The 57,671-nt window shown below is 45.2% G+C and carries 52 protein-coding genes, 1 other RNA gene and 1 pseudogene (1 of these 54 running past the window's edge); 45 read left to right on the plus strand and 9 right to left on the minus strand.

Annotated features, from left to right (window positions below):
• Positions 1 to 111: 111 nt before the first annotated feature.
• Positions 112 to 915, minus strand: a complete 804-nt coding sequence (suhB, locus tag AB4323_RS15070) for an inositol-1-monophosphatase (protein ID WP_017062836.1) — start codon at positions 913 to 915, stop codon at positions 112 to 114.
• Positions 916 to 1,096: 181 nt separating this feature from the next.
• Between suhB and trmJ the strand changes: the two genes are divergently transcribed.
• From trmJ to ureG, 34 genes are all read left to right on the plus strand, one after another.
• Complete coding sequence (gene trmJ / locus AB4323_RS15075; RefSeq protein ID WP_017062835.1) at positions 1,097 to 1,825, plus strand: tRNA (cytosine(32)/uridine(32)-2'-O)-methyltransferase TrmJ; 729 nt, start codon at positions 1,097 to 1,099, stop codon at positions 1,823 to 1,825.
• 116 nt (positions 1,826 to 1,941) lie between these two features.
• A complete protein-coding gene (iscR, locus tag AB4323_RS15080; RefSeq protein WP_010440512.1) occupies positions 1,942 to 2,463 on the plus strand; it encodes a Fe-S cluster assembly transcriptional regulator IscR in 522 nt (173 codons plus the stop codon).
• Positions 2,464 to 2,490: 27 nt separating this feature from the next.
• Positions 2,491 to 3,705 carry an IscS subfamily cysteine desulfurase gene (locus AB4323_RS15085; protein WP_010440514.1) on the plus strand — a complete coding sequence of 405 codons (1,215 nt, stop codon included), beginning with the start codon at positions 2,491 to 2,493 and terminating at the stop codon, positions 3,703 to 3,705.
• A 33-nt stretch (positions 3,706 to 3,738) separates the two neighbouring features.
• Positions 3,739 to 4,116, plus strand: a complete 378-nt coding sequence (gene iscU / locus AB4323_RS15090) for a Fe-S cluster assembly scaffold IscU (RefSeq protein ID WP_004735094.1) — start codon at positions 3,739 to 3,741, stop codon at positions 4,114 to 4,116.
• Between the two features lie 98 nt (positions 4,117 to 4,214).
• Entirely contained in the window at positions 4,215 to 4,538 is a 324-nt protein-coding gene (gene iscA / locus AB4323_RS15095) for an iron-sulfur cluster assembly protein IscA (protein WP_010440519.1), read from the plus strand.
• Positions 4,539 to 4,622: 84 nt separating this feature from the next.
• Positions 4,623 to 5,138, plus strand: coding sequence for a co-chaperone HscB (hscB, locus tag AB4323_RS15100; protein WP_017629865.1), 516 nt, complete (start codon positions 4,623 to 4,625; stop codon positions 5,136 to 5,138).
• Positions 5,139 to 5,160: 22 nt separating this feature from the next.
• Positions 5,161 to 7,011 carry a Fe-S protein assembly chaperone HscA gene (gene hscA / locus AB4323_RS15105; protein ID WP_017062518.1) on the plus strand — a complete coding sequence of 617 codons (1,851 nt, stop codon included), beginning with the start codon at positions 5,161 to 5,163 and terminating at the stop codon, positions 7,009 to 7,011.
• Positions 7,012 to 7,031: 20 nt separating this feature from the next.
• Positions 7,032 to 7,370 (plus strand): ISC system 2Fe-2S type ferredoxin, encoded by a 339-nt coding sequence (fdx, locus tag AB4323_RS15110; protein WP_010440525.1) that lies wholly within the window; start codon positions 7,032 to 7,034, stop codon positions 7,368 to 7,370.
• Positions 7,371 to 7,504: 134 nt separating this feature from the next.
• Positions 7,505 to 7,705: a Fe-S cluster assembly protein IscX gene (gene iscX, locus AB4323_RS15115; protein WP_102333716.1), complete on the plus strand. Its 201-nt coding sequence runs from the start codon at positions 7,505 to 7,507 to the stop codon at positions 7,703 to 7,705.
• Between the two features lie 206 nt (positions 7,706 to 7,911).
• Positions 7,912 to 9,207, plus strand: coding sequence for an aminopeptidase PepB (pepB, locus tag AB4323_RS15120; protein WP_102333717.1), 1,296 nt, complete (start codon positions 7,912 to 7,914; stop codon positions 9,205 to 9,207).
• A 106-nt stretch (positions 9,208 to 9,313) separates the two neighbouring features.
• Complete coding sequence (gene ndk / locus AB4323_RS15125) at positions 9,314 to 9,748, plus strand: nucleoside-diphosphate kinase (RefSeq protein WP_016797173.1); 435 nt, start codon at positions 9,314 to 9,316, stop codon at positions 9,746 to 9,748.
• Positions 9,749 to 10,189: 441 nt separating this feature from the next.
• Positions 10,190 to 11,332, plus strand: coding sequence for a bifunctional tRNA (adenosine(37)-C2)-methyltransferase TrmG/ribosomal RNA large subunit methyltransferase RlmN (locus AB4323_RS15130; protein WP_017062516.1), 1,143 nt, complete (start codon positions 10,190 to 10,192; stop codon positions 11,330 to 11,332).
• A 440-nt stretch (positions 11,333 to 11,772) separates the two neighbouring features.
• On the plus strand, positions 11,773 to 12,729 hold the full coding sequence (gene rodZ / locus AB4323_RS15135) for a cytoskeleton protein RodZ (RefSeq protein ID WP_137002161.1): 957 nt from the start codon (positions 11,773 to 11,775) through the stop codon (positions 12,727 to 12,729).
• 7 nt (positions 12,730 to 12,736) lie between these two features.
• Positions 12,737 to 13,858, plus strand: coding sequence for a flavodoxin-dependent (E)-4-hydroxy-3-methylbut-2-enyl-diphosphate synthase (gene ispG / locus AB4323_RS15140; RefSeq protein WP_009848294.1), 1,122 nt, complete (start codon positions 12,737 to 12,739; stop codon positions 13,856 to 13,858).
• Between the two features lie 70 nt (positions 13,859 to 13,928).
• Positions 13,929 to 15,197: a histidine--tRNA ligase gene (gene hisS, locus AB4323_RS15145; RefSeq protein ID WP_017062514.1), complete on the plus strand. Its 1,269-nt coding sequence runs from the start codon at positions 13,929 to 13,931 to the stop codon at positions 15,195 to 15,197.
• Between the two features lie 79 nt (positions 15,198 to 15,276).
• The gene (locus AB4323_RS15150) at positions 15,277 to 15,891 is read left to right on the plus strand and encodes a YfgM family protein (protein WP_017062513.1); all 615 of its coding nucleotides are present in this window, start codon (positions 15,277 to 15,279) and stop codon (positions 15,889 to 15,891) included.
• Between the two features lie 10 nt (positions 15,892 to 15,901).
• A complete protein-coding gene (bamB, locus tag AB4323_RS15155; RefSeq protein WP_017062512.1) occupies positions 15,902 to 17,062 on the plus strand; it encodes an outer membrane protein assembly factor BamB in 1,161 nt (386 codons plus the stop codon).
• Positions 17,063 to 17,220: 158 nt separating this feature from the next.
• Positions 17,221 to 18,702 (plus strand): ribosome biogenesis GTPase Der, encoded by a 1,482-nt coding sequence (gene der / locus AB4323_RS15160; protein ID WP_017062511.1) that lies wholly within the window; start codon positions 17,221 to 17,223, stop codon positions 18,700 to 18,702.
• 131 nt (positions 18,703 to 18,833) lie between these two features.
• Positions 18,834 to 19,736, plus strand: coding sequence for an alanyl-tRNA editing protein (locus AB4323_RS15165; protein ID WP_372152815.1), 903 nt, complete (start codon positions 18,834 to 18,836; stop codon positions 19,734 to 19,736).
• A gap of 289 nt (positions 19,737 to 20,025) precedes the next feature.
• Positions 20,026 to 21,030 carry a sensor domain-containing diguanylate cyclase gene (locus tag AB4323_RS15170; RefSeq protein WP_065584656.1) on the plus strand — a complete coding sequence of 335 codons (1,005 nt, stop codon included), beginning with the start codon at positions 20,026 to 20,028 and terminating at the stop codon, positions 21,028 to 21,030.
• A 40-nt stretch (positions 21,031 to 21,070) separates the two neighbouring features.
• Positions 21,071 to 21,298: a zinc ribbon domain-containing protein gene (locus tag AB4323_RS15175; RefSeq protein WP_010440564.1), complete on the plus strand. Its 228-nt coding sequence runs from the start codon at positions 21,071 to 21,073 to the stop codon at positions 21,296 to 21,298.
• 295 nt (positions 21,299 to 21,593) lie between these two features.
• On the plus strand, positions 21,594 to 22,880 hold the full coding sequence (gene urtA / locus AB4323_RS15180) for an urea ABC transporter substrate-binding protein (RefSeq protein ID WP_010440568.1): 1,287 nt from the start codon (positions 21,594 to 21,596) through the stop codon (positions 22,878 to 22,880).
• A 235-nt stretch (positions 22,881 to 23,115) separates the two neighbouring features.
• Positions 23,116 to 24,744, plus strand: a complete 1,629-nt coding sequence (gene urtB, locus AB4323_RS15185; RefSeq protein ID WP_372152817.1) for an urea ABC transporter permease subunit UrtB — start codon at positions 23,116 to 23,118, stop codon at positions 24,742 to 24,744.
• Positions 24,745 to 24,754: 10 nt separating this feature from the next.
• Positions 24,755 to 25,936 carry an urea ABC transporter permease subunit UrtC gene (urtC, locus tag AB4323_RS15190; RefSeq protein ID WP_102333721.1) on the plus strand — a complete coding sequence of 394 codons (1,182 nt, stop codon included), beginning with the start codon at positions 24,755 to 24,757 and terminating at the stop codon, positions 25,934 to 25,936.
• Positions 25,933 to 26,775: an urea ABC transporter ATP-binding protein UrtD gene (gene urtD / locus AB4323_RS15195; protein ID WP_102333722.1), complete on the plus strand. Its 843-nt coding sequence runs from the start codon at positions 25,933 to 25,935 to the stop codon at positions 26,773 to 26,775. The genes urtC and urtD overlap by 4 nt, the downstream gene beginning before the upstream one ends.
• A gap of 1 nt (position 26,776) precedes the next feature.
• On the plus strand, positions 26,777 to 27,472 hold the full coding sequence (urtE, locus tag AB4323_RS15200; protein ID WP_017062505.1) for an urea ABC transporter ATP-binding subunit UrtE: 696 nt from the start codon (positions 26,777 to 26,779) through the stop codon (positions 27,470 to 27,472).
• The gene (locus tag AB4323_RS15205; RefSeq protein ID WP_372104483.1) at positions 27,469 to 28,416 is read left to right on the plus strand and encodes an urease accessory protein UreD; all 948 of its coding nucleotides are present in this window, start codon (positions 27,469 to 27,471) and stop codon (positions 28,414 to 28,416) included. Before urtE ends, AB4323_RS15205 begins: the two co-directional genes overlap by 4 nt.
• Before the next feature lie 133 nt (positions 28,417 to 28,549).
• A complete protein-coding gene (gene ureA, locus AB4323_RS15210; protein WP_004735119.1) occupies positions 28,550 to 28,852 on the plus strand; it encodes an urease subunit gamma in 303 nt (100 codons plus the stop codon).
• An 11-nt stretch (positions 28,853 to 28,863) separates the two neighbouring features.
• Positions 28,864 to 29,199, plus strand: a complete 336-nt coding sequence (locus tag AB4323_RS15215; RefSeq protein WP_017062503.1) for an urease subunit beta — start codon at positions 28,864 to 28,866, stop codon at positions 29,197 to 29,199.
• 39 nt (positions 29,200 to 29,238) lie between these two features.
• A complete protein-coding gene (gene ureC, locus AB4323_RS15220; RefSeq protein ID WP_017084416.1) occupies positions 29,239 to 30,942 on the plus strand; it encodes an urease subunit alpha in 1,704 nt (567 codons plus the stop codon).
• Between the two features lie 130 nt (positions 30,943 to 31,072).
• A complete protein-coding gene (gene ureE / locus AB4323_RS15225; RefSeq protein ID WP_017062501.1) occupies positions 31,073 to 31,525 on the plus strand; it encodes an urease accessory protein UreE in 453 nt (150 codons plus the stop codon).
• Between the two features lie 235 nt (positions 31,526 to 31,760).
• Entirely contained in the window at positions 31,761 to 32,357 is a 597-nt protein-coding gene (locus tag AB4323_RS15230) for a HupE/UreJ family protein (protein WP_017079882.1), read from the plus strand.
• A gap of 42 nt (positions 32,358 to 32,399) precedes the next feature.
• Positions 32,400 to 33,080: an urease accessory protein UreF gene (locus AB4323_RS15235; RefSeq protein WP_372152819.1), complete on the plus strand. Its 681-nt coding sequence runs from the start codon at positions 32,400 to 32,402 to the stop codon at positions 33,078 to 33,080.
• A gap of 46 nt (positions 33,081 to 33,126) precedes the next feature.
• Positions 33,127 to 33,765 carry an urease accessory protein UreG gene (ureG, locus tag AB4323_RS15240; RefSeq protein WP_017062498.1) on the plus strand — a complete coding sequence of 213 codons (639 nt, stop codon included), beginning with the start codon at positions 33,127 to 33,129 and terminating at the stop codon, positions 33,763 to 33,765.
• 93 nt (positions 33,766 to 33,858) lie between these two features.
• Here the strand turns inward: ureG and xseA are convergent, their stop codons facing one another.
• Positions 33,859 to 35,205, minus strand: a complete 1,347-nt coding sequence (gene xseA / locus AB4323_RS15245) for an exodeoxyribonuclease VII large subunit (protein WP_065584650.1) — start codon at positions 35,203 to 35,205, stop codon at positions 33,859 to 33,861.
• 244 nt (positions 35,206 to 35,449) lie between these two features.
• Here xseA and guaB point away from each other — a divergent pair, with 244 nt between their 5' ends.
• The 5 genes from guaB to AB4323_RS15270 all read left to right on the plus strand — a co-directional run bounded on the left by guaB (position 35,450) and on the right by AB4323_RS15270 (position 43,785).
• Entirely contained in the window at positions 35,450 to 36,913 is a 1,464-nt protein-coding gene (gene guaB / locus AB4323_RS15250) for an IMP dehydrogenase (protein ID WP_017062496.1), read from the plus strand.
• A gap of 365 nt (positions 36,914 to 37,278) precedes the next feature.
• The gene (gene guaA / locus AB4323_RS15255) at positions 37,279 to 38,832 is read left to right on the plus strand and encodes a glutamine-hydrolyzing GMP synthase (protein WP_017066418.1); all 1,554 of its coding nucleotides are present in this window, start codon (positions 37,279 to 37,281) and stop codon (positions 38,830 to 38,832) included.
• A gap of 324 nt (positions 38,833 to 39,156) precedes the next feature.
• Positions 39,157 to 40,869, plus strand: coding sequence for a chitinase (locus AB4323_RS15260; protein ID WP_102333725.1), 1,713 nt, complete (start codon positions 39,157 to 39,159; stop codon positions 40,867 to 40,869).
• A gap of 274 nt (positions 40,870 to 41,143) precedes the next feature.
• Positions 41,144 to 42,694 carry a Na+/H+ antiporter NhaC family protein gene (locus AB4323_RS15265; protein ID WP_137001226.1) on the plus strand — a complete coding sequence of 517 codons (1,551 nt, stop codon included), beginning with the start codon at positions 41,144 to 41,146 and terminating at the stop codon, positions 42,692 to 42,694.
• Between the two features lie 497 nt (positions 42,695 to 43,191).
• Complete coding sequence (locus tag AB4323_RS15270; protein ID WP_010440610.1) at positions 43,192 to 43,785, plus strand: acetate uptake transporter; 594 nt, start codon at positions 43,192 to 43,194, stop codon at positions 43,783 to 43,785.
• A 146-nt stretch (positions 43,786 to 43,931) separates the two neighbouring features.
• Here the strand turns inward: AB4323_RS15270 and AB4323_RS15275 are convergent, their stop codons facing one another.
• The 4 genes and pseudogenes from AB4323_RS15275 to AB4323_RS15290 form a co-directional block, all read right to left on the minus strand.
• Entirely contained in the window at positions 43,932 to 45,479 is a 1,548-nt protein-coding gene (locus AB4323_RS15275) for a sodium:alanine symporter family protein (RefSeq protein ID WP_102333727.1), read from the minus strand.
• A gap of 470 nt (positions 45,480 to 45,949) precedes the next feature.
• Positions 45,950 to 47,320, minus strand: a complete 1,371-nt coding sequence (locus tag AB4323_RS15280) for an MBL fold metallo-hydrolase (protein ID WP_372152821.1) — start codon at positions 47,318 to 47,320, stop codon at positions 45,950 to 45,952.
• 146 nt (positions 47,321 to 47,466) lie between these two features.
• Positions 47,467 to 48,234 carry a 1-acylglycerol-3-phosphate O-acyltransferase gene (locus tag AB4323_RS15285; protein WP_372152823.1) on the minus strand — a complete coding sequence of 256 codons (768 nt, stop codon included), beginning with the start codon at positions 48,232 to 48,234 and terminating at the stop codon, positions 47,467 to 47,469.
• A 197-nt stretch (positions 48,235 to 48,431) separates the two neighbouring features.
• A pseudogene (locus AB4323_RS15290) lies at positions 48,432 to 49,366 on the minus strand (hypothetical protein).
• A 270-nt stretch (positions 49,367 to 49,636) separates the two neighbouring features.
• On the opposite strand from AB4323_RS15290, the gene AB4323_RS15295 reads away from it, so the two are divergent.
• The 4 genes from AB4323_RS15295 (at position 49,637) to AB4323_RS15310 (ending at position 55,213) form a co-directional block, all read left to right on the plus strand.
• A complete protein-coding gene (locus AB4323_RS15295) occupies positions 49,637 to 51,349 on the plus strand; it encodes a bifunctional 2-polyprenyl-6-hydroxyphenol methylase/3-demethylubiquinol 3-O-methyltransferase UbiG (RefSeq protein WP_108162458.1) in 1,713 nt (570 codons plus the stop codon).
• Positions 51,350 to 51,407: 58 nt separating this feature from the next.
• On the plus strand, positions 51,408 to 52,136 hold the full coding sequence (locus AB4323_RS15300) for a DUF429 domain-containing protein (protein ID WP_017062812.1): 729 nt from the start codon (positions 51,408 to 51,410) through the stop codon (positions 52,134 to 52,136).
• Positions 52,137 to 52,217: 81 nt separating this feature from the next.
• Positions 52,218 to 53,027 (plus strand): M15 family metallopeptidase, encoded by an 810-nt coding sequence (locus AB4323_RS15305; protein WP_029235636.1) that lies wholly within the window; start codon positions 52,218 to 52,220, stop codon positions 53,025 to 53,027.
• 305 nt (positions 53,028 to 53,332) lie between these two features.
• Positions 53,333 to 55,213 carry an ATP-dependent zinc protease gene (locus tag AB4323_RS15310; RefSeq protein WP_371725588.1) on the plus strand — a complete coding sequence of 627 codons (1,881 nt, stop codon included), beginning with the start codon at positions 53,333 to 53,335 and terminating at the stop codon, positions 55,211 to 55,213.
• A 209-nt stretch (positions 55,214 to 55,422) separates the two neighbouring features.
• Here the strand turns inward: AB4323_RS15310 and ssrA are convergent.
• Positions 55,423 to 55,789: a transfer-messenger RNA gene (gene ssrA, locus AB4323_RS15315) on the minus strand.
• 66 nt (positions 55,790 to 55,855) lie between these two features.
• Positions 55,856 to 56,341 (minus strand): SsrA-binding protein SmpB, encoded by a 486-nt coding sequence (gene smpB, locus AB4323_RS15320; protein WP_004735156.1) that lies wholly within the window; start codon positions 56,339 to 56,341, stop codon positions 55,856 to 55,858.
• A gap of 119 nt (positions 56,342 to 56,460) precedes the next feature.
• On the opposite strand from smpB, the gene AB4323_RS15325 reads away from it, so the two are divergent.
• Together AB4323_RS15325 and AB4323_RS15330 are read left to right on the plus strand one after the other, a co-directional pair.
• Positions 56,461 to 56,889 carry an SRPBCC family protein gene (locus tag AB4323_RS15325; RefSeq protein ID WP_012603332.1) on the plus strand — a complete coding sequence of 143 codons (429 nt, stop codon included), beginning with the start codon at positions 56,461 to 56,463 and terminating at the stop codon, positions 56,887 to 56,889.
• Between the two features lie 3 nt (positions 56,890 to 56,892).
• Positions 56,893 to 57,204, plus strand: a complete 312-nt coding sequence (locus tag AB4323_RS15330; protein ID WP_004735158.1) for an RnfH family protein — start codon at positions 56,893 to 56,895, stop codon at positions 57,202 to 57,204.
• Between the two features lie 188 nt (positions 57,205 to 57,392).
• On the opposite strand, the gene bamE is transcribed toward AB4323_RS15330, so the two are convergent.
• Positions 57,393 to 57,671: the 3' portion of an outer membrane protein assembly factor BamE gene (bamE, locus tag AB4323_RS15335; RefSeq protein WP_004735159.1), read on the minus strand. 81 nt of this gene lie beyond the right edge of the window; only the last 279 of its 360 coding nucleotides appear in the window; its start codon lies beyond the right edge, outside the window; it ends in the stop codon at positions 57,393 to 57,395.

The raw sequence follows: 57,671 nt of genomic DNA on the forward strand, positions 1-57,671 counted from the left end.
GTATCTCGTATCTCGTATCGCAGATACAAAAAAGCCTCGCTATAGCTATATAGCGAGGCTTTGGAATTTTTATGCGCCCTTAAAATAGGGAGCGTTAACGTAAGGTCTGAATTACTTCAGCATACCTTCGTTAGCGTTCTCACGAACGTGCTTAAGAATAGACTTAACACCACGTGCGCTTGAAGCAACAACATTACCAGACGTCATGTAATCAGTACCGCCAGCAAAGTCAGTCATGATAGCGCCAGCTTCACGAGCGATTAGATCGCCAGCTGCTAGATCCCATGGCTTAAGGCCTAGTTCTAGGTAACCATCAACACGGCCAGCTGCTAGGTAACATAGGTCAAGAGCAGGAGAACCTGTACGACGGAAATCAGCACAGTCGATGAATAGACCAGAGATGATCTTCATGAAAGATTCAGAGTGTTGTTTTTGCTTGAATGGGAAACCAGTCGCTAGAACAGTACCTTGAAGGTCTTTTAGTTGAGTAACACGCATACGAGCGTTGTTAAGTTGAGCGCCAGCGCCACGTTGAGCTGTGAATAGCTCGTTTAGCATTGGGTCATAAACACAAGCAACTTCTGTACGACCGTTCATGCGAACAGCGATAGATACAGAGAAGTGAGGGAAACCTTTTACAAAGTTGTTGGTGCCATCCAGTGGGTCAACGATCCATTGTACATCAGAGTCTTTACCTTCAGTCAGGCCTTTCTCTTCAGAAATAATGCTGTGCTCTGGGTAAGATGCTTTGATTGTCTCAATGATCATGTACTCAGCTTCTTGAGCAATGTTAGTAACGTAATCGTTGTTACCTTTTAGAGACGATTCGATCTTATCAGTTGTTTCTAGAGATTTAGCAATATGGTTGCCAGCTTTACGCGCAGCGCGTATCGCAATGTTTAGCATTGGATGCATATGGTTTTTCCCACAAGATGTTAAAGAACAATTTAAAGCGGCGGCGAGTATACCAAAGTTTTACCAAAAGGGAAGTGGTTATTTTTTGAACTCTTGGTTTCACATTACGCGAAGGGTCTGACCATTTTACTTTGCTATGTGTTAATATCTCGCGATTATTTTTAAAGTGGTGTCATATAGCATGTTAGACAATGTAAAAGTCGTTCTGGTTGGTACGTCTCATTCGGGAAATATCGGATCAGCAGCTCGCGCAATGAAAGTGATGGGTTTGAGTCAATTAGTTCTTGTAGACCCTCAATGTGAAGTTGACGAGCAGACCTTAGCACTGGCTGCGGGTGCAGGTGACATCGCAGAAAACGCGACTATCGTTTCTACATTAGACGAAGCCGTAAAAGACTGTGGTTTGGTGGTTGGTTCGAGTGCACGTTCACGTACGCTTGAATGGCCAATGCTTGAGCCTCGTGAGTGTGGACAAAAGTTTGCGATTGAAGGTCAAAAGCACCCAGTCGCATTAGTGTTCGGCCGTGAACGTACTGGCTTGACTAACGATGAGCTTCAGAAGTGCCACTTCCATGTATGTATCCCAGCTAACCCTGAATACAGCTCGCTAAACCTAGCAATGGCAGTGCAGACTCTGAGCTACGAAGTGCGTGTAGCTCACCTTGATATGGTCGCTAGCCAATATCAGCCACAGCAACAAGATGAGTACCCTCGTCACGAAGAACTAGAAATGTTCTATGAGCACCTTGAAAAAGTGATCATTGATACCCAATTTATCTCTAAGGATAAGCCAGGTCAGGTGATGAATAAACTACGTCGTCTGTTCAGTCGAGCTCGTCCAGAGTTGCAAGAGATCAACACTCTACGCGGCATTTTGACTTCAATTGAGAAGAGCAAAAACGACAAATAAAAACCACACAAACTCTAAGGGTGAATACTTGACTAAAATAGTCAACTAAATACTTGACCAATTTAGTCAGGTATGGGAAGATTCCAACCACATAAACAATGTGGATTCGGTGTGATATGAAACTTACATCTAAAGGAAGATATGCGGTAACAGCTATGCTAGATGTAGCACTGCATTCGCAAAAAAGCCCAGTTCCTCTGGCTGATATTTCAGAGCGACAGGGCATCTCATTATCTTACTTAGAACAGCTATTTTCTAAGTTACGTAAAGCTGGCTTAGTTGCTAGTGTTCGTGGTCCTGGCGGTGGTTACCGTTTAGGTGCTGAAGCGAGCGACATCGCTGTCGGAACTGTAATTGCTGCAGTAGACGAATCAGTTGATGCAACTAAGTGTCACGGTCGAGCAGATTGCCAAGGTGGTAGTCGTTGTTTAACTCACACTCTTTGGCGTGATTTAAGCTCCCGAATCAGCAGCTTCTTAAATGACATTACGCTCGGTGAGCTAATGAAAGATAACGAAGTTTTAGAGATTTCTGATCGTCAAGATATCGATCTTGCGGTTAATAATGGTTTTGCACATAAAAATACGAGCACTACAACGATTAGTGCAGCACCTCACGGTGTTAATGCCCGCTCTTAGCGGTCAGTTTTTACATTGGAGTAGAAAATGAAACTGCCTATTTACTTTGACTATTCAGCTACATGCCCAGTCGATCCACGTGTTGCTGAAAAAATGGTTCAGTGCATGACGATGGACGGTAACTTCGGTAACCCTGCATCTCGTTCACACCGTTACGGCTGGCAGGCAGAAGAATCAGTAGATAATGCTCGTGAGCAAATTGCCGATCTACTAAATGCAGACCCACGTGAGATTGTTTTCACGTCAGGTGCTACAGAGTCAGACAACCTTGCTATCAAAGGTGCAGCGCACTTTTACGAGAAGAAAGGTAAGCACGTAATCACGTGTAAAACAGAACATAAAGCGGTTCTTGATCCATGTCGCCAACTAGAGCGTGAAGGTTTTGAGGTGACTTACCTTGAGCCTGAAGCAAACGGCATCATTGATTTAGACAAGCTACAAGCAGCAATGCGTGAAGATACGGTTCTTGTTTCTATCATGCACGTAAACAACGAGATTGGTGTAATCCAAGATATCTCTGCAATCGGCGAATTATGTCGTTCACGCAAGATCATCTTCCACGTTGATGCGGCTCAGTCTGCGGGTAAAATCCCACTAGATGTAAAAGAGATGAAAGTTGACCTTATCTCTCTTTCTGCACACAAAGCATACGGCCCTAAAGGCATTGGTGCTTTGTACGTTCGTCGTAAGCCACGTATTCGTCTTGAAGCACAGATGCACGGTGGAGGTCACGAACGTGGTTTCCGTTCTGGTACGCTTGCTACTCACCAAATCGTGGGTATGGGTGAAGCTTTTGCTGTCGCTAAACAAGACATGCAGAAAGATTATGACCACGCACTAGCACTTCGCGAGCGTCTATTGAAAGGGGTTCAAGATCTAGAAGCAGTAACGGTAAATGGCGACTTAGATCAACGTGTACCACATAACCTAAACGTGAGCTTTGCTTTCGTTGAAGGTGAATCTCTGCTTATGTCTTTAAAAGACTTAGCGGTATCATCAGGTTCTGCATGTACATCAGCGAGTCTTGAGCCTTCATACGTTTTACGCGCTCTTGGCTTAAACGATGAACTGGCACACAGCTCAGTACGTTTTTCATTCGGCCGTTTCACTACGGAAGAAGAAATCGACTACGCGATTGCACAAATCCGTGTAGCAGTAAATAAATTACGCGACATGTCTCCTCTATGGGATATGTATAAAGAAGGGATTGATTTGAACACTGTTGAGTGGGCTCATCACTAATCTCACGGAAATAGAGGATTCGAGGTAACTATCATGGCATATAGCGAAAAAGTAATTGATCACTACGAAAACCCACGTAACGTAGGTTCGTTTGATAAAGAAGATCCAAGTGTAGGTAGCGGCATGGTTGGCGCACCAGCTTGTGGTGACGTAATGAAACTGCAAATCAAAGTATCTGCAGAAGGTATTATTGAAGACGCAAAATTCAAGACTTACGGTTGCGGTAGCGCAATCGCTTCTAGCTCACTAGTCACTGAGTGGGTTAAAGGTAAAAGTATTGATGAAGCAGCTGCTATTAAAAACTCTGAAATCGCAGAAGAGCTAGAGTTGCCACCAGTGAAAGTTCACTGTTCAATTCTTGCTGAAGATGCAATCAAAGCAGCGGTTGCGGATTACAAAAAGAAGCACTAATCGTTTCTACAACGTAATCACTTCAAAAAAGTAATATTTGGGAGCACCCTTTGTGCTCCCCCTGAGTTCTCAATTTATATAAAACACAAGGTTGTAGTATGGCCATCACCATGACAGATACGGCAGCAAGCCGAGTTCAAGCTTTCCTAGATAACCGAGGTAAAGGTATCGGGTTGCGCTTAGCGGTAAAAACTACTGGCTGTTCGGGTATGGCGTATGTACTGGAATTCGTTGACGAGCTCAACGAAGAAGACGAAGTGTTCGAGCATTCAGGTGTTAAGGTCATCATTGATCCAAAGAGCCTAGTTTACCTAGACGGTACTGAGCTTGATTACGTAAAAGAAGGCCTAAACGAAGGTTTTGAATTCAACAACCCTAACGCGAAAGGCGAATGTGGTTGTGGTGAGAGCTTCAATGTATAAACGCCTCAATCGTTGAGCGTTTATAATGAGCGAAGAATAAAATTAGGCTCTAAGTAAAGAGCCTAAACTTAGGACCACCGTTACATGAATCATTTCGAATTATTTGGGCTACCACTTCAGTTTCAACTGGATGGTAGCCTTCTTTCTTCTCAGTTTAGAGATCTGCAACGCCAATTCCACCCTGATAAATTTGCCACGGCTTCTGAGCGAGATCGCTTGCTGGCTGTGCAAAAAGCTGCGCAAATCAATGATGCGTACCAGGTGTTGAAAAATCCAATCAGCCGAGCTGAATACCTGTTAGTTCAACATGGTGAGGATATTCGTGGTGAGCAGCAGACTATGCAAGATCCTATGTTCCTGATGGAGCAAATGGAATTGCGTGAAGAGCTGGAAGATATCGCCGACAGTTCTGATCCTGAAGATGCTTTGTTTGCATTTGAAGGAAAGGTTAGCAAAATGTATAAACAACAATTAAGCGCTATCCAACAAGAACTCGACAGCGAAGCTTGGTTAGAAGCTGCAGACCGAGTAAGAAAGCTTAAGTTTATTGCAAAATTAAAGAATGAAATCGAGTTAGTTGAAGATCGTTTGATCGGCTAGTTCGTATAACAAGGACACATCCATGGCACTACTTCAGATTGCAGAACCAGGGCAAAGCGCCGCTCCTCACCAGCACAAGCTTGCAGTGGGTATTGATTTAGGTACAACAAACTCATTGGTTGCGTCAGTGCGCAGTGGTGAGGCAAGCACGCTTGTTGATCAACAAGGTCGCAGTATTCTCCCTTCCGTTGTTCACTATCAGTCAGAGTCGTACACCACTGGTGATGAAGCGCGTGTAAATGCACAAACTGATCCTAAAAATACCATTATCTCAGTTAAGCGATTAATCGGTCGTTCACTGTCAGATATTCAACAGCGATACCCATCTCTGCCATATCAGTTTGAAGAAAGTGATAATGGCCTGCCTGTGATTAACACAGCGCAAGGAAATAAGAACCCAATTCAAGTATCTGCAGATATTCTTCGTGCACTCGGTCAACGTGCTGAGTCGACGTTAGGTGGTGAATTGGCTGGTGCCGTGATTACCGTCCCTGCGTACTTTGATGATGCACAACGTGCAGGTACCAAAGACGCAGCGCAACTTGCTGGTCTTCATGTGTTACGTCTTCTTAATGAACCCACTGCAGCTGCGATTGCTTATGGCTTGGATTCAGGTAAAGAAGGGGTAATCGCTGTTTATGACTTAGGCGGTGGTACGTTTGATATCTCTATCCTACGCCTGTCTAAAGGTGTCTTCGAAGTTTTAGCAACCGGTGGTGACTCTGCATTAGGCGGCGATGACTTTGACCATTTAATTGCGGATCATTTCCAAGAGCAAATGGGCTTGTTAGAGCTGACAGCAGAACAGAACCGTATTCTTCTAGACGCAGCAACAGAAGCGAAGATTGGCTTATCTGAAGCTGAAAGCGTTAATGTTGAAGCACTAGGTTGGTCTGGCTCTTTAACTCGTGAAGAGTTCGAAGAGATCATCAAGCCACTAGTTAAGAAAACGCTGCTTTCGTGCCGCCGAGCACTGAAAGATGCGGAAGTTGACGCGGATGAAGTACTAGAAGTCGTGATGGTAGGTGGTTCAACTCGTACCTTACTTGTTCGTGAAATGGTCGGTGGCTTCTTTGGTCGTACTCCATTAACCAGTATTAACCCTGATGAAGTGGTTGCGATTGGCGCATCGATTCAAGCGGATATCTTAGTTGGCAACAAGCCTGACTCTGAGATGCTGCTATTGGATGTTATCCCTCTGTCACTGGGTATCGAAACCATGGGTGGCTTAGTCGAAAAGATCATCCCTCGTAATACCACGATCCCAGTTGCTCGTGCACAAGAGTTTACCACGTTCAAAGACGGTCAAACTGCAATGACAGTACACACCGTGCAAGGCGAGCGTGAGATGGTTGATGACTGTCGTTCACTGGCTCGATTTGCTCTGAAAGGCATCCCGCCGATGACTGCAGGTGCTGCTCATATTCGTGTTACTTACCAAGTGGATGCTGATGGCCTGCTATCGGTTACCGCAATGGAGAAGAGCACTGGCGTTCAAGCTGAAATCCAAGTTAAGCCTTCTTACGGTCTAAGCGACAACGAAGTGGCTAGCATGCTGAAAGATTCGATGACGTTTGCAAAAGAAGACATGCAAGCGCGTGCTCTTGCTGAGCAACGCGTAGAAGCGGATCGCGTTATCGAAGGCCTTATCGCTGCAATGCAAGCCGACGGTGACGAGCTACTTGATGAGCAAGGCAAACAACAACTTGTTCAAGCGATTGAAGCACTGATTGAAGTGCGTAATGGCGACAACGCTGATGCTATTGAACTAGAAATTAAGAATACCGACAAAGCGAGCCAAGACTTTGCTTCTCGTCGTATGGATAAATCAATTCGTGCTGCACTGTCAGGTCAGTCAGTCGATAATATTTAATAGTTAGAGAATAGATAAACATGCCAAAGATTATTGTTTTACCTCACGAAGATCTATGTCCAGAAGGCGCTGTTTTAGAAGCAAAAACTGGTGAGACGGTTCTTGATGTTGCACTGAAGGCCGGTATTGGTATTGAACACGCATGTGAGAAATCGTGCGCATGTACAACATGTCACGTTGTGATTCGTGAAGGTTTTGATTCTTTAGAAGAGAGTGATGATCTAGAAGACGACATGCTAGATAAAGCATGGGGCTTAGAGATGGAATCTCGCTTGGGTTGCCAAGCTAAAGTGGCTGATACGGATCTTGTTGTAGAGATTCCAAAGTACACGTTGAACCTGGCTTCTGAAGACCATTAAGAACCTGTTCTCAGTCATGGCTAATACAGCGATGACTGAGAGAGTTATTGCTTAGACAAACATACTAAGAAAACTGGCCTAGAATATAGAGCATAAAGGTGACCAAGCGTCGCTAATAAATATAAGGAAGTGTTATGAGCTTGAAGTGGGTTGATTCGCGAGACATCGCAATTGAGCTATGTGATTTGTACCCTGATACTGATCCTAAAACGGTACGTTTTACCGATCTGCATCAATGGGTGCTAGACCTTGAAGAGTTTGATGACGAGCCTAACCACTCGAATGAAAAAATCTTAGAGGCTATTATTTTGTGCTGGATGGATGAGATGGATTAATCCTCTTATCTGATGATTTGGTCGCGGGTTGGCATCAGTCCAATATAAAACGCAGCCAAGTTAACAATTCTTACTAAAAAAAGCGGACCTTATGGTCCGTTTTTTTATCAAAATGACATTTTCCTCCTACATAATGCTAACATCAGTGCGCTAATAAAAAATAATCAGAATCACACTCTCGAAGTGGTTCATGACAAGGAGAAATCATGTCTACACAGATGTCAGTATTTTTAAGTCAAGAAGCTGCCCAGCCTCAGTGGGGAGCAAGAGCTATTTTATCGTTCTCAGAAGCGGGAGCGACAATTCACATTGGTGAAGGCCACGATCTAGGCGCAGTTCAACGTGCGGGTCGTACGCTTGACGGACAAGGTATCGCATTCGTTTCACTTCGTGGTGAAGGTTGGGATCTAGAAAGCGTTTGGGCTTTTTACCAAGGCTACCGTGGACCAAAGAAAAAGAATGCATTGGAATGGGATGCACTTTCAGAAGCCGACCAAGCTGAGCTAGAAGCTCGCATCCGTGCTACTGACTGGACGCGTGACATTATCAATAAAACCGCTGAAGAAGTGGCACCTCGTCAACTTGCGACAATGGCTGCAGAATACATCAAGTCAGTGGCGCCAGCGGGCACTGTTAAAGCGAAGATCGTTAAAGACAAGGATCTACTAACCGAAGGTTGGGAAGGCATCTACGCGGTCGGCCGTGGCTCTGAGCGTACATCAGCAATGCTGCAACTGGACTTCAACCCAACAGGCGATGAAAACGCACCTGTATTTGCCTGTTTAGTCGGTAAAGGTATTACGTTCGATTCGGGCGGTTACAGTATCAAGCCAGGCCAATTCATGACAGCGATGAAAGCTGACATGGGTGGCGCAGCAACGATTACTGGTGGTTTAGGTCTTGCGATTGAACGCGGTCTTAACAAGCGCATCAAGCTTATTCTATGTTGCGCAGAGAACATGATCTCTGGTCGCGCATTGAAGCTTGGCGATATCATTACCTACAAAAACGGTAAAACAGTTGAGATCATGAACACTGATGCGGAAGGTCGCTTAGTGCTAGCTGATGGCCTGATGTACGCAAGTGCACAAAGCCCTGAGCTGATCATCGACTGTGCAACGCTAACAGGCGCGGCTAAAAACGCATTAGGTAACGACTACCACGCACTATTAAGCTTCGATGATGAGTTGTCTCACCAAGCGCTAACGGCGGCAAATCAAGAGAAAGAAGGCTTATGGCCACTGCCTCTTGCTGATTTCCACCGTGGTATGTTGCCTTCAAACTTTGCTGATCTTTCAAACATCAGCACGGGCGATTACACACCGGGTGCAAGTACAGCTGCGGCATTCCTTTCTTACTTTGTAGATGACTACAAAAAAGGTTGGATTCATATGGATTGCGCGGGTACTTACCGTAAGTCAGCAAGTGACAAGTGGGCGGCAGGCGCAACGGGTATGGGCGTTCGCACACTGGCTCGTCTTCTTATCGACCAAGCAAAATAATAATAAGGGTGAGCGGTATTTTGTGCCGCTCATTCATAAAGCTCAGATCGAAAGATCTCAGTAATTTCAGTATTTAATAACAAAAAAATGAAGTGAAGGAATCCCTATGGCTCTAGAAAGAACGTTCTCAATTGTTAAGCCGGATGCAGTTAAGCGTAACCTTGTTGGTGAAATCTACCACCGTATCGAAAAAGCAGGCCTAGAAATTATTGCTGCTAAAATGGTTCGTCTTACTGAAGAGCAAGCGAGTGGCTTCTACGCTGAACATGAAGGTAAAGAGTTCTTCCCAGCTCTTAAAGAGTTTATGACTTCTGGTCCTATCATGGTTCAAGTGCTTGAAGGCGAAAACGCTATCGCTCGTTACCGTGAGCTTATGGGTAAAACAAACCCAGAAGAAGCGGCATGCGGTACTATCCGTGCTGACTACGCAATCAGCATGCGTTACAACTCAGTTCACGGCAGCGACAGCCCTGAGTCTGCAGCTCGCGAAATCGAATTCTTCTTCCCAGAATCTGAAATTTGCCCACGCCCAGCTCAATAATCGGCACTGCAAATTATTCTAAAGGCTTCACTTCGGTGAGGCCTTTTTTGTAAGTGGATTTTACGCTCTCGATAATCAATTTAGTCGTCATTCTCGAAAGCGACGAAGGAGCGTAATCGGGAATCTGTTTTTGTTATTGGAGATTCCAGATACTTCGTTCCTCAGTTCTGGAATGACGGGGAACTTTGGAGCAACCATCTCGTGGTAAATATTATCGAGCAATTGGTGATTATTTACGTCATTCCCGAAAGCGACGAAGGGGTGTAATCGGGAATCTTTGTTTAAATTGGCTAATATCAGGCCGATAAACACAATTGTTCAAATTTTAATCGCTTAAGTTTGAATGTCTTAATAAACACAGGGTTTTACAATGCTTGTTGAAGTTGCGTAAAGCCTGTACAATTCGCGCCCTTAATTATTGTTCCGTCATTGAGAGGCATCATGACCACAGCTAAAGTCAATCTACTCGATTTTGATCGTAAAGGTCTTCGTAAATTTTTCACAGAAGAACTGAATGAGAAAGCGTTTCGAGCAGAGCAAGTGATGAAGTGGATTTATCACTTCGGTGTCGATGACTTCGAACAAATGAATAACATCAACAAAAAGTTACGTGAGAAACTTCAACGTCGCTGTGAGATTGTTGCACCTGTTGTTTCTGAAGCTCAACACTCTTCAGATGGCACAATTAAATGGGCGATGAGCGTTGGCGACCAAGACGTTGAAACGGTATACATCCCAGATGGTGACCGTGCGACGCTATGTGTATCTTCACAGGTTGGTTGTGCACTTGAATGTAAGTTCTGTTCTACAGCTCAACAAGGCTTCAACCGTAACCTAAAAGTTTCAGAGATTGTTGGCCAAATCTGGCGTGCATCTCGTGAAATCGGCCTAGAAAAAGAAACCGGTCGTCGTCCAATTACTAACGTTGTAATGATGGGTATGGGCGAGCCTCTATTGAACATGAAGAACCTAATGCCATCATTAGAAATCATGCTTGATGATCTAGGTTTCGCACTGTCTAAGCGTCGTGTAACCGTATCAACTTCTGGTGTTGTTTCTGGCCTTGACCAAATGACAGACAACATCGATGTCGCATTGGCTATTTCTCTACATGCGCCAAACGATGCACTACGTAGCCAAATCATGCCGATCAACGACCGTTGGGATATCCAAGACTTCCTAGCATCTGTTCGTCGTTACATTGCATCTTCAAATGCTAACCGCGGTAAAGTAACGGTTGAGTACGTGTTATTGGATCATGTGAATGATGATATGGACCACGCACGTGAACTTGCTGAGCTAATGAAAGAGACGCCTTGTAAGATCAACTTGATTCCATTCAACCCTTACCCGGGGTCGCCTTATAAGAAGCCAAGCAACTCTCGTATTGATCGCTTCCAAAAAACGCTGATGGAATACAACTACACAGTAACCGTTCGTAAGACTCGTGGTGATGATATTGATGCCGCGTGTGGTCAGTTAGTCGGTGATGTGATTGATAGAACCAAGCGTACTAAAATGCTTAAAGCAGCCTCTGAAGCGAACTTGATTGCCGGTGGTGTGATTGAAGTAAAAGCGGTATAAAACGCGATTAGAACCTAAACAAGCCAGAAGTCTTACTTCTGGCTTGTTGCTTTTCTGGGGTGCAGTTTTTGATTTTTTGGACTTCTTGCCCACGCTTTCTTACATTTTTCGTCAAATTTTGGACAAAACCATGAGCTGACGGTAAATTTTGTTTAAAGTGTTTTTGCCTTGTAATGGCATTAGCTTATGATTAACTAATCTTAAATTAATTTAAGTGCTCGCTTGCTACTGATCATCAATATGTCTATTTAGGTTGGCTACTTGATAAACTAGCTTCCTGAGAAGGTCATCCATAATAAATGAATGATGTTCGCCTTTAAGGGTTGATGATTTAGATAGCAGGAAAAATTCCACATAACGTGGGTTGTTAGATTGAGCTTAAACGACAATAAGAAAACGCTCTCCTCAACCTGCGATAATACTTTAGAAGTTCACTCTCTATGAACACAGAACAAGATACACAAGCGCAAGAAAACGTAGCTCCAGCTTTGGAAGCGGGAACGCTGCTTAAGAACAAACGAGAATCTCTTGGTTTAACGCAAAAGCAGATTTCTGATCGCTTGAAACTTCGCGTTACTCTGATCCAACAAATTGAAGAAAACCAATTCGAGTCAGATCAAGTGGCGACGTTTATGCGTGGCTATATTCGTTCATACGCGAAATACGTCAATCTTGATGAAAAAGTCGTATTGAGTGCGCTGCATCATGCCGGTGATGCTCAGCATCAAGAGCAAGAAATGCTGAGTTTTTCTCGTAAGACCAAAACCGAGAAGCACAACAGCCGTATTATGATCCTGACTTGGAGTATTTTTGCGGTCATTGCGGGTATCTCCTCACTTTGGTGGTGGCAGAACCAACAACAAGACACCCTATCTCAATCTTTAGCGAATACCGAAAGCTCAGAAGAGCTCGCGGTAGAAGAATCACTTGCCCCTGAATTCACCTCTTTAGAAGTGATTGAAGCTGAACAAAATGAAGCGGGTGCTTCTGTTGTTGAAGATACTGAAGGCCTTGCTGCGATAAGCGATGCGGAAGATACTTCAGATGCTGTTACTCCAGCTGACGAAACTCCTGCACAACAAGCAACAGAGACAGAGCCAACTGCTGAAGCTGCTGCGAATGCAGAAACGGTTGAAGCTAGCACGGCTCCTGAAGCTGTGGCTAACGAGCTAGTGATGCAGTTCACCGCTGATTGCTGGATCCAAGTAAAAGATGCAACGGGTAAAACCTTGTCGACTGGCATCAAAAAAGCAGGTCAGTCGTTAAATCTATCAGGAACTGCGCCATATAAAGTGATTCTAGGTGCGCCAGAAGGCGTATCAATGACATTTGCAAGTGAACCTGTCGACCTTTCTGGGTATACTTCAGGCAAAGTAGCTAGAATAACCTTACCTTAGAGTTAATATGCAACACGAATCTCCTATTATTCGTCGCAAATCAACCCGTATTTATGTGGGTGATGTGCCGATCGGTGATGGTGCACCAATTGCTGTGCAATCCATGACCAACACAAGAACAACAGATGTAGCCGCGACCGTTGCTCAAATTAGAGCTCTGGAAAAAGTTGGCGCTGATATCGTTCGCGTATCTGTACCGACTATGGATGCAGCTGAAGCCTTTAAGCTAATCAAGCAGCAGGTCTCTGTTCCTTTGGTTGCTGATATTCACTTCGACTACCGTATCGCACTTAAAGTGGCGGAATACGGCGTTGACTGTCTGCGTATCAACCCAGGTAACATCGGTAACGAAAGCCGTATCCGCTCAGTTGTTGATTGTGCACGTGATATGAATATTCCGATTCGTATTGGTGTTAACGGCGGTTCTCTTGAGAAAGAGATCCAAGAGAAATACACAGAACCTACAGCAGAAGCGCTTGTTGAATCAGCAATGCGTCACGTCGATATCCTAGACCGTCTGAACTTTGATCAATTCAAAGTCAGCGTTAAGGCGTCTGATGTATTCCTAGCAGTCGGTTCTTACCGTTTGCTGGCTAAGCAGATTGATCAACCTCTTCACCTTGGCATTACCGAAGCGGGTGGTGCGCGTGCTGGCTCTGTGAAGTCAGCAGTAGGTTTAGGTATGCTTCTTTCTGAAGGTATCGGCGATACGCTGCGTATCTCGCTAGCGGCTGATCCGGTTGAAGAGATCAAAGTTGGCTTTGATATTCTTAAATCTTTGCGCATTCGTTCGCGTGGCATCAACTTCATTGCGTGTCCGAGCTGTTCTCGTCAAGAGTTCGATGTTATTAACACCGTTAATGCCCTTGAAGAGCGCCTAGAAGACGTGATCACTCCAATGGACGTATCTATCATCGGTTGTGTGGTTAACGGCCCTGGTGAAGCTGAAGTGTCTCACTTAGGTTTAGCTGGTAGTGCACGTAAGAGTGCCTTCTACGAAGATGGTAAGCGTCAGAAAGAGCGCTTCGACAACGATGACCTTGTCGACAAACTTGAAGCTAAGATTCGTGCAAAAGCGTCAGTGCTTGATAAAGCAAATCGCATTGATGTAGAAAACTTAGAAGATTAATACAACGCGATGGGGTGTGATTGTCTATTCGCACTAACACCTGGTCGTGAGAAATTACGGAATAAATACTGTGGCTAAAAATATTCAAGCAATTCGAGGCATGAACGACTGCCTTCCAACTCAATCACCACTGTGGCAGAAAGTAGAAAGCGCAGTTAAAAACGTGGTGAGTGCATACGGTTACAACGAAGTACGTATGCCTATCGTTGAAGAAACAAACCTATTTAGCCGTGCAGTTGGTGAAGAGACAGACGTTGTTTCTAAAGAGATGTACACCTTTGACGACCGCAATGGCGATAGCCTAACGCTGCGTCCAGAAGGCACAGCAGGTTGTGTTCGTTCATGTATTCAAAATAGCCTTATCAACCGTGATGAACAGCGCCTATGGTACATGGGCCCTATGTTCCGTCACGAGCGTCCTCAAAAAGGTCGTTACCGTCAATTCCACCAATGTGGTGTTGAAGTGTTTGGTCTAGACGGTCCAGACGTTGACGCAGAACTTATCATGATGACAGCACGTCTATGGCGTGAGCTAGGTATCGATAAGCACGTTCGCCTAGAGCTGAACTCAATCGGTTCTCAAGAAGATCGCGTTAGCTACCGCACTGCGTTAGTGGCTTTCCTTGAGCAACACATTGATGTGCTTGACGAAGACTGCAAACGTCGCATGCACACTAACCCTCTACGTGTACTTGATACTAAGAACCCTGATGTTCAAGCTATCTTAGGTGACGCACCTCGACTATCTGAATATCTAGGTGAAGAATCGAAGCAACATTTTGCTGGTTTGTGTGAACTTCTTGACGCTGTTGGTATCGAATACCAAGTTAATGAGCGTCTAGTACGTGGCCTAGATTACTACAACCGCACTGTATTTGAGTGGATCACAGACAGCCTTGGTGCTCAAGGTACAGTATGTGGCGGCGGTCGTTACGATGGTCTTGTTGAGCAACTAGGCGGCAAAGCAACCAATGCAGTTGGCTTCGCAATGGGTCTAGAGCGTCTGGTTCTGATGATGGAAACGCTAGAGCTAACAGAAGTTCGTCGTAGCGTTGATGTATACGTAGTTGCTGCTGGCGAAGGTACTATGATCGCGGGCATGCAGTTAGCGAATCAATTACGCGACACCGTTGAAGGCGTGCGTGTAATGAACCACTTCGGTGGTGGTAACTTCAAGAAGCAATTCAAACGTGCTGACAAAGTAGGTGCTGTTGTGGCGCTGGTACTTGGTGAGAACGAAGTTGCTGACAATACAGTTGTGCTAAAAGATCTGGTTGGCGGCGAGCAAGAAACCGTGTCTCAAACGGAAGTTGCAGAGAAAGTTGCTGCGCTAATCTAATTAGCCATTGAGCAAACGCTCATAATGAATACTAACGTCAGCACTATGCTGGCGTTTAAAGAATTAAAGAGGACAGGAAGTGGAACTTTACGATAGCGAAGAGCAACAAGTTGAAGCCATTAAAGATTGGTGGAAAGAGAACGGTAAAGCCGTAATCTTTGGTGCGGTTATTGGTTTAGGTGGTCTATTTGGCTGGCGCTATTACCAAGATTCAGTAGTTGAAGCGCGTGAAGCAGCTTCAGAAAGCTACACCTCTGTAATTTCAGCTCTTGATGTTAAGGGTGTTGATGCTCAATCTGATATTCAAGCTTTCATCGACGCAAACAAAGATGCTGAGTACTCAGTACTTGCTGCTATGCAACTAGCAAAAGTACAAGTACAAGCAGGCGATCTAGCGGCGGCACTTGAACAGCTCGAGTGGGCAAAATCGGCAACTAAGGACGCGGCACTTGCGCCACTACTTACTTACCGTGTTGCACGTATTAAAGCTGAGCAAGGTGAATTTGACGCAGCACTGACTGATCTTGCTGCTATGACAGACGAATCTTGGAAAGGCCGTGTTGCTGAACTGCGTGGTGATATCTCACTTCGTAAAGGCGACACAGACGCAGCATACAGTGCTTACACAGAAGCACAGCAAGCTGTTGACGCTAGCCAAACGCTTCAAATCAAACTTGACGACCTAGCTAAATAAGGCGCTTTGAATGAAGAAGATGTTTCCAAAAGCGGCGTTGTGTGCGATTGCTCTTGGCCTACTAGCTGGCTGTGCGGGTGAAGAAGACACCGTAATCATGGCTCCAGTACCAACGGTAAACAGCGAGTTCACTCCTAGTCAGGAATGGTCTACGTCGGTTGGTGATGGTGTTGGTCACTACTTTTCAAAACTAACGCCAGAATTGGCTTACGACAAAGTGTTTGTTGCAAGCCGTGAAGGTATGGTTAAAGCGCTTGATCCTGATACAGGTAAAGCGCTGTGGAAAGTCGATCTTGAGAAAGACGTATTGGCTCGTTTATCGGGTGGCTTAACGGCGGCTTACGGTAAAGTTTTTGTTGGTTCTGAAAATGGCGAAGTGATCGCACTGGAAGAATCGACCGGTGAAGAGCTGTGGCGTGTATCAGTCAATGGCGAGGTGCTTGCATCCCCAGCAACTGATAGCAACATGGTCATTGTTCATACCAGTCGCGGTATGTTGATCGCGTTAGATCAAGCAAGCGGTGAACAAAAATGGACCATCAGTACGGAAGTACCAAGCCTAACACTGCGTGGCGATAGCTCGCCTGTTGCAGTTTCTGGTGGTGTATTCTGGGGTACAGCAAATGGTCGTCTAGCTGCGGCTATCGTTGATCGTGGTCAGCTTATTTGGCAACAGCCAGTAGGCACACCAAAAGGTGCAACGGAAATTGATCGTTTGGTTGATGTTGATGCATCTCCAATTGTTCTTGGTGGCACCCTGTATACCGTAGGTATCAATGGTCAGCTGATTGCTATCGACCTTCGTTCTGGTAAGCCAATTTGGAAACGTAACTACTCATCAGCGATTGATTTAGCAAGTGATGGTAGCCGTTTGTTCGTTGTTACCGACAAAGACCATGTGGTTGCGGTTGATGCGCGTAGTGGTACTGAACTGTGGAGCACTCCATTGTTAGAAAACCGCTTACTGACAGCACCTGCTATTATTAATGGTTATGTAGTCGTGGGTGATACTGAAGGTTATCTGCACTGGTTGGATCGTTCATCGGGTGAGTTTGTTGCTCAACAGCTTGTCGATGATAGCGGCTTTGCGGTTGCACCAATTGAACTGCCTGAAGGCTACTTAGTGACGACTCGCAATGGCGATGTAAAGAAACTAACGATTAGCCAATAAAAGCGTGATATAATTCACAGTCGGCTCCTGGTTGGTAACAGCCAGGAGCCGTTTTGTTGTTAAAAATTAATAAACCGTGTGGTTATAGGTAAGAGTTTAAACTTGCGAACAAGTGCTTACCTATAACTACATTTAGAGAAGAAATTGTAGAGGTTGTTATGGTACCTGTTGTTGCTCTAGTAGGGCGTCCGAACGTAGGTAAATCTACGTTATTTAACCGATTGACTCGAACTCGTGATGCATTGGTTGCGGATTTCCCTGGCTTAACGCGTGACCGTAAATACGGTCATGCTCATTTTAGCGAGCATGACTTTATTGTTATTGACACTGGCGGTATCGACGGTACTGAAGAAGGTGTTGAAACTAAAATGGCTGAACAGTCGCTAGCGGCGATTGATGAAGCTGATGTCGTTCTATTTATGGTAGATGGCCGTGCGGGTCTAACACCTTCAGACGTGGCGATTGCTAAGCACCTACGTCAACTAGAAAAGCCTTCAATGCTAGTAGTAAACAAGGTTGATGGTATCGACCCTGATGCTGCAAGTGCTGACTTCTGGCAACTAGGTGTAGAAGACATGTACCAAATCGCTGCGGCGCATGGTCGTGGTGTTACTGCACTTATTGACCTTGCTCTTAACCCATTCGCAGAAGCGCTAAAAGCTGAGAATGGCGAAGTAAGCGACTTAACTGAGTTTGAAGACGAAGAAGAAGAGCAGGTTGAATTTACAGAAGAAGAAGCTGAAGCAGAATTCAAGCGTCTTCAAGATCAACCGATCAAACTAGCGATCATTGGCCGTCCTAACGTAGGTAAATCAACGCTAACGAACCGTATTCTTGGTGAAGAGCGTGTGGTTGTTTACGATATGCCAGGTACGACTCGTGACTCTATCTACATCCCAATGCAGCGTGACGAGCGTGAATACGTTCTAATCGATACTGCGGGTGTTCGTCGTCGTAAAAACATCAACGAAACGGTAGAGAAGTTCTCAGTGGTTAAAACACTGAAAGCGATTGAAGATGCTAACGTTGTATTGCTGCTTATCGATGCTCGCGAAAACATCTCTGATCAAGATCTAAGCTTGCTAGGCTTTGCGTTGAACGCTGGTCGTTCAATTGTTATTGCCGTAAACAAGTGGGATGGCCTAGATAACGACGTTAAAGAACGCGTTAAGAAAGAGCTAGACCGTCGCTTAGGCTTCGTTGATTTCGCACGTATTCACTTTATCTCTGCACTTCACGGTACAGGTGTTGGTCACTTGTTTGAGTCTGTACAAGAAGCTTACAAATCAGCGACTACTCGTGTTGGTACTTCTGTGCTAACTCGTATCATGAAGATGGCGACTGATGATCACCAACCGCCTATGGTTCGTGGCCGTCGTGTGAAACTGAAATACGCGCACGCTGGTGGCTACAACCCACCGATTATCGTTATCCACGGCAACCAAGTTCGTAACTTGCCAGATTCATACAAACGATTCTTGATGAACTACTACCGTCGTTCACTAGAAATCATGGGTACACCTATTCGCATTCAATTCCAGAACAGCGAGAACCCATTTGAAGCTAAGACAAACAAGCTGACAATTTCTCAAGAACGTAAACGTAAGCGTATGATGAGCATGGTTAAAGGTCGTAAGTAAACCTTTCCAATAGATTTGATACCCGAGCCTGTCTCGGGTATTTTTTTAAGCAAAATTCACGTTAAGCCATAACAATACGTTTTTATCATCATGGCTCAACGAATCAGACTAGATTCCAGAAGAAGAACGATATGACTACTAGCGATTTGATTACACCTGTGTCAGCAATCACACCAACCATCACTCAATTTTGTCATCAGGCTTGGCAGCTCAATGCTAAAGCGCAGTACGTTGAAAGCGACGACAGCAAAACTTACCTGATTGCCGACGTAACACCTTTCCACCCAGTGAGTCATATTTGGCCCGATCACCCTGCAGACCAAGGCTTTGTGAATGTTGGTGAAGTGCAATTTCCCGTTGAAGACTGCCTTGTTGGTGCTATAGAACAATCTACTGGCAAGCTTCATATCGCAGCAGATATCCCTGTTAAGCGTGATACGGAAGGGTGGGCGTTTGTTGTTGTCCACCAGCTACCTACATCTGCTTCTATGATTAAGGTTAACGACGAAGTCGTGTTGTCGGTTGATAAAGAGTACCAAGCCAGTTTGAGCCGTGGTCACAGTGCTGGCCACATCGCTTTCCTAGCCTTGAATAAAGTATTGGCTGAGAGCTACTGGCGTAAAGATGCGGACAGAAAAGATCCGCTTGGCAGTTACGACTTCAATAGTTATGCACAAGTGACGAGCTTTGTGACTCCAGAGCTGTGTACCGATAAGTATCGCTTAGGCAAAACCCTGAAGAAGCGCGGTTTGAACGTTGCAGACATGCTAGCAAATCTTGATGACATCGAAGCTGATATCAACCAAATGCTTGCGGGCTGGCTTGCAGAGCCGACGCCAGTTGCAATGCGACTGGAAGGCGAAGCATTAACAGACTCTCGCTATTGGGAATGGCAGTTGGATGCCGACACTTTAGTGTCTATTCCGTGTGGTGGTACTCACATTGAGAACACCTCAGAACTTGGTGCGCTGTCCGTTAAGCTGACCCAGCTAGATGGCCAAAACATTGAAATGCTGACGCATGTAATTCGATGATTTAGACTACAGATCGAAATGGCTTGTGCTGTTTATTTTATTTTTACATGTCACTTTTGATATAAATGACTATTTGAAATTGAAATGCAGCATATGTAACTTATGCTTTCGGTGTGTGGTGATATAAATATTCTTTTTGGGGTAGATCGCTGATCAAAATAGATAAAGCGAAAGATCAACCTATGATCTTCGATTGTGTGTCGTACTAATTTAGTGTGCTATTATTAACCAATAACAAGCTTGCATAAGAACAAGCTGTACCCGATTACACAATTGAAAGCCTTAGTGAATGGAACAACAATTTTTATTAGAAGGTCATCGAGCCGTCAATAGCTTGCTACGGAAGCTTGCGCTTGGGATGGATCGCAAAGATTTAAATCACAAGATTATTCAGCTTACCGAGCAGCTTTTTGGGCAGCGCATGGCTTCAATTCTACTGCTCAACTCAGAGTCTAAAACGTTACACCTTGAATATGCCCCAAACCTGCCTGATTTTTACAATCAACAGATTGAAGGGGTAGGAATTGGTGCGGGGATAGGCTCTTGTGGCGAGGCAGCTGCGCTTAAGAAAGCTGTTATGGTCTCTGATATTAATACTCACTCAAATTGGGCGCCTTTCTTAACCTTGACCAATCAAGCCAACTTACACGCTTGTTGGTCGGTGCCCATCATCTCTTCGCATGGCCACGTGCTAGGTACATTTGCGATTTACAGCCGATGCATTTCAGAACCTCATGAATTTGAACTCGAGATCTTGGAGCTGCTTGCTTCTTTGTATTCAGTAGCGCTAGAGAAATACGAGCTAGAGAATCAACTCAACTTTTTTGCCAGTCATGATTCGCTGACGCATTGCTTGAACCGCCGAGCATTGTTAAGTGAAGCTAAGAAGGTTTTAGTTAAACGATGTTTTGCGGACAAAGTGATGGCCTGCCTGTTTGTTGATGTTGATAAATTCAAGTCAATCAACGATACGTATGGCCATAGCTTTGGCGATGATGTTCTGTTAGCCGTTGCAAAAGTTCTCGATGAAGCGACTACGGCATGTGCCAAGGTAGGTCGTTACGGCGGTGACGAGTTTGTAGTGTTTTCTTGCTTTGATACCGAACAAAAAGTGTCAGACTTTTATCACAGCTTAGAAAAAGCGTTGGATAAAGCTCTCTATATTAATGGCGTTCAGTTTTCAGTCAGTGTTGGGATTGCTTGTGAAAAGTCGCCTAAAGGGCTCGATCAGTTGATTGCGTCAGCTGACAAAAGCATGTATCAAATCAAGCAAGCCAAGGCGAAGAAAGAGTAGATTGCTTATTAGTACTGAAAGTAAAAAGTTAGGATTTCCTATGAGTGAAAATATCTGCCCTAAATGCCAGTCAGAACTTAGCTGGGATGGTAAATACCACTGTGAAAGCTGCCAAGATCACTTTACAAAAGTGGGCTTTTGTCCTGAGTGCAGCAGCCAATTAGAGAAGCTTCAAGCTTGTGGGGCTGCGAGCTATTTCTGCAATGGTGATTGTAACGAGCTTAAATCTAAGTCGAGAGTGAAATTCGAGTTTCAACAAGCCGAATAGTCTTACCTCTCAATGGCAAGACGATAATCTGAGGTGTTTTTTGTAGGTCTAGTATGAAAATATTGGGCCTTTTTTGTATTTAGCGAATATGCGTGTGTCATCTTGGTTCAATCTTATCGTCACTGCACCAGCATGAAACATAGTAACCTTGTCGCTATGCACTGCATTGGTGTTAACTTAGTTAAAGTACTATTAAATACAAAGGCTTAAAACTTTGTTGGTTATGTTTTAAGTTTGGCACTCTTCTTGTAACTCTGTAATTGAATAACAAAAATACAATTATGGAGTAACAATCATGAACAAGGTGTTCAATTTATCGCTAGCTGCACTGTGTACAACACTTTCATTTTCTTCTGCAACAGTGCTTGCGGCTGACGATACCATTAAAGTCGGCGTTCTACATTCATTGTCAGGCACTATGGCGATCAGTGAAACAACGCTAAAAGATACCGTTCTTATGCTCATCGACGAGCAAAACAAAAAAGGTGGCTTACTTGGTAAGAAGCTTGAGCCTGTAGTTGTTGACCCTGCGTCAAACTGGCCGCTGTTTGCTGAGAAAGCACGTGAGCTTATCGAGAAAGAAAAAGTGGATGTGGTATTTGGTGGTTGGACATCGGTATCACGTAAATCCATGCTGCCAGTTTTTGAAGAGCTAAACAGCATCCTTTTCTACCCAGTACAGTATGAAGGCGAAGAGTCCTCTAAAAACGTTTTCTACACCGGTGCTGCGCCAAACCAACAAGCGATTCCTGCCGTTGATTACTTAATGGATGAACTTGAAGTGGAACGTTGGGTGCTTGCAGGTACCGATTACGTTTATCCACGTACCACCAATAAGATCTTAGAGGCCTACCTAAAAAGTAAAGGTGTCGCAGAAGAAGACATCATGATCAACTACACACCGTTTGGTCATTCTGATTGGCAATCTATTGTTTCAGATATCAAGAAGTTTGGTGAAGCTGGTAAGAAAACCGCCGTTGTATCTACTGTGAATGGCGATGCAAACGTACCTTTCTATAAAGAGCTTGGTGCTCAAGGTGTTTCATCTGAAGACATTCCAGTGATTGCATTCTCGGTTGGCGAAGAAGAGCTATCGGGCATGGATACTGAACCTCTAGTGGGTCACTTAGCGGCATGGAACTATTTCATGAGCGTCGATACCGAAGTCAATGAAGAGTTCGTTGAAACATGGCAGTCATTCATTAAGAGTGACAAACGTGTAACGAATGACCCGATGGAAGCACACTATATTGGTTTCAATATGTGGGCTCAAGCTGTGACTAATGCGGGCACAACCGATGCTGAAGCGGTGCAAGATGCATTGATTGGTGTGTCTGTTCCAAACCTATCTGGTGGCTACTCAACCATGCTACCAAACCACCACATAACTAAACCTGTATTGATTGGTGAGATTCAAGATGATGGCCAGTTTGACATCGTTTGGGAAACCACAGGCCTTGTTGCAGGTGATGCTTGGTCTAACTACTTACCTGAATCAGCAAAACTATTCTCTAGTTGGTCTAAGCCATTCTCATGTGGTGCGTTCAACGTTGAAACTAAAAAGTGTTCTGGTGGTAACTAGAGTTATTCGCTCTTAGCTGATAACTAGTTACTGGTTATCAGCTTTCGTTACTGGGTGTTAGCTATTACCGGTAACTACTAGCTATGAATATTGAGCCTTCTCTTTAGGGAAGAGTGCTTCTGCATGGAGGCGCAACGAAAGAGAAGGCTCAAATTAGTTTCAAGTCACAACAACTATCCAAATATCCACCAAGTAAAAAATAACAATATCTAACTTGTTGGTTAAGGAAGCAGGGATGAAGAACGTATTAAACGTATTTAAGGCGCTGTTGCTCATGGCTATCAGTGCTCAGTTGGCTTTTGCTGGAATAACGGATGAAGCTAGCTTTACCAAGGCGCTAGTTGGTAAAAAAACATCGGATAAAGAGCTAGCCATCGATTGGATCATTGAGACACAAACGGAAGACGTGTCGAAGGCTATTTTATATGGATGGTTAAACGGCAATCTCTATTACTTCAATGATAAAAAAAACGAACATTATAAACAGCTCTATCTCATTCAAAACACCAAAACAGCCACTTCAGCTCAGTCTGTATGGGATGAATCAACTCTCAATATCGACAATGCTAAGCTGTTTAAAAAGGTGCGCGTAAACAACAAACTTCGCGGGATCTTACGGGGTGAAATTGCCTCTATTGGATTAAATAGCAGTAACCCAGATGTGCGTTATCAAGCGGTTCTCGATCTACTGGGAACTAAGGATGCCACTATCATCGATCGTTTATCCGAACTTAGAGAAAATGAGACCGATGGTAAAGTCGCTGAACTAATGGATTTGTTATTAGCTATTTTTACCTCGCTTGATAACAGTGCAACAACTGAAGCTCGAGTAACATCGATTGAACGAGTGGGCGACTTTAAGCATTCAGTCGTTCTAAAAACACTGAACCAACTACTTAACGGTGAGCAAGAACCAAGCATTTTGGCTGCAACAGAGCGTGCGATGGACGATTATCAACAAAGCCAAGCTCTGTACTCAGGTGTTGAAACCGTATTCTTTGGCTTGAGTTTAGGTTCGGTATTGGTACTAGCGGGCATTGGCTTAGCGATCACCTTTGGTGTGATGGGCGTTATCAACATGGCTCATGGTGAGCTGATCATGATTGGCGCTTACACCACCTATGTATTGCAACTTCTGATGCCGAATCATATTGGTTTAGCGCTAATACTTTCTATTCCTGCAGCATTCATCGTTTCGGGCTTAGTGGGTATTGCGATTGAGCGAAGCGTGATTCGTCACCTTTATGGTCGCCCATTGGAAACCTTACTCGCGACCTTTGGTATTAGCTTAATCTTGCAGCAGGCTGTTCGCTCGATTTTCTCTCCTTTGAACCGCTCAGTGAGCACGCCTGAATGGATGTCTGGCGCACTTCAATTGAACCCAATGTTGTCCCTGACTTACAACCGACTTTATATCATTCTCTTCTGTGGTTTGGTATTTATGGGCTTATTAATGGTTCTGAAAAAGACACCACTAGGTTTGCAGGTTCGTGCGGTTTCTCAAAACCGTGGCATGGCTCGTGCGATGGGTATTCGTTCAGAGCGAGTTGATGCGATGACCTTCGGTTTAGGCTCTGGCGTTGCGGGTGTTGCAGGCGTGGCACTGTCTCAACTGACCAACGTTGGCCCTAATATGGGACAGGCGTACATCATCGACTCATTCATGGTGGTGGTATTCGGCGGTGTTGGCAACCTATGGGGCACGCTAGTCGCAGGCTTAAGCCTTGGTCTGTTCAATAAAATTTTAGAACCATGGGCTGGTGCGGTTCTCGCCAAGATTCTGGTACTGGTTTTCATCATTCTATTTATTCAAAAACGCCCACGCGGACTCTTCCCGCAACGTGGTCGTGCGGCTGAAGGTTAAGGACAACATCATGCAGTCAAAATCATTTGTACTTTCGGCAATGCGTGGTGACAAAGGTGGCCAACTGACCATCCTTGCCATTCTAGCGGCCGTTATTCTTATCCCACTGGCTAACACCATATTACCAAGTGGGCACCCGCTCCATGTCGAGACTTTTACTATCTCGCTGATGGGCAAATATCTGAGCTACGCAATGTTGGCGTTGGCGCTCGATCTGGTGTGGGGCTATCTCGGAATCTTGAGCCTTGGCCACGGTGCTTTCTTTGCGCTTGGTGGCTATGCGATGGGCATGTACTTAATGCGCCAGATTGGTGACCGTGGGGTATATGGTGACCCAATCCTACCTGACTTCATGGTGTTTCTTGATTGGTCGGCGTTGCCATGGTTCTGGCAGGGCTTTGATCAGTTCTGGTTCGCCTGCCTAATGGTGGTGTTGGTACCGGGCGCATTGGCTTATTTGTTCGGTTATCTGGCTTTCCGTTCTCGAGTGTCAGGGGTGTATCTTTCTATCATGACTCAAGCGTTAACTTACGCATTGATGCTGGCGTTTTTCCGCAACGAAATGGGCTTTGGTGGTAACAATGGATTGACGGACTTTAAAGACATCATCGGTCTGAGCTTGCAAAGTGATGCAGTCAAGATAGGTCTGTTTGTTGCGACTGGTATTGCGCTAATCCTCAGCTACATCGCGTGTCGCATGGTGGTGACCAGTCGATTAGGGCGAGTGGCTTTAGCGATTCGTGATACTGAATCTCGCACTCGATTCATGGGTTACGACGTCGATGGTATCAAGCTGTGGGTCTTCGTTCTGTCTGCGGTTATCGCGGGTATTGCTGGTGCTTTATATGTGCCTCAAGTCGGTATCATCAACCCGGGAGAGTTTGCTCCGCTTAACTCGATTGAGATAGTGGTTTGGGTTGCCTTGGGCGGTCGTGCCACTCTGTTTGGTGCCATCGTTGGTGCCCTGATCATCAACTACGCCAAGAGTTGGTTTACGGTTGAATTCCCAGAGGTGTGGTTATTCGCCCTAGGTGGTCTATTTGTACTTTCAACCATGTACTTCCCACAAGGTGTGATTGGCTTTGTTAGCGAGAAATGGCAACAACTGCGTAAGGCGTCAGGTTCACGAGGCAAGGGAAAAGGAAAATCAGATAAGGATGATCAGTCAGAAAACAAGGAGGTGATCGTATGACCACATTTAGTAACGTTAAGGAATCGGTTCAGGCGTTCACTCGTCGAGACGAAGTCTTTGATTACCTCAAACCCGATATTCATCCTGCCATCGATACTCGACATAACGTGCTGTTGTATGTCGAAGGCGTCAACAAAAGCTTCGATGGTTTCCAAGCGATAAACGACCTCAACCTCTACATCAAAGAGGGAGAGCTACGCTGTATCATAGGTCCTAATGGCGCAGGTAAAACCACCATGATGGACATTATCACAGGTAAAACTAAGCCAGACACCGGCGAGGTGTGGTTGGGTTCGAACATCAACTTATTGAAGATGAACGAAGCCGAAATCGCCAATGCAGGCGTTGGGCGTAAATTCCAAAAACCGACCGTGATTGAGTGTTTAACTGTGTGGCAGAACCTTGAATTAGCCATGGCCGGTGACCGCTCAGTGTGGGCGACGTTCACCGCTGTGATGTCTGGTGAACAGAAAGACAAATTGACCTCGGTACTTGAGCTGATTCATTTAAAAGACGAAGCGGCGAATTTGGCAGGTAACCTGTCTCACGGACAAAAGCAGTGGTTAGAGATCGGCATGCTATTGATGCAAAACCCTAAGCTGTTGCTGGTGGATGAACCCGTGGCAGGTATGACTCACCAAGAAATGGATCGCACCTCTGAGTTACTTAACTCACTGGCAGGTAAGCACTCGGTTGTGGTCGTTGAACACGATATGGATTTCGTTCGTTCTATCGCCAGCCATGTCACCGTGCTTCATCAAGGTCATGTGTTGGCTGAAGGCACCATGGATCAAGTGCAGGCTCACCCTGAAGTTAAACAAGTTTATCTCGGAGAATAGGATGCTAGAGGTTAAATCAGTTAATCAATATTACGGTGAGAGCCACACGCTCTGGGATTTGGATATGCAGATCCCAGAAGGTAAATGCACGGTGCTAATGGGGCGAAATGGTGTCGGTAAAACCACCTTACTGCAATGCATTATGGGGTTGGTGAAGGTTGAAAGCGGTGACATCTCCTTATCGGGTGAGTCACTTTTGAAAACCGATGCCGAGGACCGTCCACGCCAAGGGATCGGCTATGTACCGCAAGGTCGCCAGATCTTCCCAATGCTCACTGTTCAAGAAAATCTAGAGGTCGGTTTACCGATTCGTAAAAAGGGTGACCGCAAGATCCCTGAATTCATCTTCGATATTTTCCCAGTGTTAAAAGAGATGCTACATCGTCGCGGTGGTGATTTATCGGGTGGCCAGCAGCAACAGCTAGCGATTGGGCGTGCGCTGGTGGTTAATCCAAAGCTATTGATCTTGGATGAGCCGACGGAGGGTATTCAACCCAATATTGTGCAAGAGATTGGCGACATCATTCGCATGCTCAACGAGAAAATGGGGCTCACGGTTCTGTTGGTTGAACAGAAGCTGCCGTTTGCAAGAAAGGTCGGTGACCGTTTTTGCATTATCGACCGTGGACGCCAAGTGGCAGAAGGTGAAATGACAGGGCTCGATGAGTCCTTGATAAAGGAGTACCTAACCGTATGAATTCTCTCTTTTCTCCGAATGAAGTAAGCAAGGCTTCTTTAGTAGAAGCTTTATCTTTGAATGAGACCATCGAACAAGATATTCGTGATGGTTGGCAAGCGAGTTTAAACCTCACCTTTGTCGATCGAGGTGATAAAACCGTATTAAAGAATCGTCAGCAGTCTGGTCCGCTTGCGGTGCAACGCCCCCTGTATCCTGATGGGGAAACGTGTCACACCTACTTACTCCATCCCCCCGGCGGAGTGGTAGGTGGTGACACTCTCAATATTAACGTGAATCTTGAGCACGGTGCTCACGCGTTGATTACCACACCCGGTGCGACCAAGTTTTATCGCTCAAACAACAAGTACGCCAAGCAGAAGCAGACCCTACGAGTGAAGAAAGATGCACGCTTGGAATGGATGCCGCAAGAGAACATCTTTTTCCCGAATGCACACGTTCGTTTAGATACTGAAATTCGCCTAGAAAAGGGTGCACAGTTTTGGGGTTGGGAGATGCACTGTTTTGGACGCCCTGCACAGAATGAGGGATTCGAGCATGGTCATCTCGTTGGGAAAACAGAAATCTATCTTGATAATCAAAGGCTTCTGACTGAAGGCTTTAATTTTCATGGTGGCGATAAGTTAATGATAAATATGGGGTTACTTGATTATTCAATGATGGGAACCTTTTATATCACTTCAAATGAGAAGCAAGATTTAGAGTTGGTACAGAGCTTGCTCTTATCTATTACACAGCAAGCTTCACAGCAATCAGTTACATCAAAAATGTCGAGTGAACCCACATTAATATTGGGCGCGACTCAGATAGAAGGATTGATTGTGGTGCGAGCCTTGGGTAATTGGAGTGAAGATATCCTCCAGGCCTTTGGTCAGATATGGCAAGCAACTCGCTCTCATTTATGTGGTACGACTCCTGATTTACCAAGGATTTGGGCGACTTAGCGATTAGCCCTTTTTGTACCTAGGGTGACTTCCGACCCTAGGTGCATTTTTTCAAGCTTGCTGTGATTGAATCCCACTTACTGCTCATGCGTTTTTGAGCAATAAGAAAACAACACTAACAGCGGGCGGCTAAATGGAATTAACACCAAGAGAAAAAGATAAGCTACTTATCTTCTGCGCAGGAATGCTGGCACAGCAGCGCAAACAAAAAGGCTTAAAGCTCAACTACCCAGAATCTATCGCACTGATCAGCAGTGCCATTCTCGAAGGTGCCCGCGAGGGTAAAACCGTTTCAGAATTAATGGATTTTGGACGCACACTTCTTACTGTCGATGACGTTATGGAGGGGATCCCTTCCATGATCCCTGATGTACAAGTCGAAGCCACTTTTCCTGATGGCACCAAGCTGGTGACCGTTCATGAACCTATCGTGTAGGGAGAAGTAATATGGCTGGTTCCACAAAACAATACTCAGGATTCGTTCCCGGAAAAGTAGAAACCGCACCGGGTGACATCACTCTCAATGAAGGCCGAGACACAACGTCCGTTAAGGTGCAAAACATTGGCGATCGTCCTGTCCAAATTGGCTCTCATTACCACTTCTATGAAGCAAACCCTTCGCTGATCTTTAACCGAGAAGTCACTAAAGGCTTTCGACTCAATATTCCTGCGGGTACTGCAACCCGCTTTGAGCCGGGTCAGTCGCGCAGCGTCGAGTTAGTGCGTTACGCCGGTAAGTTAGAGATCTATGGCTTCCAAGGAAAGGTGATGGGCAAGCTCTAAGCGCTCCCACGGAATAATGAAAATAACAAAGGATTGAACATGGCGACGATATCCAGACAGGCTTATGCCGAAATGTTTGGGCCAACAGTCGGTGACCGAGTGCGTCTTGCTGACACTGATTTATGGCTAGAAGTTGAAAAAGATTACACCGTATACGGCGACGAAGTGAAATTCGGCGGCGGCAAAGTTATCCGTGATGGACAAGGGCAAAGCCAACGTCCAAGTGCCGAAACTCCAGATTTGGTGATCACTAACGCGATTGTGTTGGATTACTGGGGCATCGTAAAAGCCGATGTCGCAGTCAAAGATGGTCGAGTTCAGGCATTGGGCAAAGCGGGCAACCCAGATGTTCAACCGGGCGTTGATATTGTGATTGGCCCGGGCACGGAAATTTTAGCAGGCGAAGGTTCAATCTTGACTGCTGGTGGTATTGATTCACACATTCATTTTATTTGCCCACAACAGATTGAAGAAGCACTGGCGTCAGGTGTGACAACCATGATCGGCGGTGGCACTGGACCAAACACAGGTACTAACGCGACCACATGCACACCGGGGCCTTGGAACATGCACCGCATGCTAGAGTCACTCGATCAATTCCCGATGAACTTTGGTTTGTTAGGCAAAGGCAATGCCAGTCAGCCAGAAGCACTACGTGAGCAAGTAGCGGCAGGCGCGGTGGGTTTGAAGTTACACGAAGACTGGGGAACCACTCCCGCTTCAATCGATACCTGTTTGAGTGTGGCTGACGAGATGGACGTACAAGTTGCGATTCATACCGACACTCTGAATGAATCTGGTTTTGTTGAATCGACACTTGGCGCAATCGGCGACCGCGTGATTCATACCTATCACACCGAAGGTGCGGGCGGTGGTCATGCTCCCGATATTATTCGTGCTGCAGGTGAGCCGAACGTTTTGCCTTCCTCAACCAATCCAACACGCCCTTACACCATCAATACCGTCGATGAGCACTTAGACATGTTGATGGTCTGTCATCACTTGTCACCATCGATTGCTGAAGATGTCGCGTTCGCAGAGTCACGTATCCGCCGTGAAACCATTGCCGCAGAAGACATTCTTCATGACTTAGGTGCCTTTTCGATGATCGCTTCGGACTCACAAGCAATGGGACGTGTAGGCGAGGTGATCACTCGAACTTGGCAAACTGCGCACAAGATGAAAGTTCAGCGCGGCAGCCTAAAAGAAGATTCAGACTACAGCGATAACTTCCGATTAAGACGCTATGTCGCTAAGTACACCATCAACCCAGCGATCACTCATGGTATGTCTCATGAAATCGGTTCTATCGAAGCAGGGAAATTAGCAGACTTAGTGTTGTGGAAGCCCGCTTTCTTTGGTGTGAAACCTAGTGTGATTTTGAAAGGCGGCATGATCGCCATGGCGCCGATGGGTGACCCAAATGCTTCAATCCCAACACCTCAGCCAGTCCATTACCGTTCAATGTTTGGTAGCTACGGCAAGGCATGTCAAAACACATCAATGTTGTTTGTTTCTAAGGAAGCCAAGGCGCAGAACATTGATAAGCAATTGGGTTTGCAGAGCTTGATTGGTGTTGTGAGCAACTGCCGAAATATCAGCAAAGCCGACATGAAGCTCAACGATTGGATGCCAAAAATTGAGGTCGACTCTCAGACGTATCAAGTACGCGCCGATGGTGAATTGCTAACTTGTGAGCCTGCTGAAGAACTACCAATGGCACAACGGTATTTTCTATTTTAAGAGCTCGGCTGAAGGCTTTTATTTTAGCGCTGAGCTGAAGGCTCTTGTTCTAGCTCTTAGCTAAGGGCTTTTAGGCTGAAGGCTCCTAATTTAAACGTTATAAATCTCACAAGGAGATTGAGGTAATAGCATGATTGAACTGACTCAACTGAATACTCAAATACAAAATGCACCGGACGGCTACTTAAGCCTGCCGATCGATAGCCGCATTAAGAGCCGTCTTAAGGTGATGCTCGATGACGGGCGCAATGCCGGACTGTTTCTACCACGAGGTCATATCTTGCGTGGTGGCGAACAACTCTCAAGTAAATGCGGTTTAGTCGTAGAAGTGAAAGCGGCACCAGAAACCGTTTCGACTGTTTACTGTGAAGACTTGCTCCTGTTAACGCGAGTGGCGTATCACCTTGGTAACCGTCATGTTCCGCTGCAAGTGGAAGCGGGTTGGGTTCGTTATCAACACGACCATGTTTTAGATGAAATGGTTGAAGGCTTAGGCGCGAAAGTGACCACTGAGAAACAACCGTTTGAACCAGAAGGCGGTGCTTATGGCGGTCGCTCTGGTGGACATCATCACCATCATTAATCGAGTCATTGATGACTCACTAAACGATTTATATAACAACGATATTAATAACAATAATACCAATCACAGTAAGTAAGTGATCAACAATAGCGCAGAAAAAAGGCTTGAGAACAAGGCATAATTTTTCGATAAGTAGTTATTCTACAATCAAAAATTATAACGCAGTTATCGAGCATTTTAGCAAGCTAGGGTGAGCAATTATTTACTACGATTGGTATAAAGCAAGGAACTCGCGATGAACTTTAAAACAGCTGCAGGCTTATGCACTTTCACAATAGCTTCTCTAACAACATCAACGATGGCTTTCGCTCACCCAGGACATGGGGCGCATTCAGTTCATGAGTCTCACTCGTTTATGTCTGGCTTAACTCACCCTGTGACTGGCATGGATCATCTGATCATGCTGATCGCTTTCGGTTTATTAATTGGCGCACTGTCATTTTCCACCAAGACAAAAGCAGCTCTGATTGGCGGTGGATTGGTGTCTTTAGTGGTAGGGCTTATCGCAGGCCAAGCCCTAGGTTTCTCTGTGATTGTTGAGCCTGCCATTATCGCTTCTCTGTTTGTCGTCAGCTTATGTTTATGGCATGTATTCTCACCATCAACCAAGCGTGTAAACAGCGTATTAGTTGCTTCGATTGCTATGTTGTTTTTCCATGGTTACGCACACGGCGTTGAAGCCGCGAGCAACCTGACTCAGTTCGCAACAGGCATGAGTATCAGTGCTTTGGCTCTGATGGTTATCGGTACTTTTGTTGGTCGCGCGGTTTACTCTAAATGGTTGTCAGTCGGCGTGGCTTCAGCAAGCGCACTATTGCTGTTAGGCGCGTAGGCTCTCGAACTTATTTGATTCTGGAAGACTGAGGGCACGATTATGACCACAACAGAAAATGTAGCCGTCTATCGTCTGTTTCAATTGATCAGTCCATCGTTGCCGATTGGTGGGTTCACTTATTCGCAAGGCTTAGAGTTAGCGGTTGAAGCGGGGTGGGTGACCGATCGCAACAGCATGGAACAGTGGCTTAATACCATCGTCAGTTCCAGTGTCGCAACTTTGGAATTACCTATCTTAGAGCGTCTTTATCACGCGCTAGAAAAGGGTGAAATCGATGAGATTGAGCATTGGTGTAACTACTTATACTCAAGCCGTGAAACCAGTGAATTGCGAGCGGAAGAAAAGCAGCGTGGGCATGCATTGAACACCTTGTTGAAGCGCTTGGATATCGATATTTCGCTGGTGGATTCTGTTGATAGTCATCCAAACCAATTGTTGGGCACGTGTATGGCGGCTCAGCATTGGGGTATTGATTTAGAGAGCCTCAAGCAGGGTTATTTATGGAGTTGGCTTGAAAACATCGTTACCGCAGGGGTCAAGTTAGTGCCTTTAGGTCAAACCGATGGTCAGTTGGCATTGATTAATATCACCAACACCTTTCCTGAGGTGATCGAAAAGGCCCGCACGATAGAAGATTGGATGATAGGCAGCTTTTCGCCTTCGATGGCATTAGCGAGTTCATTGCACGAAACACAATACACACGACTATTTCGTTCGTAGCGGTTAGCGCGAACGATGTAGCAAAAAGAATATAAGGAAGTAGACAATGGAAAGTTATAAGCAACCACTTCGAATTGGTATTGGCGGCCCGGTAGGGTCTGGTAAAACAGCGCTATTAGAAGTGCTTTGTAAAGCGATTCGCGACAAGCTCAATATCGCAGTGGTAACCAACGACATCTACACTCAAGAAGATGCCAAGATACTTACGCGAGCAGAGGCTCTAGAACCAGATCGTATTATTGGTGTTGAAACGGGTGGCTGTCCGCACACGGCGATCCGTGAAGATGCGTCGATGAACTTAGCTGCGGTAGAAGAGCTTGCCAAGCTGCATAAGAACCTCGATGTGGTATTTGTCGAAAGTGGCGGTGATAACTTGAGTGCGACGTTCAGCCCTGAATTAGCCGATCTTACCATCTACGTGATTGATGTAGCGGAAGGGGAGAAGATCCCACGTAAAGGCGGACCGGGTATTACGCGTTCTGATCTGCTGGTTATCAATAAGATCGATTTAGCACCATATGTGGGTGCGTCACTTGAGGTGATGGAGCAAGACACACAACGCATGCGTCCAACCAAGCCATACGTATTCACCAACCTCAAAGAGAGCCAAGGGCTAGACTTCATCATCAACTTTATTGTGACTGAAGGGATGCTAACCATGAAGGAGCCTTCTACTACTGAGTAGGTTTGGAATAGGTTAGTTTTTTGAAAGCGTTAGATACTAAAAAGCCCTGTCGATTATCGATAGGGCTTTCTGGTTTGAAACGTTAGGTCGAACTTAAAGCTCGCTCTTAGTCACTCTTGTGGTCACTTGCGACTCAATCACACCGTCTTCAACTTGAGTGGTGATCACTTCACCGACTTCGACATCGTTAATCGATGATACCGTCTTGCTCGATTCTGAATGAGTAATGCTGTAGCCACGCTTTAGGGTTGCCAGTGGACTAACGGTCTCTAACTTCTCTGCAGCCATAGCGAGCTGGTGGCGAGTGGTTAGTAATGTCTTGTCCATTGCATCCAATAGCTTTTGCTCTGAACGTTGCAGATGCAGTTTCTGTTCGCCAAGGCGTTTCACTGGCGAGTTCAATTGAAGCTGGTGCTGTTTACGTTCAACACGCTGTGCATGCTGTTTTAGGTATTGAGTCATACCACGACGCAAACGCATATCTAGGTCATCAAGCTGCTGACTCTGCTTTTGAAGTTGGTAGCTAGGGTGTTGCTTCTCTAAGCGGTATTTCAACGTTTGAGTTGATTGCGCCTGTTTGATTAACACATGACGAATCGCACTGACTAAGCGAGCACGTTTAGACGCGAAAGCTTGTTCTTTATGACTGTTATCACGGCTAACCAATTCTGCGGCAGCTGATGGCGTTGGGGCACGCATATCGGCAACGAAATCAGCGATAGTGACATCCACTTCGTGGCCAACGGCGCTGATAATCGGGATTTGGCTTGCTGCGATTGTGCGAGCTACGATCTCGTTATTGAAGCACCATAGGTCTTCCAGTGAGCCGCCACCACGGCCGACGATTAACACATCACATTCATTGCGTTCGTTAGCGCGTCCAATCGCTTGGGCAATCTGAATCGCCGCCTCTTCGCCTTGAACCATGGTCGGGTAAACCACAACCGGTAGCGAAGGATCGCGCCTTTTTAGTACATCAAGAATATCAAACAGCGCTGCACCGGTTTTAGATGTGATAACGCCAACACGTTTTGGGTGTTCAGGAAGAGCTTGCTTACTTGATTGAGCAAACAGTCCTTCTGCGGCAAGGTTCATCTTCAGCTTTTCAAATTCTTGCTGAAGTTTACCGTCACCCTCTGGCTGCATGCTTTCGATGATCAGTTGGTAGTCACCGCGTGGCTCGTAAAGAGATAGGCGAGCTTTGACTAAAACTTGATTGCCGTTCTGAGGCTTAAAGGTCACACGGCGGTTATTGCCACGAAACATGGCGCATTTAACTTGAGCGCGAGAGTCTTTTAGCGTGAGGTACCAGTGACCAGAGACAGGTGCAGAGAAGTTTGAGATTTCACCAACGAGCCAGACTATTCCCATTTCGTTTTCTAATAGGAGACGAACCTCTGAGTTGAGGCGAGAAACAGTAAAGATGTTTGGATTAGTCATAGAAGCACTATCTTTCCTTGAAGGAAGGTCTTTCTTGGAATCTCACAGGGCGTGAGTATGGAAGATAGCGGCAATATAATACATAGCAAGGGGGTAAATGCAAATTAAAAATACAAAAATGTGTAGCCAAGCGATTTCGCCGTGCGTATAATCCGTCTGCAATATCAAATCCAAATCACTTTATTATGCGAAACGATAAAGTTGGGTTTACTCCTTTTAACACCTTTGTTGTGAGATATTGCAAATGCTACGAATCGCAAAAGAAGCTTTAACTTTTGATGACGTTTTACTCGTCCCAGCACACTCAACCGTTCTTCCGAACACAGCTGATCTTCGCACTCAGTTAACGAAAAACATTTCTTTAAACATCCCAATGATCTCTGCATCGATGGATACTGTTACGGAAGCACGCCTAGCAATTGCCCTTGCGCAAGAAGGTGGTATTGGCTTTATTCATAAGAATATGTCAATCGAGCAGCAAGCTGAAATGGTTCGCCAGGTTAAAATTTACGAAGCTGGTGTGGTTTCTCACCCAGTAACTGTAAGCCCTGACGCGACAATCGCTGATGTTGTAGCCCTTACTCAAAAACACGGCTTCGCCGGTTTCCCTGTTGTTACTGAAACAAACGAATTGGTTGGTATCATTACTGGCCGTGACGTTCGCTTTGTTACTGACCTTTCTAAGAAAGTTGATGTAGTAATGACGCCTAAAGCTCGCCTTGCTTCTGTTAAAGAAGGTGCAACTCGTGAAGAAGTTCAAGAGAAAATGCACGAAGCGCGTGTTGAAAAAGTTCTTGTTGTAAATGATGACTTCCAACTGACTGGAATGATCACTGCAAAAGATTTCCACAAAGCAGAACGTAAACCAAACGCATGTAAAGATGAGCGCGGCAGCCTACGTGTAGGTGCAGCTGTTGGTGCTGGTGCTGGTAACGAAGAGCGTGTTGCTGCTCTAGTTGAAGCTGGCGTAGACGTTCTACTTATCGACTCTTCACACGGTCACTCTGAAGGCGTACTTAACCGTATCCGCGAAACTCGCGCTGCATACCCTGATCTACAAATCATCGGTGGTAACGTAGCAACTGGTGCTGGCGCACGTGCTCTTATCGAAGCGGGTGTTAGTGCAGTTAAAGTTGGTATCGGCCCAGGTTCAATCTGTACGACTCGTATCGTTACTGGTGTTGGTGTTCCTCAAGTAACAGCAATCGCAGACGCAGCGGAAGTTGCAAACGAATACGGTATTCCAGTAATCGCAGATGGCGGTATCCGCTTCTCTGGCGATATCTGTAAAGCTATCGTTGCTGGCGCATCTTGTGTGATGGTTGGTTCAATGTTCGCTGGTACTGAAGAAGCACCGGGTGAAGTTATCCTTTACAACGGTCGTTCTTACAAGTCTTACCGTGGTATGGGTTCTCTTGGCGCTATGTCTCAAGGCTCTTCTGACCGTTACTTCCAATCTGACAACGCTGCAGACAAGCTTGTTCCAGAAGGTATTGAAGGTCGTATCGCATACAAAGGTCGTCTAAAAGAGATCGTTCACCAACAGATGGGCGGTCTACGCTCAAGCATGGGCCTAACGGGTTCTGCAACTGTTGAAGACATGCGTACTAAAGCTGAGTTTGTTCGTATCTCTGGTGCGGGCATGAAAGAATCTCACGTACACGATGTTCAAATCACGAAAGAAGCACCTAACTACCGTTTAGGTTAATAATACGTCCAAACGTTTGAATAATGTGCTGATTTAGTCGGCACATTAATATACCAATCGTAGTAAATAACTGGTCATCCTAGCTTGTTAAAAACCTCGATAACTTCGTTAGAATTTTTGATTGTAGAATAACTACTTATCAGAAAATCCTGCCTCGTTCTCAGGCTTTTTTCCTACGCTATTCCTGAACACTTACTTACTGTGATTGGTATTATATCTACCGCCTGTTTTGTTAAAAGTCCGATTGTCTCAAAACACGTGGTTAAAGATATCTAACGAAAACGTTTGCTTTATTTCTTGAAGAGTTAATCAGAGGTGAGTAAACTCGCCTCCGTTTTATCACATAGCCAATAAGACTGCTTACAATGACTAAAAATATTCATGACCAACGTATTCTAATTCTGGACTTCGGTTCTCAATACACACAGCTAGTAGCTCGTCGTATTCGTGAGATCGGTGTTTACTGTGAACTTTGGAGCTGGGACGTAGAAGAAGCGGATATTCGTGAATTCAATCCAGACGGTATCATCCTATCTGGTGGTCCTGAAAGTGTAACGGAAGAGAACTCTCCACGTGCACCTCAGTACGTATTTGATTCAGGTGTTCCTGTATTCGGTATCTGCTACGGCATGCAAACTATGGCTGAGCAACTTGGCGGTAAAGTAGCAACGTCTACTGAACGCGAGTTCGGCTACGCTGCTGTACAAGTAACTGGTGAATCTGCACTTTTCGCTGACCTTGAGTCTACTCAAGATGTTTGGATGAGCCACGGCGACAAAGTAGTTGAGATTCCAGCTGATTTCACAAAGATCGCTGAAACAGACACTTGCCCATACGCTGCAATGGCAAACGAAGAGAAGAAGTACTTCGGTGTTCAATTCCACCCAGAAGTAACACACACTAAAAACGGCCTGAAAATGCTTGAGAACTTCGTTCTTAACGTATGTGGTTGTGAAGGTCTGTGGACTTCAGCTTCAATCATTGAAGATGCAGTTGCACGTATTAAAGAACAAGTAGGTGACGACGAAGTTATCCTTGGTCTTTCTGGTGGTGTTGATTCATCTGTAGTTGCGATGCTTGCTCACCGCGCTATCGGCGACAAACTAACATGTGTATTTGTTGATAACGGCCTTCTTCGTTTAAACGAAGGTGAGCAGGTTATGGAGATGTTCGGCAACAAGTTTGGCCTAAACATCATCAAAGTAGATGCTGAGCAACGTTTCCTTGATGCTCTTGAAGGCGAAGCTGAACCAGAAGCTAAGCGTAAGATCATTGGTCACGTATTCGTAGATATCTTCGATGAAGAGTCTAAGAAACTGAAGAATGCTAAATGGCTTGCTCAGGGTACTATCTACCCAGACGTAATCGAGTCTGCTGCATCTAAGACAGGTAAAGCACACGTAATCAAATCTCACCACAACGTTGGTGGTCTTCCTGATGATATGGAAATGGGCCTTGTTGAGCCTCTACGTGAGCTGTTTAAAGATGAAGTACGTAAGATCGGTCTAGAGCTTGGTCTTCCATACAACATGCTTTACCGCCACCCATTCCCGGGTCCAGGTCTAGGTGTTCGTGTACTTGGCGAAGTGAAGAAAGAGTACTGTGATCTACTGCGTCGCGCAGATGCGATCTTCATTGAAGAGCTTCACGCTGCTGACCTTTACCACAAAGTATCTCAAGCATTCACGGTATTCCTACCAGTACGTTCAGTTGGCGTAATGGGCGATGGCCGTAAGTACGATTGGGTTGTATCTCTACGTGCTGTAGAAACTATCGACTTCATGACTGCTCACTGGGCACACCTACCATACGACTTCCTAGGTAAGGTTTCTAACCGTATTATCAACGAAGTTAACGGCATTTCACGTGTTGTTTACGATATTTCTGGTAAGCCACCAGCAACTATCGAGTGGGAATAATCTCTTAGAGATTTAACCAGCTTTGATTAAGATCTTAAGCCTCGAACTCAGTTCGGGGCTTTTTTCTTTTCGATTGATTATATTGATTCATTACATTAAAGGCTTATGAGCAATACCTTGAAATCAAATGAACAATAACTAGAAACCAAATGAGTTGGAAACTAGATATCAGCTCAAGAAACCATGAGACGCTTTGTTGTGTTGAGCCATATATCAAAAAGATCACTCGCACTTTTTATAAATTCACACAGCTACAGCTAGGCCATTTCACATGTGAAGCATACTCTTTGATGGACTTATTAAGGACAGATAAGAGAATCCATCATGTTAAAAATCAAATATTTGGCGACAGTACTGGGCTGCACTTTAGCAGCGCAAAGTCATGCGTCTTTGAACATTCAACCTGATCCGCAAAACCCGAATGGTTACCTTGTTGAAAAGTCGGCTCTACAAGCTGCTGAACAAGCGAAAACATCCGATCCTATGTATGCGATCTGGTCACAGGCCCTTCAAACTCGCCCGAACACCATCGTTGAAGCGATTGAACCCGGTTCACCTTCGAATCCTGAAAACGTAAAGCGTGTAGAGCGCGTGTTCCCTCAATCTGAATGGGACTTCCTCACTCAAATGGCAGCGCCAGAATACACCTACACTCGCTTCTTACGTGCGATCGGTAAATTCCCAGCGTTCTGTGGAGAGTACACAGATGGCCGTGACTCAGACGCCATCTGTAAGAAATCCATCATCACGGCCTTTGCTCACTTTTCACAAGAGACGGGTGGGCACATCGCGATAGGCAACACCTCTGATAATCCATTAGCTCTAGAAGAGTGGCAGCAAGCGCTGGTGCATGTTCGCGAAATGGGTTGGTCTGAAGGCCAAGAAGGTTACACCACAGGTTGTGGTCAGAATGATTGGCAGAATGCCCGTTGGCCATGTGCTGCGGGGCAGGGTTACTTCGGACGTGGTGCTAAACAGCTTTCTTACCATTTTAATTACGGCGCGTTCTCTGAAGTGATGTTCGATGGCGATGCGACGGTGCTTCTCAACAATCCGGGCTTAGTGGCGGATTCTTGGTTGAACTTAGCGTCTGCTATCTGGTTCTTTTTAACACCACAAGCGCCTAAACCGGCAATGCTGCATGTAATTGACCGAACATGGACACCATCTCAACGTGAATTGGATGCGGGTATTGGCTATGGCTTTGGTACCACAATCAACGTGATCAATGGTGGTATTGAATGTGGCGAGCAGAACAAAGACAAAGGCCAACCCGTTAACCGTATTCGTTACTGGGAAGGGTTAGCCGCGCACTATGAAATTCCTGTAGAAGCCGATGAAGCCAATACATGTTGGCAGCAAACGCCTTACGGAAGCTTGAATCTCAACGGAGCAACGGATGTGTTGTACACCAACTGGGATGGTAACTGGAAATACTACGCAGACCGCCCAGAAGGGTATTCATTTGAGTGTGAGCTAGTGGGCTTTCAAACGGCTTATTCCGCACTGGTGGCTGGTGATTACGAGAAGTGTGTGACCAACTTCTATGGTTCTCATGCGAGTTGGCCTGAAGTGAAAGTGGTCGATAAGCTGGATCCGGTAGATCCTGGTACTGATCCGGGTGGTAATGGTTGGAGTGCGACCAAGGTTTACAACGCGGGTGACCAAGTGACGCATAACGGCGCAACCTATGAAGCGAAATGGTGGACACAAGGGGATGACCCTGCCAATGGTGGCCCTTGGAAACTAGTAGCGGGCGAGCCAACACCACCAGTTGTGACAGATCCAACGCCTGTTGATCCTGCCCCTGTCGATCCAGAACCAGTAGACCCTGCACCCGTTGAACCACCTGTGACAGAACCGCCAGTGGTTGTCGATCCATCTGAATTTATTACGTGGCAAGCGGGCGTTAGCCAAGTGAGTAATGGCGACAAAGTGACGCATAACGGCAAGTGCTTCGTGGCTAAAAACGGCCCGGGTGTATGGGAAAGCCCAGTTCAATCGAATTGGTTCTGGGATGAAATCAGCTGTAATTGATAGTCTGAATACTGAAGAGGTGGCCTAAGTTACGAGCTCAGTAGTACGACCATAGCGATATAAATAATCAAAAGCCGAAAGTTTCTACTTTCGGCTTTTTTCCGTTTCGAACTTGGCTATTTAAGCAGGGTGATTGGTCTATTTGGCTATGTTGAAGCGCATTTAAAGACTAATTATCCAGTTAGAGGATAAAGTTCTGTACAAATGATTCTTGTGAATTTATATTCAAATTTAATTTATATTTATTCTTTTATTTTAGGGTTAAGGTGTACCTATGGAACAGACAGATATCACGTCACTCATCCCCATTGTGATTACTTTGGTGTTGTCATTGGCGACAAGGAATGTGGTGATAGGCCTTTTTGCTGGTGTGCTGAGTGGTGTTGCAATGCTGACTGGCATGTTTAGCGAACTTAACCCGCTTGATACGTTTGGTACCATGGTGAAAGGTTACCTAGTCCCTCAACTTACCGACAGCTATAACGCTGGTGTGATCATGCTGTTGGTATTCATCGGTGGCTTTGTCGCATTGATGGAAAAGTCCGGTGGTGGCGTCGCGTTTGCAAAGCGAGTGACTCAGTGGGTAAGCAATAAATGCCAAGCTCAATTGTCAGCATGGTTGGGTGGAATCGTTATATTTTTCTCAGACTTAGGCACCCCTTTAATTGTTGGCCCTGTTTTTCGTCCCCTTTTCGATAAACTGAAACTTTCTAGACAGAAGCTAGCATTCATCATTGATTCAACCTCGTCGCCCGTTGCTATTCTTATCCCTTTCATTGGATGGGGTGTTTACATCATGAGCCTTATTCAGAAAGAGTTCACGGCGTTGAATGTCAACATGTCCGATTGGGATGCCTTCATCGGTGCGATTCCTTTTCAGTTCTACGCATTTCTTGCGATTTTCATCGTTCCGCTTGTGTCCGTTAAAGGTTTAGACTTTGGGCCAATGGCAAAAGCCGAGCGTGATTGCCAGGCGGGAATTAACTCTGGCGTGAATAACGAATCACTAAATCCGTTCTCGCATAAAAATGCAAAGGCATCTTTTGTCTGGGCACCATTGTTAGTGATGCTGGTGGTGTTGTGTGCCATGTTGGTTCCACAAGGCTTCCCGTTCCAAAAGGTCGCAGGTTCATCATTTAGAGCGGCGTTATCATCGGCTTATTTCTTTGCGGCGATTACCTTAATCTCGCTAATGGCTTACTACGGTGTAAGAAAGCTTTCAGATGGTGTTTCTGTGTACTTAAAAGGTATGGGAAACATGATGCCAGTCGCGATCATCTTGGTACTGGCTTGGGCATTAAGCACCGTTGGTAAAGAGTTGGGTGCAGCGGCTTATATTGCTGAGCAAGCACAGAGCGGCTTTCCATATTGGTTAGTACCTGCGGTCGCGTTTTTATTATCGGCTATCATTTCATTCGCAACGGGATCGTCGTGGGGAACCTTCGCGATAATGATGCCATTGGTTATTCCAACCGCGATTGCGATAGATGCTCCGCTTCTCGTCGCAATTGGCGCTGTGTTGTCTGGTGGCTTGTTTGGTGACCATTGCTCACCGATCTCTGAAACCACGATTCTTTCTTCAACCGGGGCAGGGTGTGATCAGTTTGAACACTTTAAGACGCAGCTACCTTACGCATTGATGAACGGCTCTATTGCTCTGATTAGTTTTGTAGTCGCAGGCTTTACGGGAAGTGCATTGGTTGTATTAGGTGCTCTTGTTGCTCAGTTGATTGTCGTGACGTTGTTAGCCAAGCGCGATGCGAGTAAAAACGCTTCTTCAGACGTTCAATCTCAAGTGTCTGAATCTAAACCACAACAAGCGTAATTTAATCTGTCCAAGTAGATACGAGATTTAATGGACAGATACGGGATGCGAGTAAACGAGTAACGAAAAGCTCGCCCTCTGTTGCCTACGTTTGCTATTAAGGGGGCGCTTACTTAAATCTAAAGACTCTTTTCGCATCCCGCATCTCGTTTACTCGCATCTAAGCAAACCTCGTCATTCCCTACAGTGAGGAACGAACGCGATAGGGAATCTCTCGCGTTTACCGTTGGTGTATATATTGAAAGGCAGATTCTAGACATTTCGTCCCTCGATTCTGGAATGACGATATAATGAGTCGATACGTGACAGGGAATTCGTTCACTAATAGGTTCTATGAATTAATTAGCATTGTTATGAAACTAATTTTCCATAAGATCATTTACACAATCTTAGTTTTCGATAACTGGATTACCTAGTTGTACGGTTTATAGATTAAAATTTTCTGATAACTTTTATCGTTTTTTTTTAATCAACCACTTTAATAAGGTAAATTCGCAATGTCGACCAAACTAGCTAACCCAGCGCCACTAGGCTTAATGGGTTTCGGTATGACCACTATTCTTCTTAATATCCACAACGCAGGTTTCTTTCCAATCGATTCAATGATTCTTGCTATGGGTATTTTTTACGGTGGTTTGAGCCAAGTTATCGTGGGCACAATGTGTTTCAAACGTGGTGACACGTTCGGTACAACTGCGTTTACTTCTTACGGCCTATTCTGGTTGTCTTTGGTTGGTTTAATCGTGATGCCTTACATGGGCCTACCTGCAAGCCCTGCAGCATTCATGGGTTGGTACCTACTACTATGGGGCATCTTCACAGGCTTCATGTTCATCGGTTCTCTATGCTACCCAGTGGCGAAACAAGTAGTATTCGGTTCATTAACTATCTTGTTCTTCCTACTTGCAGCTCGTGATTTCACTGGCAGCGAACTAATCGGCACTATCGCTGGTTTTGAAGGTATCTTCTGTGGCGCTTCAGCTATTTACTTTGCAATGGCACAAGTAATCAACAACGAATACGGCCGCACAGTACTGCCTATCGGTGAGAAGAAAGCACCTCAAATGGCAACACAAGAAATCGCTGCTTAATACTCTAACTCGGGAACAGTTAGTTTGTTATAAGCCATTTATTGGTTATGAATAAAACAAAAGGGGTTAGCCGAAATGGCTAACCCCTTTTTTATGCGTTAATAATAGCGCTATTTTTTTAAAGCGACCTATTTGCTAAGGAAAGCTTAAGCTGAAGGTTGCTCTACAGGTTTAGTGTCTGCAGCTTCTGCTTCAGGAGACTTGCCTGTCTTACGCTTGTACTTCTCTTCCCAGTAAGTAGCACCTTTAATGCCTAGTTTTACAGGGTTGAACGTGTACTCAGTTACGCCTTGTTTCTGCTGTTCTTCGTAGTCAGCTAGAGCTTTAAGCGCAGGCTTAGACATGAAGAAGATGATCAGAATACCAACGATGTTTAACCATGCCATCAAGCCAACACCAACATCACCCATTGCCCATGCAAGGTTCGCTGTTTTAACTGTGCCATAGAAAACTGCAGTGATAAGAACAAGCTTAAGTACGAACATCATGCCAGGGACCTTGATGGTACGACGTAGGTAAGCAATATTCGTTTCTGCGATGTAGTAGTAAGCAAGAATCGTTGTAAATGCAAAGAAGAACAGAGCAAATGCGATGAATGGCTTACCAATGCCTGGTAGTGCACTTTCAATAGCAAGCTGTGTAAATACAGGACCATTCGCGCCAATGTTTGCTGCTAGGTTCTGAACAAGGAACACACCCTCAGCGCCGCCATGAACGTTGTAAGCACCAGTGATGATGATCATGAACGCTGTAGCAGAACATACTAGAAGAGTATCGATGTAGATAGAGAACGCTTGTACCAAACCTTGCTGAGCTGGGTGATCAACACTTGCAGCCGCTGCCGCGTGAGGACCAGTACCTTGACCCGCTTCGTTTGAGTAAACACCACGCTTAACACCCCAACCAATTGCAGCACCGAAGCCTGCCATAGGTGTGAATGCATCACCAACAATCATTGCGAAAACAGTTGGCACTTGGCTGATGTTTAGCAGGATGATAACGAACGCGATGATGATGTAAGCCAATGCCATGAAAGGAACAACGATCTGTGTGAAGTTCGCAATACGTTTAACACCACCAAAGATGATGAAAGCAAGAATGATAGCAACAACAGTACCGGTGAAAATTTTAGCGAAACTGAATGTACCGACAGCTGTTTCAATCATGTCACCTGAGCCAAATGCAGCTTCTACAGCATTACCGATACTGTTTGACTGAACACCTGGAAGCAAAATACCACATGCAAAAATAGTCGCGATAGCGAAGATCCATGCGTACCACTTCTGACCCATTGCTTTTTCAATGTAGTAAGCCGGACCACCACGGAACTGGCCTTCGTCTTCTTCTTTGTAGATTTGAGCTAGCGTAGATTCTGCGTAAGCAGTTGCGGCGCCAAAGAAGGCTACAACCCACATCCAGAATACGGCACCTGGGCCACCGAAACCGATAGCGGCAGCAACACCAGCAATGTTACCTGTACCGACACGGCCAGATAGCGAAACGGCTAGAGCTTGGAAAGACGAGATGCCTTTTGATGAGCTTTTACCCGATAGTAGCAAGCGCCACATTTCAAAGAAGTGACGGATTTGAACAAATCGAGTCATGATGGAGTAGAACAAACCTGCACCTAAACATAGGTAGATAAGTACTGGACTCCAGATTATTCCATTCAAAAAATCAACGAATGACTGCATGAGTATTTTCCCTGTTAGTTTTGCTTATGATTGTTTTTCGAACAACACAATACTTCACTTGTAACCCGAGTGTTAAATTATTTAACTGCCTATTAGGATTACTGTGACATAAAGCATGTTACAGGGGGTGTTTGTTAACGATTAGTGCTAATTTGATAATCGTTCCATTAAAATTGATATGCAATTAGTTGTTTTTAGTGTCGGTTTGTAAAGTGAATAAATAGTGATTAATACAAATTTTCGAAACTCACAATATGTGTCAGAAGGGAAAATAGAAGAAAAATGAGAGGAAACGTTGTTCAGTACTAATGACTGTTAACACATTACGACGGTAAAGATGCAAGAATATATCACCGATATAGTGAAATTAGGCAGGTTTAAGGGGAGGTATTATTTAAAATATCAGTAGTGATTTTTAGAACTTTCCGTAAGGATTACCGCAATCAGAAATCGTGAATTAATCGCCTGTTTTAAACGACTGTAAATCCTTTTCCAACCAAAGCTTGAGCGAACTCAGACTGAGTATTTGGCTCGCCGTGAATCAAATGCACCTCTTTCGGTGGAGTCGCGATGCCGTCTATAAATTGGTAAAGATCCTCTTTATCAGCATGGGCAGAATAGCCAGACATGCCATGAATTTGAGCATTAACCTCAACGTCTTTGTTATCAATAGAAACCTGCATTTCGCCTTGTTGCAGCTCTCGTCCGAGCGTCCCGTGCGCTTGATAGCTCGCTAAAATTACATCGGTTCGTTTATCGGGAAGCAAGGCAGATAAGTAGTTCATTATCCTGCCACCCTGACACATCCCAGAAGCTGCGACCACAATCGCAGGTTCACCTGTCGACTTGAGGCGATTCACGATTTTCTTGTGCATTCTATGTCCATCGACGGTAATGCACTGCTCAAAAGCGAGTGGGTGGCGTTCCAGTTCAAGACGCTGCTTTGCTTCTTGTCCCCACAACTCTTTAAAGCGTCGGTATGAACGTGTCACTTTCTGAGCCATCGGAGAATCGAGAATAATAGGAATATCGCTACTGAGTTGATGCTCAAAGATCAGGTGCTCGATATCAAACAGCAGTTCCTGAGTTCTGCCGATACTGAAGGCCGGAATTAGAATAACGCCACCGTCGAGCAGTGAACGATCAATGATTGCTTTGAGGCGCTCAGCTCGCGTAGCGATATCATCATGAGTACTGGTGCCATAAGTGGATTCGATAAACAGATAGTCGGCTTGTCGTGGTGGCTTAGGATCGGGCAGTAGTGGTGTGTTACTTGGGCCCAAATCGCCAGAGAAGACTACCACCTCTTGGTTGGGTAACTTAATCTCGATATAGGCAGAACCTAAGATGTGCCCCGCAGGTTGAAAGCGAGCATACAGAGTATTTGGCCTATCATGATCCTTTCCGTTGTTTTGCTGTTTAGACGTGATTGGAAACCATTCCCCGTAAGGCTTGGGAGCAATTAACGAATGAATCTTTTTGAGTATCAGCTTCGACTGTTTATTGCTGAGTCCTTGCAGCTTTAAGCCATCCTCAATCATTAAAGGGGCAAGTTCAGCGGTGGCTTGCGTGCAATAAATCGGTTGGTTAAAGCCGCTGGCGAGTAACCAAGGTACTCGGCCAATATGGTCAATGTGAGTATGAGTCAGCAGCAGAGCGCTGAGGTGGGACGTTTCAAATTCAATATCAAGAAGGTGTGCGTCTTCCCCTTGAAGCTTTTTACCTTGAAGATCCAAACCTTGAAAAAGGCCACAATCGATGAGCACCGCTTGGCTTGAATCTCTTAGCTCGTGACAAGATCCGGTGACAGTATGTTTGCCACCATGGTGAATCACTTCCATCGTTTACTCCCATTGCTCTATAAAGCCGTTACGCCTGTTTTTATTTTGCGGATAAACGCCAGCAAGTAAAACGAGAACAATGAGAGTTGCGATCGTTGAGTGTCTTTTTAAGTCATTGAGCGATGGCTCAGTGTGTTCGTTGTGAGTTAGCTCGTAGAAGAACGGTCTGAATCCAGCTCTGGGTGTTGTTGTTCCTCTAAACGAGCCACTTCGGCATCAAGTTCTGCGATTTTCTCTGCCATGAGTGCGTGACAGCGATTGGCTAACTCTCTTGCGTCGCTGAGCTTGTATCCAGACACATCGATAGGTTCCAGCATCTCGGTGATCACAATGCCATTATTAACTCGGTTGAGGTCAATCTTATTGTGCGTGGTGCTGGTACACATTGGGGTAATAGGTACGCCGGCTTCAATCGCCATTCGGAAAGCGCCCGTTTCGAATGGCAATAGTCCACGCCCTTTACTACGGGTTCCTTCCGGGTAAACCCAAACAGACAGATCTCTCTGATGAATCGCTTCCGCCACTTGTTTGATGGTATCGCGTGCTTTGGACTTATCTTCGCGGTTAATCATGATGTTACCGGTGATCCAATACAGCAGGCCAAAGAAAGGCACGTACAACAAATCGCGCTTGCCCAATGAAACGGTGCGCGGTCTTAGCATTCCTGGATCGGTCACAAAGTCCAATATGCTTTGGTGGTTAGAGATGTAGACGCTGTTTTCTGGTGTTGGGGCATTGTCTAGGCCGCGCTGCACCAGTTTTACACCGATGATCTTTTGGAGTTGGTTGAACCAACGACAGAAAACGTACACATGCTTGGGGTTCTTGGGGCTAAACAAGCAGTAAACAAAAGCACATAGAGTGGTGAAAATAATAAACACCGTAGCCAAAATAATACGAAGAACAGCAAGCACAATTCACTCCTTACTCACCGCAAGATGGCAGTGATTAAATAGTTTTAGATGCTTGAAGTCTTCACTCTATTTAACCGAATTGCAACAATTAACTGTGATAGGGGGCTATTTTTAGATCTTTATATAAAACAAGGACTAACAATGGATGTTTGACACAGTTATCGAGCTTACACGTGTTCACCAGTAATGGCTCATGATCACCAATACTGTTTATTTGGATCCGATTTTTCTACCCATTCCGGATCTTGACGCGATTCTAAGTAGAGTTGTAGGCCGTTATAAGACATGAAAGCTGCAGGGCCGCCGAGGTGCTCGAAATAGTCAAAATACTCATCTTCGAGAGCACAAAGGTGGGCTAAATCTTTAACCTTGTTAGCCAGGGCCCACTGAATAGCAAACACAGGCGCTATTGAGCCTGAAATATTCACCTCTTCGACGTTTGGGTTAAACATTGAATTAGCTTGCTCAATATCTCTTCTTGTTCAGACTCCTGTTGCAGCACCTCTTCGACGATCTCCGAGCGCTTGGTATTAGAGACATTCTTGTTCAGCTTGGCGATTCGCAGTGCGTAGCTAAACCTTTCTGATGAAACGATGTCGACAAGCTGCGACAACAGCTCTTTGTCTACGCCTGCTGCCTTGGTGAAATAGTCGATACATGAATTGATTGAGGCATAACGAGTACCGTCAAACTCAAAGCCACTGGTTTCGTCGTATACCTCAAGTGGGATGTCATCAACCGACAAAGGCCAGCCTTTATAATCGACGCGTTGTTTGGCGATTTGATACATCTTCCAAGCGCTGCGCCCAAACCCACCGAGCGTCGAACCCGAGAAATCAGAATCAATAAGCTCTTGCTCCGTCCAGTTCTCACCGATGCCAAGGTGCTTAGCGTACTTGTCTATCAGAGTGTGTTTTATCTGATCGCGCACTGACCAAATTGAGGTTAGATTCTTTGAATAGTTAATTCTCGCACACTCATTACAAGCCGGCAGTGCTATCGGTGAATGGCCTATCTTGGCAACAGCCTGCGCTGTCTTAGGGAATTCAACAAGGTTACTGGAAGGTTCACCACAAAACCAACAGGTGTGGCGCAGGTTGAACGGGGTGTCTATGTGTGAGTATGTGTTCATTAGTCTTTATCGGCTAGGTGCTTGAGGCGAGTTAATCATCTTCAAACAATTATCTCTGTTCGCACGTCAGCTTGCACCTTGTTTGTTTTTGTTTTTCTGACGAGATCAATTCGAGGTGTGACTCGCCTGATGAACTCATTAGGTGGATATTGATATAAAACAGTCACTAACGATAAATGCTGATTGGTGTGGCTGAACTTACATGAGCTGCTAGCAATCGCCTAAGCTCCCCATTACTATTGAGATAGACTCCTTACTCCAATAGCGCATATGTCCTCATCGATTCCTTTTTACGATAAAAATGCTCACACACTTTGCCAGCAGTACAACTCAGTGACCTTCGAGACGGTGCATAAAAGCTGGCAAGCTTATTGGCCTTTAGTGGGCGATAAAGTACTCGATGTCGGTGCTGGATGCGGTCGTGATGCGCTATGGATGCACAAGGCCGGATCTGATGTTATTGCGATAGAACCAAGTGCTTCATTACGCGAACAAGGCTCGAAATATACAGGCCCAAGTGTTACCTGGATTGATGATTCACTTCCCTCGCTTAGCCGCACTGAAAACCTCGGAATGCGTTTTGACTTGATATTGGTCAGTGCGGTTTGGATGCATCTCGCTCCGTCTCATCGAGAGCGCGCATTTAGAAAGTTGTCTAACTTGCTAGCTCCAAATGGCAAGTTGGTGATCACTCTGCGTCATGGGGAGTTTCAAGACAGTCGACAAGGCTATGAAGTCTCGGTTGAAGAGCTCGAGCGTTTATCAAAAAACAGCGCCTTGTTGGTTCGTCATGTTGATGATAGCCAAGATACATTGAACCGCAGTGAGGTGTGGTGGCAAACCGTGGTGATGACACTACCAGACGATGGCTCCGGTGACTTGAACAAGGTGCGCCACATTATTGTGAATGACAACAAGTCGGCCACATACAAGTTGGCTTTGTTGAGAACTCTACTGAGAATTGCTGATGCGCATTCAGGCGCTGTGATTGATCGAACTGATGGGAAAATTTCTCTACCAGTGGGCTTGGTTGCTCTGTATTGGGTTAGGCAGTTTAAGCGACTGATTGATATCGACATAGAAGGCGCTGGGATTCAGCAAAATAGCAACACAACGAAGGGACTTGGGTTTGTAAAAGAGGATGGTTGGAATAAACTCAAACACTTAAGTGCTGATGATCTAGCGATAGGCGCTATGTTTCTCGGCGATGAAGCCAAGGCTCTACAAAAGCTATTTTCACAAACGATCAGTACCATTAAATCAGGACCTGTGACTTTCATTTATCAAGGCTCGAAAGACAACCGACTATTCGATATATACCCACCTCACAAACGACGGAAGAGCCGAGAATCACTGGTCATTGATAGTGAGTTCTTAGAAAGTTTTGGTTATTTTACTCTCGATGAAAGCCTGTGGGAGTGCTTTAGAATCTACCACTCGTGGATTGAACCGCTGGTGGTGAATCAATGGGTCATGGAGATGCAGCGTTTCGAGTTGAACCGACAGCGAAGCATTTCACTACAGACTTATCACGACTGCTTGGTATGGATCGATCAAAACCATGATACTCGCGATGTGCGTAAACGTGTCGAGCAACTTAGATCTGATCGTGCCGACATTGTCAGCGTGTGGAGTGGAAAATCATTAAAAAATGAGTATCACGTTGATCACTGTTTGCCTTTCGCTTACTGGCCAAACAACGATAAGTGGAACCTCTTTCCTACTACAAGCAAAGAGAACTTAAGTAAAAGTGATAAAGTTCCTACGGCTGAAAAGCTGCGCTCGTCTAAGTCGAGGATTCTAGAGTGGTGGCAACTCGCTTGGAACGATTCGGCTCATTTTGAACAACAATTCTTTTCAGAAGCCGCGCTTTCGTTACCTAACATCCCTGCGCAGTGTCGAGACTTTGAAGAGGTGTTCGATGCAATGGGCTTGCAGGTACGTGGTGTAAAAAGCAGACTGCTGATTAGTGAGTGGCACTGATCATTAAGTGGGCTAGTTATCCCAAATAACCCTCAACAAACTAATCATCGAGAACATAATGAAATACATCGGAATTGATGGCTGCAAGTCGGGTTGGATCGCTTGGATTGTCTCTGACAATGAGATACCTGCGTTTAAAGTGGTAAACACCCTCGATGAGCTAGCGAGTGATCTTATCGGTTCAACGGCGCTTATCGATATGCCTATTGGTTTTAGTGATGCACAAACTCCAGATCGCTTGTGTGACAAAGCAGCAAGGCGTTTTCTAACCAGCAAACGTGGTTCTTCGGTGTTTCCGGTTCCGTGTCGTGAGGCGGTTTACCAAACCGATTACATTGCGGCGTGCAGTGCCAATGTGGAGCAGCTTGATAAGAAGTTTTCTAAACAGACTTGGGGAATTGTGCCCAAGATTCGCGAGCTTGATGAGCTCATTGAAACTCATCCCAATCTTTCTATCAGGGAATCACATCCTGAAGTGGTGTTTGCAGCATTGAAAGACGAACCGCTGACGTTTTCAAAACGAACGCAAGAAGGCAAAGAGGAACGGCTTTCTATTATTCAGCAGCTATCCCCTCAATGGTGTGACCGCTTGTCGTTGGCCATTTCAAATACCAAACGTAAAGACGCCGCGATAGACGATATTTACGATGCGTTCGTACTTATGTTAGTTGCCTATTACGCTCCGCAATTATCGACCTTACCTGAACTTTCTGATGTTGGTGGAGAAGCTGACAAGGATCAGAACGGACGAGTTAGAGAGATTGTTTACTGGAACAAAACACGCTAACAAAGCGTGCGCTCAACTTGGCTTAATATGCTATTTTCCAACTTCTGCTACTTTTCACTCTTACTATTTTGAGTTTTTGATATGAAACGTTTTATTGTCGGCTGTCTGGCCACTGTGCTCAGTGCAGTGAGTTATGCCCAAGTCGCTCCTATATCTCAATGGCAATGCGACATGATGAAAAAGAACAATGTCTTGAGTAGTGGTGCGCCCGTTGGTTGTGAGCGACTATCCAAAGTGGATTTCGATTTCATTAGTTTCAAAGGGGAAACGCAACAGGGCAATATGATCGTGCTTGATGTTATTGCGCCTGCTGTTGAACAAATCTTTTCAGAGCTCAAACAGCGCAATTTTCCTCTTCATTCCGCTCGCCTAATGCGTGAATTCAGAGGTGATGATAGCGCCTCAATGGATGCGAACAACAGCAGCGCCTTTAACGCTCGTCCTATTACAGGCGGAGGAGGTTGGTCGAAACATGCCTATGGTGTGGCAATCGACATCAACCCAGTTCAAAACCCTTTCTTAGAGTTTGATAGCAACGGAAGAATCACGGTAAAGCCTTCACAATCTGCGACTCGTTATGTGAACCGTACTCGTTTTCGTGCTCGTGATGAAATTGAACGCCGCGGCATGGCTGAAGATGTGGTGGAGCTGTTTGCCCATCACGGATTTATGATCTGGGGAGGGGATTGGAATAGCCCAATCGATACTCAGCATTTTGAGGTTGGATCAAGAAAGTTCGTTAACCAACTGCTCTCTAAACCACAACCTGAAGCCGAGGTGTTATTTGAGCGCTACGTCAAATCTTATCGACAGTGCTATCTCAAAAATAAAGGTGAGGACGCAGAAAAAGCTCGAGCTATCTGTGCAAAGAAAACAGTCGGGACTTTTTAGTGCTATGTTTATCTAGAACCGTTTGTGTTTTAGCAAGTTAAACTCGCTTCAGGTGTGTTTTGAATAGCTAAGGTCAGCGCTCGTCGTTGGCCTTTTTTGTATTCATTTCTTCAATAGAACACCGAGCATTGAAAAGGTTATTGGGTATCCATTAGTCAATAATCGATAAGCGAATGCAGCGCAAAGTCATCGGTTTGTCATTTAAAAACTCATAGCGTTAACGTTATGTGAGAACCATTGCTGGTGGGGGAAATCTTCGCGCAAACGCCAGTATTATTAGTGAACTGATCACAACGGACCAACTAATGAAAAAGATACCTTTGGCTCTAACTCTTTTAAGCACTCTACTTTTTTCACAATACACTTTGGCTACTGACACTTCACCTACCACTCAAAATCCCACTTACGAACTCGATGGTAAGTCGGTATTAGGTCGCACTGAGAACGTGTACCTATCTAGCGTTCAAGGGCTAAAAGACGTTCCTTTCATTGGTAAAATTGATACCGGTGCGGAAACCACTTCTATGCATGCTGAAGACATTCATGTGAAGAGCTCTAATCCCGATTACCAAAATCTCAAAGACCAAGAGTTGATGGCGGCGTTAACCGAAGACCTGTTGAACAATTCCGATGTTGATTACGATGATTGGGATGGCAGTACCTTTGCGAAATATGAGGCTGTGGTGTCTTTTAAGGTTCAAAACCCGCGGACGGGAGACATGGTATTAATCGAAGCGCCTTTAGAGCGTGTCAGCATGATACGCAGCCGCACCAGCAGCACGCCTTTGCTTCGCCCTACCGTAAAAATGTCGCTCACCATTGCAGACCAAGAGCTAAAAACAGACGTTAACCTGACCGACAGAAGCCACTTCTCTGCGCCTGTGCTGATTGGTAAAACCTTCCTTGCTGATAACGCTTTGGTGTTTGCGGGTTATGACTACTTGCAAGAGCAAGAAAATGCGACGGTTGTTGGCCGTAAAGAGGTGGTGTCTATCTCTGGAATGGCGATGAATGCGACCTTCTCTTTAAAGAACCGCTACAGTATTTTGCATGCTAAAGACATCGACATAGACAAAAAGAACAGTGAAGTGACGTTTGATATGTTCGATAACGACGGCAAACAAAAAGAGATGACATTGCCGTTGGTTCGTATGTTAAGCGTGAGCGGTAAGAAGAGACCTTTAGTCTATGTGCCAGTTCAACTCGATGAAAACACAACTAAAGACGTTCTGGTGTACCTACGTGAGCGCTCGAGTAGTGAGTCGCAGTTGAGATTTGGAACCAGCACAGCCAGTGAGCTCTTCATGATTGATACCAATGCAGAAAATATTCTTTCTGAAGGTTCAGAGAGCTTTAGCGATGTGGCGGAGGCTGGTGAGCCTTTAATTATCTCACCAGAAGAAGACATTACGATTGATAACTTCCCGCTTAAGGCCGTGGCTTCTTTCACTGTCAATACACCTTTGCTGAAGGTCGACAGTTTTGAAATGACAGGTAAAGGCAAAGATGCTTCCGTTGAATTTTATCTTACGGATGTAAATGGTGAGAAGCAGAAGGTGACCAAGCCAATTATTAAGAAGCTTAAAGTCGGGGATGATACTCGCCCTGTTGTAAGTGGTGAGTTTGCGGTGTCTGGAAAAGTGCGTACGCAAGAGTTCGCCATCGACGTGCTCAATACAAATGAGAAAGAAGCGTACTTTATTTTAGGCAAGAAGATGGCAAAAGAGGGCGTTTACGTTAATACGCGTTCTGATTACCTTCTGAAAGCCGAACCACTGTTTAAAGTTGGGCATATTGAAGTAGTAGAAGTGAACGGCATGAAGTTCCCGGCCAAGCTCGACACTGGTGCGGATGTAAGCTCAATGAACGCAGTCAACATCAAACGATTTAAGAAAGATGGCCAAGACATGGTGAGCTTTACCTATCAAAACAACCAAGGCGATAAGCAAGATTTCACCAAGCCAGTGATTGATGTAATGCGTATCAAAGCCAAGAAAGGCGAGAAGGTGAACATTCGCCCTGTGGTAGAAATGAAGGTTAAGCTCGGAGACCTAGAGAAAGAGGTGAGGGTAAACCTTCAAGACCGTTCTCGCTTCGAATACAGCATGATCCTAGGTAAGAACTTCTTGAAGCACGGCGCAGTAGTGAGCAGCGATGAAGATTACTTGTTAGGTGATATGGAGTAACCCCTAAACTTATCTAAGTTCGTATCAGAACAGCTCTAAACAGCCACACATTTCAGTAATGGGATGTGTGGCTTTTTATTGAGTGTCTGGTTTTACTATTGATGTGCTAATGGTAACTCATTGTTAATAATGTGATTTTTCATATTATGGCAAGTAAAATAAAAATAAAAAAAGGGCCAACTCTTTCGAGTTGGCCCTTTCCAAACGTTTGGTGGAGCTGGCGGGAGTTGAACCCGCGTCCAAAAATCATTCATCATTGGTACTACATGCTTAGTCGATCTTTAATTTCACCAGCAACCTGCGAACCGACACGCTAGTTAAAGGCTAACCTGAATTATAATTCGCGCTTTTCCTCTCAGGTGGGAGAATCCGCGCTAGCTAGTTTGGGTTTGATCTCTTATTGGTCCCCGTCTTACGAGCGGAAGCTAGGGTAAGAGAGCTCTGAGCAGGTTATTAAGCTGCTAGTGCGTAGTTTTCGTCGTTTGCGACTATTTTTTTGCGGCTTTTAACGTGGCCAACCGCCCCACGGCATGCACCTCAGACTTCAAAATTCCTGTCGAATCCTAAATCAGCCCCAAGTGTTATTTGCATAGTACCAGAAAAGCTTACCCTGTCTAGCACTGTACGTTTAAGTGCTTAAAATTAACGCAAATTACTCTTCATAATTCGTGCTTTATCTCTCGCCCAATCTTTTTCTTTCATATCAGTACGTTTATCGTGCAGCTTTTTACCTTTCGCTACGCCAACTTTAATCTTCGCCCAAGAGCGAGACCAGTAAAGTGCGGTTGCGACAAGTGTCATGCCTTCACGGTTAATACGACCGATAAGGTTATCGAGTTCTTTTCTCGACATCAGGAGTTTACGGATACGTGTTGGGTTCGCCACGATATGAGTACTCGCTTGGGTCAGCGGAGTGATCGTCATACCACTGATGAATGCTTCGCCATCTCGGATGTAAACGTAGCTTTCTGCGATATTGGTTTTGCCTTCACGTAGGGATTTTACTTCCCAGCCTTGTAGCTCAAGCCCCGCTTCTATCTCATCATCGATGAAATATTCGTGGCGAGCTTTCTTATTAAGCGCAATGGTATTACTACCGGCTTTTGATTTTGATTTATTCTTTGCCATAATGGCCTCATTATACGGATTGCGCCCTAGTTGGGGAATCCTTTTTATTTGCGCTCTGGCCCAATACAATTAAAATTGCAGTTTGTGTTAATGTAACGCTGTCTTTAACAGGAGTCTATATGCCAAAGGTTACTCGTTCAGCATTAGTGTCGTTTAGTGCCGACCAGATGTTCAGCTTGGTCAATGATGTTGCTCGTTATCATGAGTTTTTGCCAGGGTGTTCTGGTTCACGTGTGATCGAATCTTCAGATTCAGCTATGGTGGCTTCGGTTGATGTATCTAAAGCCGGTATCAGCAAAACATTTACTACGTCTAACCGCTTAGCGGATGGCGCTGAGATCTTGATGGAGCTGGTGGATGGCCCATTTAAGAAACTGCAGGGTGGTTGGTATTTCACTCCGCTCGACGATCAAGCGTGTAAGGTTGAGCTTAAGTTGGAGTTTGAATTCTCTAGCCGAATGATTGAAATGGCATTTGGTAAGGTTTTCAATGAGCTGACGAGCAATATGGTCAGTGCTTTTACTCAACGCGCGAAACAGGTTTACTAAGCCATGACTATTGAATCAGATATGATCCACGTAGAGGTTGTGTTTGCGCTTCCGCACGAACAGCGTGTGTTTACCTTGGTGGTGAACAAAAACGCGACTGTGGAAGAGATTATTGCGCAGTCTGGTGTTTTGGAACTGTATCCAGAAATCGACTTAGCGAAAAATAAGGTTGGCGTGTTCAGCCGTAACGTTAAGCTAGATGCGACGGTTCGTGATAAAGACCGTATCGAAATCTACCGTGCACTGTTAGCCGATCCAAAAGAGATTCGCCGTAAGCGTGCTGAGCAAGCGAAAGCAGCAGCGGCTAAATCGTAATGCTAAACCAGTTTGACTAAGAAGAGAGCTCGCTATATTGGCGAGCTTTTTTGTGCCTGTTGGTTAGACAACGCAGCTAATTTGTTAGCAGGCTTTTGCGATTCTTGCTTTGTCGACCGATAGCTTTGTCGACTGATAGCTTTATCGGCCAAGAGCTTTGTTGACTGGAAAGCTTTGTTGGTTGAAAGCTAGCGAAGGCTTTCGAAGAACTCATCACTGGCTTCAAAATCACCGTTGATCGTTACTAGAGTGCCTGTGGCATCAAAGTTAACGACTAGGTTTTTCTGAATAGGGTCTTCATGGCCTTTTTGGTGGTGGTAAATGTAATACCACGTATCTGGGTAGCCGTTTTCGATAAGCATTGGTGAGCCCATAACGTAACGAACTTGTGTTTTTGTCATGCCAAACTTGAGCTGATCGACAGCTTCTTGTTCAACATAGTTACCCTGATTGATGTCAATTCGATA

Source organism: Vibrio sp. 10N.261.52.C11 (genome assembly GCF_041471405.1).
Lineage (GTDB): Bacteria > Pseudomonadota > Gammaproteobacteria > Enterobacterales > Vibrionaceae > Vibrio > Vibrio crassostreae_C.

Excerpts from the sequence above, each read along its gene's own strand:
- iscR (WP_010440512.1), top strand. The coding sequence starts at position 1,942 with ATGAAACTTACATCTAAAGGAAGATATGCGGTAACAGCTATGCTAGAT.
- guaA (WP_017066418.1), top strand. The coding sequence starts at position 37,279 with ATGACTAAAAATATTCATGACCAACGTATTCTAATTCTGGACTTCGGT.
- hscA (WP_017062518.1), top strand. The coding sequence starts at position 5,161 with ATGGCACTACTTCAGATTGCAGAACCAGGGCAAAGCGCCGCTCCTCAC.
- bamB (WP_017062512.1), top strand. The coding sequence starts at position 15,902 with ATGAAGAAGATGTTTCCAAAAGCGGCGTTGTGTGCGATTGCTCTTGGC.
- AB4323_RS15330 (WP_004735158.1), top strand. The coding sequence starts at position 56,893 with ATGACTATTGAATCAGATATGATCCACGTAGAGGTTGTGTTTGCGCTT.
- AB4323_RS15305 (WP_029235636.1), top strand. The coding sequence starts at position 52,218 with ATGAAACGTTTTATTGTCGGCTGTCTGGCCACTGTGCTCAGTGCAGTG.
- AB4323_RS15280 (WP_372152821.1), bottom strand. The coding sequence starts at position 47,320 with ATGGAAGTGATTCACCATGGTGGCAAACATACTGTCACCGGATCTTGT.
- AB4323_RS15265 (WP_137001226.1), top strand. The coding sequence starts at position 41,144 with ATGGAACAGACAGATATCACGTCACTCATCCCCATTGTGATTACTTTG.
- AB4323_RS15230 (WP_017079882.1), top strand. The coding sequence starts at position 31,761 with ATGAACTTTAAAACAGCTGCAGGCTTATGCACTTTCACAATAGCTTCT.
- ureA (WP_004735119.1), top strand. The coding sequence starts at position 28,550 with ATGGAATTAACACCAAGAGAAAAAGATAAGCTACTTATCTTCTGCGCA.
- hscB (WP_017629865.1), top strand. The coding sequence starts at position 4,623 with ATGAATCATTTCGAATTATTTGGGCTACCACTTCAGTTTCAACTGGAT.
- ndk (WP_016797173.1), top strand. The coding sequence starts at position 9,314 with ATGGCTCTAGAAAGAACGTTCTCAATTGTTAAGCCGGATGCAGTTAAG.
- ispG (WP_009848294.1), top strand. The coding sequence starts at position 12,737 with ATGCAACACGAATCTCCTATTATTCGTCGCAAATCAACCCGTATTTAT.
- suhB (WP_017062836.1), bottom strand. The coding sequence starts at position 915 with ATGCATCCAATGCTAAACATTGCGATACGCGCTGCGCGTAAAGCTGGC.
- AB4323_RS15235 (WP_372152819.1), top strand. The coding sequence starts at position 32,400 with ATGACCACAACAGAAAATGTAGCCGTCTATCGTCTGTTTCAATTGATC.
- AB4323_RS15325 (WP_012603332.1), top strand. The coding sequence starts at position 56,461 with ATGCCAAAGGTTACTCGTTCAGCATTAGTGTCGTTTAGTGCCGACCAG.
- fdx (WP_010440525.1), top strand. The coding sequence starts at position 7,032 with ATGCCAAAGATTATTGTTTTACCTCACGAAGATCTATGTCCAGAAGGC.
- urtE (WP_017062505.1), top strand. The coding sequence starts at position 26,777 with ATGCTAGAGGTTAAATCAGTTAATCAATATTACGGTGAGAGCCACACG.
- AB4323_RS15275 (WP_102333727.1), bottom strand. The coding sequence starts at position 45,479 with ATGCAGTCATTCGTTGATTTTTTGAATGGAATAATCTGGAGTCCAGTA.
- AB4323_RS15165 (WP_372152815.1), top strand. The coding sequence starts at position 18,834 with ATGACTACTAGCGATTTGATTACACCTGTGTCAGCAATCACACCAACC.
- AB4323_RS15295 (WP_108162458.1), top strand. The coding sequence starts at position 49,637 with ATGTCCTCATCGATTCCTTTTTACGATAAAAATGCTCACACACTTTGC.
- urtB (WP_372152817.1), top strand. The coding sequence starts at position 23,116 with ATGAAGAACGTATTAAACGTATTTAAGGCGCTGTTGCTCATGGCTATC.
- ureG (WP_017062498.1), top strand. The coding sequence starts at position 33,127 with ATGGAAAGTTATAAGCAACCACTTCGAATTGGTATTGGCGGCCCGGTA.
- der (WP_017062511.1), top strand. The coding sequence starts at position 17,221 with ATGGTACCTGTTGTTGCTCTAGTAGGGCGTCCGAACGTAGGTAAATCT.
- iscA (WP_010440519.1), top strand. The coding sequence starts at position 4,215 with ATGGCCATCACCATGACAGATACGGCAGCAAGCCGAGTTCAAGCTTTC.
- xseA (WP_065584650.1), bottom strand. The coding sequence starts at position 35,205 with ATGACTAATCCAAACATCTTTACTGTTTCTCGCCTCAACTCAGAGGTT.
- AB4323_RS15260 (WP_102333725.1), top strand. The coding sequence starts at position 39,157 with ATGTTAAAAATCAAATATTTGGCGACAGTACTGGGCTGCACTTTAGCA.
- pepB (WP_102333717.1), top strand. The coding sequence starts at position 7,912 with ATGTCTACACAGATGTCAGTATTTTTAAGTCAAGAAGCTGCCCAGCCT.
- trmJ (WP_017062835.1), top strand. The coding sequence starts at position 1,097 with ATGTTAGACAATGTAAAAGTCGTTCTGGTTGGTACGTCTCATTCGGGA.
- rodZ (WP_137002161.1), top strand. The coding sequence starts at position 11,773 with ATGAACACAGAACAAGATACACAAGCGCAAGAAAACGTAGCTCCAGCT.
- iscX (WP_102333716.1), top strand. The coding sequence starts at position 7,505 with ATGAGCTTGAAGTGGGTTGATTCGCGAGACATCGCAATTGAGCTATGT.
- AB4323_RS15215 (WP_017062503.1), top strand. The coding sequence starts at position 28,864 with ATGGCTGGTTCCACAAAACAATACTCAGGATTCGTTCCCGGAAAAGTA.
- AB4323_RS15085 (WP_010440514.1), top strand. The coding sequence starts at position 2,491 with ATGAAACTGCCTATTTACTTTGACTATTCAGCTACATGCCCAGTCGAT.
- ureE (WP_017062501.1), top strand. The coding sequence starts at position 31,073 with ATGATTGAACTGACTCAACTGAATACTCAAATACAAAATGCACCGGAC.
- AB4323_RS15300 (WP_017062812.1), top strand. The coding sequence starts at position 51,408 with ATGAAATACATCGGAATTGATGGCTGCAAGTCGGGTTGGATCGCTTGG.
- guaB (WP_017062496.1), top strand. The coding sequence starts at position 35,450 with ATGCTACGAATCGCAAAAGAAGCTTTAACTTTTGATGACGTTTTACTC.
- AB4323_RS15170 (WP_065584656.1), top strand. The coding sequence starts at position 20,026 with ATGGAACAACAATTTTTATTAGAAGGTCATCGAGCCGTCAATAGCTTG.
- urtD (WP_102333722.1), top strand. The coding sequence starts at position 25,933 with ATGACCACATTTAGTAACGTTAAGGAATCGGTTCAGGCGTTCACTCGT.
- AB4323_RS15270 (WP_010440610.1), top strand. The coding sequence starts at position 43,192 with ATGTCGACCAAACTAGCTAACCCAGCGCCACTAGGCTTAATGGGTTTC.
- ureC (WP_017084416.1), top strand. The coding sequence starts at position 29,239 with ATGGCGACGATATCCAGACAGGCTTATGCCGAAATGTTTGGGCCAACA.
- urtA (WP_010440568.1), top strand. The coding sequence starts at position 21,594 with ATGAACAAGGTGTTCAATTTATCGCTAGCTGCACTGTGTACAACACTT.
- iscU (WP_004735094.1), top strand. The coding sequence starts at position 3,739 with ATGGCATATAGCGAAAAAGTAATTGATCACTACGAAAACCCACGTAAC.
- urtC (WP_102333721.1), top strand. The coding sequence starts at position 24,755 with ATGCAGTCAAAATCATTTGTACTTTCGGCAATGCGTGGTGACAAAGGT.
- smpB (WP_004735156.1), bottom strand. The coding sequence starts at position 56,341 with ATGGCAAAGAATAAATCAAAATCAAAAGCCGGTAGTAATACCATTGCG.
- AB4323_RS15205 (WP_372104483.1), top strand. The coding sequence starts at position 27,469 with ATGAATTCTCTCTTTTCTCCGAATGAAGTAAGCAAGGCTTCTTTAGTA.
- AB4323_RS15310 (WP_371725588.1), top strand. The coding sequence starts at position 53,333 with ATGAAAAAGATACCTTTGGCTCTAACTCTTTTAAGCACTCTACTTTTT.
- AB4323_RS15130 (WP_017062516.1), top strand. The coding sequence starts at position 10,190 with ATGACCACAGCTAAAGTCAATCTACTCGATTTTGATCGTAAAGGTCTT.
- AB4323_RS15175 (WP_010440564.1), top strand. The coding sequence starts at position 21,071 with ATGAGTGAAAATATCTGCCCTAAATGCCAGTCAGAACTTAGCTGGGAT.